Origin of the sequence: Catenulispora yoronensis (genome assembly GCF_039531695.1) — a bacterium.
Classification (GTDB): domain Bacteria; phylum Actinomycetota; class Actinomycetes; order Streptomycetales; family Catenulisporaceae; genus Catenulispora; species Catenulispora yoronensis.
Genome location: NZ_BAAAQN010000084.1, coordinates 1 through 44,789 on the forward strand (window position 1 = coordinate 1; position 44,789 = coordinate 44,789).

The window sequence follows — 44,789 nt, forward strand, 5'->3', positions numbered from 1 at the left end:
CCACCCCCCATCACCACCGCCATAGGCGCCGTCCAAATAGACCCCACCCTCGTCCCCGACCCCCGCGCCGCAGCCGTCGCCACCCTGTTCGACACCTACTTCACCGCCGTCAACACCAAGAACTTCGACGCCGCCCTCGCCCTCTACGACCCCAACGGCGTCGTGAACCCCAACGACGCCCAGCAGCGCGCATCCTTCAAAAAGTCCGAATCCACCAGCACCGACGACCAGGGCCTGCTCAAAACCCTCAGCCCGACCGGCACCGGCCCCGTCACCACCGCCGAGATCACCTTCCGCAGCCAGCAGTCGGCCGGCTTCGGGCCCGGCGACAACCCCAACCAGACGTGCAGCATCTGGACCCTGACCTACACACTCAGCTACGCCGACAACAAGTACTTGATCAAATCCGCCACCGGCTCCCACACCGGCTGCTGAGACTCCCCCACCACCACCCCACCCCTACCCCTAAACCAGATCCCGCCCTCCCCCCGCCCTCCCCCGGCCCCCGCCACCCCCCTCCGCCCATCGCCGCAGGTGACACCCACAGCACAATCCGAGAACCTACCGACAAGTACCCCCCAAGTACCCCCCAAGTAGCCCCCAAGTAGCCCCCTTCTCCCCGAACGCTCCACAGCGCCTCCACTCATATCCACTACACTCCGACCAGTCACATCCAGTACGTCCGGCCGAAACCATCGACTGCGCGGGGAAACCGGCCCAGCCCAACCGGTCGTGCGACTGGTGCCTTCAAATAGTGGAAGGGCAGGGCCCGGCCGGTGTTTCGTCGAGTCGCCATCGTCAACCGAGGTGAAGCCGCTATGCGGCTGATCCACGCGGTCCGGGAGCTCAGCGCCGGGAGCGCCGCCCCGATCGAGACCGTCGCGCTGCACACCGACGTGGACCGGGACGCCACCTTCGTCCGCGAAGCCGACATCGCCTACGACCTCGGTCCGGCCGCGAACCGCCCCTACCTGGACCTGGCCGTGCTGGAGCGCGCGCTGCTGGAGTCCGGCGCCGACGCGGCGTGGGTCGGCTGGGGCTTCGTCGCCGAGGACCCGGCCTTCGCAGAGCTCTGCAGCCGGATCGGCATCACCTTCATCGGCCCGGACGCCGAGGCCATGCGCCAGCTCGGCGACAAGATCGGCGCCAAGCTGATCGCCGAGGAGGTCGGCGTGCCGGTGGCGCCGTGGAGCCGCGGCGCGGTGGAGACCCTGGAGGCGGCGATCGTCTCGGCCGGGCAGATCGGCTACCCGCTGATGCTCAAGGCCACCGCCGGCGGCGGTGGGCGCGGCATCCGCGTCATCACCGACGAGGCCGAGCTGGTCGACGCCTACGAGCGCACCAGCGCCGAGGCGGCCCGGGCCTTCGGCTCCGGCGTGGTCTTCCTGGAGCGCCTGGTCACCGGGGCCCGGCACGTCGAGGTGCAGGTCATCGCCGACGGCCAGGGCACGGCCTGGGCGCTGGGCGTGCGCGACTGCTCGGTGCAGCGCCGCAACCAGAAGGTGATCGAGGAGTCCGCCTCCCCGGTGCTGTCCGCCGAGCAGGCCGCGCAGCTGAAGTCCTCGGCCGAGCGGCTGGCGGTGCGCGTGGGCTACCGCGGCGCGGCCACCGTGGAGTTCCTGTACCACCCCGGCGACCGGCAGTTCGCCTTCCTGGAGGTCAACACCCGCCTGCAGGTCGAGCACCCGATCACCGAGGCCACCACCGGGTTCGACCTGGTCAAGGCGCAGCTGCACGTGGCCGCCGGCGGCACCCTGGACGGCGAGCCGCCGGCCGAGCGCGGGCACGCCATCGAGGCCCGGCTCAACGCCGAGGACCCGGACCGCGACTTCGCCCCGTCCCCGGGCCGGATCGCGCGCCTGGACCTGCCGGCCGGCCCCGGCATCCGGGTGGACACCGGCGTCTCCGAGGGCGACACCATCCCGGCCGACTTCGACTCGATGATCGCCAAGGTCATCGCCTACGGCCGGGACCGCGAGGAGGCCCTGGGCCGGCTGCGCCGGGCGATGGCGGAGACCTCGGTGGTGATCGAGGGCGGCACCACCAACAAGAGCTTCGTGCTGGACCTGCTGGACCAGCCGGAGGTGATCGACGCCTCCGCCGACACCGGCTGGATCGACCGGGTCCGGGCCGCCGGCCGCCTGGTCTCGCACCGCAACGCCTCGGTGGCGCTGGCCGCCGCCGCCATCGACGCCTACGAGCAGGAGGAGGGCCTGGAGCGGGCCCGGCTGGTGTCCACCGCCTCCGGCGGCCGCCCGCAGGTGCAGCACGAGTCCGGCCGCCCGCTGGACCTGAAGCTGCGCGGCGCGGCCTACCGGGTCCGGGTGGCCCGGGTCGGCGCCCAGCGCTTCCGGGTCGGCATCGAGACCGGCGAGCAGGTCCGCACCGCCGACGTCGACCTGGACCGCTTCGACCGGCACACCGGCCAGATCGTGGTCAACGGCGAGCGCTTCCGGCTGCTGACCGCCACCCACGGCGCGGTGCACCTGGTCGAGGTGGACGGCGTCACGCACCGGGTCAGCCGGGACGAGGGCGGCGTGGTCCGCTCCCCGGCCCCGGCCCTGGTGATCGCCACCCCGCTGGAGGTCGGCGCCGAGGTCGAGGCCGGCGCGCCGGTGGTGGTGCTGGAGAGCATGAAGATGGAGACGGTGCTGCGCGCGCCGTTCAAGGCCCGGCTCAAGGAGCTGGCGGTCACCGTCGGCTCCCAGGTCGAGACCGGCGCCGCGCTGCTGCGCCTGGAGCCGGTGGCGCAGGACGGCGACGAGGCCGCCGCGCCGGCCGCCGAGGCCGCGGAGCTGGACCTGCCGGCCACGCCGTCGCGGGTCCCGGCCCGGGCCCGGGTCAAGCGCGGCCTGGAGGACCTGCGCAGCCTGCTGCTGGGCTTCGACGTCGACCCGCACGACGAGGGCCGGGTGCTGGAGGACTATCTCAGCGCCCGCACCTCGGCCGTCGAGGACGGCCTGCGCCCGCTGGGCGGCGAGCTGGACCTGATCGAGGTCTTCGCCGATCTGGCCGCCCTGGGCCGCAACCGGCCGGGCGGCGAGGAGGGCGGCGGCGAGAGCCACCTGCACAGCGCCCACGAGTACTTCCACACCTACCTGCAGACCCTGGACGTGGAGCGGGCCGGCCTGCCCGAGACCTTCCAGGCGGCGCTGGGCAAGGCGCTGGCCCACTACGGCCTCAAGGACCTGGACCGCTCGCCGGAGCTGGAGGCGGCGGTGTTCCGCATCTTCCTGGCCCGCCAGCGCGCCTCGGTCGACGCCGCGGTGGTGGCCGCGCTGCTGCGCACCTGGCTGCGCGAGCTGCCGCCGGAGGAGTCGCTGCGCGAGCCCGCCGGCCTGGCGCTGGAGCGCCTGGTGGCGGCCACCCAGGTGCGCTTCCCGAACGTCGCGGACCTGGCCCGGGGCGTGGTCTACGCCTGGTTCGGCCAGCCGCTGCTGCGCCGGCACCGGGCGCGCGTCTACGCCGAGGTCCGCAAGAACCTGCGCTACCTGGACGAGAACCCGCGTGCGGAGGACCGCGCCGAGCGGATGGCCGAGATGGTGCGCAGCACCGAGCCGCTGGTCCGGCTGCTGGGCCAGCGCCTGGTGCACCCGGACCTGGACAACTCGGTCATGCTGGAGGTCCTGACCCGGCGCTACTACGGCAACAAGGGCCTGACCGGCGTGCAGACCGCGAAGGCGGCGGGCAGCACGTTCGTGGTCGCCGAGCGCGACGGCTCCCGCCTGGTATCGGCCGCGGTGCCGTTCGAGCGGCTCGGCGACGCGCTGGACGGGCTGGCCGAGATCAGCGCCGCCGGCGGGGCCCTGGACGCCGACGTCTACCTGCTGTGGGAGAACCAGCCCGACACCGACGAGGCCGCGGCCGAGCTGCAGCGCGTGATCAGCGCGCACCCGCTGCCCGGCCAGGTCCGGCGGGTGACCACGACCGTGGCCGGGCGCCGCAACGCGGTGATGCACCACCACTTCACCTTCCGCCGGTTCAGCACCGGGATGACCGAGGAGCGGCTGATCCGGGGCCTGCACCCGTACATCGCCGAGCGGATGCAGCTGGAGCGGCTGAGCAACTTCGACCTGACCCGCCTGCCGTCCTCGGACGAGGACGTGTACCTGTACCAGTGCGTGGCCCGGGAGAACCCGGCCGACGACCGCCTGGTGGCCTTCACCCAGATCCGCGACCTGACCGAGCTGCGCGAGCACGACGGCCGCCTGGTCGCGCTGCCCACGGCCGAGGACGCCATCGCCGCGTGCGTGGACTCCATCCGCCGGGCCCAGCAGCGCCGGCCCTCGGCCAAGCGCTTCAACACCAACCGGATCGTGGTCTACATCTGGCCGCCGTCCGACATCAAGCGCTCGGAGCTGGAGCTGATCGCCCAGCGCATCCTGCCCTCCACCACCGGCGCCGGGCTGGAGGAGATCGAGCTCATCGGCCGCCAGCGGTCCTGGAAGACCGGCGAGCTGATCAAGATCGCCGTCCGGGTCCGCTTCGACTCCGCCGGCGCCCCGACACTCAGCGTCGGCGAGCCCTCGCTGGACCCGGTCGAGCCGCTGGACGACTACCGGCTCAAGGTGCTGCGCGCGGCCAGCCGCAACACGGTGTACCCCTACGAGCTCACCGACCAGCTCGGCGACTTCGTCGAGCACGACCTGGACGCCGACCACAAGCTGGTGCCGGTGGACCGGCCGAAGGGCCGCAACAAGGCCGCGATCGTGGCCGGCGTGGTCACCACCCGGACGCGGCGCCACCGCCAGGGCGTGACCCGGGTGATCCTGCTCGGCGACCCGACGAAGTCCCTCGGCGCGCTGTCCGAGCCGGAGTGCCGCCGGGTGATCGGGGCCCTGAACCTCGCCGAGGAGATGAAGGTCCCGGTCGAGTGGTACGCGCTGTCCGCGGGCGCGCGCATCTCGATGGAGTCCGGCACCGAGAACCTCGACTGGGTCGCCTCCGCGCTGAAGCGCATCGTGGAGTACACCCAGGACGGCGGCGAGATCAACATCGTGGTGGCCGGCACCACCGTCGGCGCGCAGCCGTACTGGAACGCCGAAGCCACGATGCTGATGCACACCAAGGGCGTCCTGGTGATGACGCCGGACTCGGCGATGGTCCTCACCGGCAAGCACGCGCTGGACTTCTCCGGCGGCGTCAGCGCCGAGGACAACTTCGGCATCGGCGGCTACGACCGGGTGATGGGCCCCAACGGCCAGGCGCAGTACTGGGCCCCGAACCTGACCGCCGCGCGCGACGTGCTGATGGCGCACTACGACCACACCTACATCGCCCCCGGCGAGACCGCCCCGCGCCGCGCGACCACCAACGACCCCTCCGACCGCGACATCTCGCCGTTCCCGCACGCCGCGCCGGGCAGCGACTTCACCACCGTCGGCGAGATCTTCTCCGCGACCGCCAACCCGGACCGCAAGAAGGCCTTCGACATCCGCACCGTCATGCGGGCCCTGTCCGACCAGGACCACACGGTCCTGGAGCGCTGGGCGGGCATGGCCGGGGCCGAGACGGCGGTCGTGCAGGACGTCCACCTCGGCGGCATCCCGGTCTGCTTGGTGGGCTTCGAGTCCCGCCAGGTGCCCCGCAAGGGCTTCCCGCCCACCGACGGCCCGGACACCTACACCGCCGGCACCCTGTTCCCGCAGTCCTCCAAGAAGGTCGCCCGCGCCATCAACAGCGCCAGCGGCAACCGCCCCCTGGTGGTCCTGGCGAACCTGTCCGGCTTCGACGGCTCCCCGGAGTCCATGCGCAAGCTCCAGCTGGAGTACGGCGCCGAGATCGGCCGCGCGATCGTCAACTTCCAGGGGCCGATCGTCTTCTGTGTGATCTCCCGGTACCACGGCGGCGCCTTCGTCGTGTTCTCGAAGGCCCTGAACCCCAACATGACCGTCCTGGCCATCGAGGGCTCCTACGCCTCCGTCCTCGGCGGCGCCCCGGCCGCGGCCGTGGTGTTCTCCGGCGACGTCAACGCCCGCACCGCCAACGACCCGCGCATCCGGGAGCTGGAGGCCCGGGTGACGGCGGCGGCGGGTGCCGACCGCGCGGCGCTGGCGGCCGAACTCGACGAGCTGCGCGCAACGGTGCGGGCCGAGAAGCTCGGCGAGGTGGCGACCGAGTTCGACGCGCTGCACAGCATCCAGCGCGCGGTGCGGGTGGGCTCGGTGGACGAGGTGATCAAGGCCAGCGAGCTGCGGCCGAAGATCATCGGCGCGATTGAGAAGTACGCGGGCTGAGGTCCGCGAGGGTTCGCGAGGGTTCGCGAAGGTTGAGGCGACCGGGCTCGGCGGAGGTTTTCCGCCGAGCCCGGTGGTTTTTGGCGGCGCGGGGTGGGTGAGCGGCTTGTCGGGGCTCGGCGAATCGGGTTCAGCGGGTCCGGCGGATGATGGTGAAGCCGTCCCATCCCTTGAATCCGACCGTCTGAAGTGCGGTTGCGTCCAGCCGGGGGTCGCGGGCGATGTCCGCGAGGACGGTCCGCACGCCTCGAACCCGGTCGTCGGTGCTTTCGGGATCGGTGACGGCGCCGTTGCGCACGACGTTGTCGATGACGATCACGCTTCCGGGAGCCGTGAGGGCGAGCGATGCGCGCAGGTACTCGGGGTTGCTGGGTTTGTCGGCATCGATGAAGACGAAGTCGAAGGGCTGTGCGCCCTGCTCGATGAGTCGCCGCGCAGACTGTGCCGCGGGACCGACGATGATGTCGACCACGTCGGACACGCCTGCGCGGGCCAGGTTCGCGCGGGCGACCGCCGCGTTCTGCTCCTCCAGCTCAAGGGAGGTGACGTGGCCGTGCTCGCCGACGGCACGGGCCAGCCAGATGGTGCTGTAGCCGGCCAGGGTGCCGAACTCCAGTACGCGAGCCGCGCCCGAGATCTGGCACAGCATCGCAAGAAGCTTGCCCTGGTTCGGGGCCACCTCGGCGCGCGGCATCGTGGTCTTGTGGCCGGACTCGCGGGCGGCGGTAAGCGCTTCGTCCTCGACCAGGAGCATGTCGACGAAGTAGGCGTCGACGTCGCGCCAGGCGTCTTCGGATTCGTACATCGGAACCCCCGTTCGTACCGTACGAGTGTATGACCTCCGGCCATCCGCGGTGGCCCAACACCGTGCGACGCCCACATTGCCGCGGCGTTAACCGCTTCATACGTTCACCACGACACGCGACCGGCCCCCACCCCGACCGGCAGATTCCTGATTCAGGGAGCTCACAGTGGTACGAAGAAGCGGCCCCACCCGCACGTGGCTCTACCGACTCGCCGCAATAGTCGGCGCCGTGGCGCTGTTGGCGACGCCGAGCCCGGCGACCGCGATCGCCTCCGCCCGCGCAACCGCCACGACCGCCACAACCACTACGACCGCCACCGCCCCGACCCTCACCCAAGTCCCTTCATTCGGCACCAATCCCGGCGCCCTCAACATGTACGCATACCTCCCGACGACCCTCGCCGCCAAACCGCCGCTCGTCCTGGCGCTGCACGGCTGCACCCAATCAGCCAACGACTACTACACCTCGTCCGGCTGGCCCAAGTACGCCGACCTCTACGGCTTCGCCCTCGTGTTCCCCGAGCAGCCCTCCGGCAGCGGCCTGACCTCGAAGTGCTTCGACTGGGGCGACACCGCCAACGACACGCGCGGCAAGGGGCAGGCCCTGTCGGTCTTCCAGATGGTCCAATACGCCGAGGCCCACTACAACGCCGACCCCTCCCGCATCTACATCACCGGCCTGTCCGCCGGCGGCGGCATGACCGCGGACCTCCTCGCCGCCTACCCAGACGTCTTCGCCGCCGGCTCCATCGACTCCGGCCCGCCGGCCCAGTGCACGACCGCCGGCATCACAGACTCGGCCTGCACCTCGACCAACACCAACTCCAAGACGCCGAAACAGTGGGGCGACCTGGTCCGCGCTCAGGCTCCCGCCACCTCCGCCGGCCCCTACGCAGGACCCTGGCCCCGCGTCCAGATCTGGAACGGCGCCTCCGACTACCTCGTGAAGCCGGTGGCGCTCGACGAGTCCCGCGACCAGTGGACCAACGTCTGGGGCATCGCCCAAACCCCCAGCTCCTCGGCCACCCTCACCGGCAACACCACCGAGAACGTCTACAACGACCCCAGCGGCAAGCCCGCCGTCGAGACCTTCTCCATCCCCGGCATGGGCCACGGCCTGGCCGTCCATCCCGGCTCCGCCCTCGACAACTGCGGCGCGACCGGCGCCTACTTCCTCGACTACATCTGCTCCACCTACTACTCGATGAAGTTCTTCGGGCTCGACAACCAGTCCCCGACCCCGCCGTCCCTGCCCGCCCCCACCGGCCTGAAGGTGACCGGCACGACCGACACCTCCGCATCCCTGTCCTGGACCGCCGTGCCCAACGCAGCGTCCTACAACGTCTACCGCGCCGGTGCTAAGACCAACACCACACCCCTGACCTCGACAACCTTCACCGACACCGGCCTTACCCCCGGCACCGCCTACGCCTACACAGTCGCCGCCGTCGACCCCACCGGCGCCACCGGCACCCGATCCGCCCCGGTCACCGCCACCACGACCGGAACCTCCACCCCACCACCACCGCTCCCGAACTGCTACACCACCGACAACGTCTCGCAGAACCTGGCCGGCCGCTCCTACTTCATCTACGGCGGCGACAGCTACGCGATCGGTTCGAACCAGGACATGGGCAAGTACAGCTCGACTACCATCAGTAGCCTGCAACAGACTTCGCCCGGTTACTGGATCGTCGTTCCGCACTGTTAGCTGATCTGATCTGATTCTGCTGGCCTTCAGTATGCTGATCACCGTCACTCACCGGACCCACGGGGGCAGACCGTGATCACATACTGGAACCCGCTGCCGACAGCGCAGCGCCTGGTCGCCGCGGACGTCTACCCGACGTTCACCGGCAACTGGGCTGAGCGGAAGTCGCGCAATGTTCCTGGGCCGTTCTATGCGGCGGAGACCGATACGTTGCAGGCGACGCGGGGTGATGCGCCCGATCACATCGCCTACGACAACGACCTCGGCGGTGGCTTCGGCTGGGAGTTCGTGTACCGGCAGCCTGTGAACGAGGCCGAGACCGGGAATCTGGTGTCCGCCGCGCGGGTGGACGGCTACTGCGGCTACGGCTGGGACGGCGACGATCACTGGACCGTGGAGGCTGTCCGCGATTGGTGGGGCGAGCGGGGTGGGCTCCGGGAGTGGGCCGTCGAGCTCGCGGGTGAGTGGGCCGGCAACACGCATCCGCTGTACCACGGCCACTATCACGACGGCGCGCGTGGCCTGCGCGACTTCGTCGCCTACCTCGACGACGGGCTCGAACAGTACCTGCGTGGCTACATGTTCTGGCTCGCGGAGGGTCGTGAGCCCCGGGCGGGCGATTCCGCGCCGGACCTGTAGCCGATCACCAAGACTCGGGAACGACCACCTCCACCCCCGTCGTCACCGCCTCAACCGCCTCGTCGACAACCTCCACCCCCAACCCCGCCCCGGTCGGCACCACGATCCTCCCCTCGGCATCCATCACGACGGCCTCCGTCACGTCACCGTCGAAGTACCGCTCCGTCGGAGCGATATCAGCGGGCAGCGTGAAACCCGGCAGCGCCGCCAGTGCCAAGTTCGCAGCCTGGCCCAGTCCCGTCTCCAGCATCCCCCCGCACCACACCGGCACGCTGTGCGCCGCGCACACGTCGTGGATCCGCCGCGCCTCCAGGTACCCACCCACGCGTCCGGCCTTGATGTTCACCACCGAACACGCTCCCAGCGCGATGGCCTCGACGGCGGCGCGGGCCGACGTGATCGACTCGTCCAGGCAGATCGGCGTGCGCACCATCCTTGCCAGGGCGGCGTGGTCCCGCAGTCCCCCGTCGCCGCTCCCCAGTGGCTGCTCCAGCATCACCAGCTCGAACGCGTCGAGCTCGGCCAGCCGGCGCGCGTCGGCCGGCGTGTACGCGGCGTTCGCGTCGGCCTGGAGCGCCACGTCGGGGAACCGCTCGCGGATCGCGCGGACCGGTTCGACGTCCCATCCCGGCTCGATCTTCAGCTTGACCCGCCGGTAGCCCTGCTCGACGTACCCCTCGACCTCCGCCAGCAGCGCCCCCACCGACTCCGCGATCCCCACCGACACCCCGCAGTCCACTGACGCGCGGACGCCGCCCAGGTGATCGGCGAGCGACGTCTCCCGCGTCCGCAGCCACGCGTCCAGCAGCGCCATCTCGACCGTCGCCTTCGCCATCGGGTGCCCCGGCACGGCCGCCATCGCGGCGGCGGCGGTCGCCGGCGTGAAGTCGCCGAGCGCGGCCACCGCCGGGAGCAGGAAGCGGCGGATCACGGCGGACGCCCCGTCGAGGTACTCCTCGCTGTAGCCCGGCTCGGGCAGGGCGACGCACTCGCCCCATCCCACCCCGTCGGCCGTCTCGGCGCGCAGCAGCAGGATGTCCCGGCGCAGCTCCAACCCCAAGGAGGTGCGGAACGGCGTCCGCAGCGGAAGGTCGATGCGACGGAGCTCAACCCGTTCCAGCTTCATGCGGTCATTCTGTCGCGAACCACTGCCGCAGCATGCCGGCCGCCTGCACGATCGCGCCGCGCGCCGCGTCGACCGAGTCGAGCATCGTGAAGAACCCGTGGACCATCCCCGGATACCGGGTGACGTCCACCTCGACCCCCGCCTCGGCCAGCCGCGCCGCGTACGCCTCGCCCTGGTCGCGCAACGGGTCGAACTCGGCCGTGATCACCAGCGCCGGCGGCAGGCCGGACAGGTCCGGCGCGCGCAGCGGCGAGGCCAGGGGGTCGACGGCGTCGGCCTCGTCGGCCAGGTAGTGGCTCCGGTACCACCCCACCGAGCGGTGGTTGAACAGCCAGGGGTCGTCGTTGTCCCGCAGCGACGCGTCGTCGGCCAGCTGATCGGTGTTCGGATAGACGAGGATCTGGCCCGACAGCGTGACCGCTTCCCCGGGCGCCGCGATGCCGTCCGCGCGGACCATCAGCGCCACCGCCGCGGCGAGGTTCCCGCCGGCGCTGTCCCCGCCGACCGCCATCCGCCCGGGGTCGACCCCGAAGTCGTCGGCGTGCGCCGCGACGTAGGTCAGCGCGTCGTGGCAGTCCTCCACGGCCGCCGGGAAACGATGCTCCGGCGCCAACCGGTACCCCACCGCAACAACCTGACAGCCGGCCGTGTTGGCCAGGCTCCGGCACACCGCGTCGGACGTGTCCAGGCTCCCCAACGTCCACCCGCCGCCGAAGAAGTAGAACAGCGTCGGCAGCGGACGCTCCGCCACCGGCCGATACACCCGCACCGCGATCTTGCGGTCCCCCAGCGGCAGCAGGTGCTCGCTGACGTCGTGCACCGGCTCCGGGTCGCCGGCCTCGGCCTGGATCGACTCCAGGTCGGCGGCGCGTGCCTCGGCGAGCGACAACGTGTAGAGCTGCGGGGTGGCGGCACGCATCCGGCGCTCGCGCATGGCTTCGATCTGCGGGTCGAGCATCAGGACTCCCGAAGGTGGTGGGGTCGGACGGCGAGGGCCGGTGCGGACAGCGATGACGGCGAGGACAGCGATGGAAGCGACGACAGCGAGGGCGCCGAGGCCCGCGAAGGTGACGAACCCCGCAGCACCGCGCCCAGCGCCCGGATCATCTCGGTGGCGGCGACGGTCTGCGCGCGGGCGTTGCCGTGCAGCCCGTCGCTGCTGGTCGAGTCCATCGACGAGGCGATGGGGTGCCGGGCCAGGTCGACATGGACGGTGCCGAGGCCGGCCGCGACAGCGGCGGTGCGGGCGCCGAGCATGGCCATGCGCTCGGTCCCGGTGGGACGCAGCCAGGCCGGCAGGCTCGGGTAGACGGGCCGCACGAAGATCGAGACGGTGACCACCAGCGCCCCGATGCCTTGCAGAGCCTTGATAATGGCGGCGGTCTCGGCGTCCACCGCGTCGGCGCGCGTCTCGTAGCCGGGCCGCAAGGCGTCGTTCGCGCCGCAGGCGACGAAGGCGAGATCGGGGCCGAAGGCCAGCCCCGCGTCCAGCTGGCCGGCGCGCACCTCGTGTGCGCGCAGTCCGCGCCGCCCCAGGTTGAGGTATTCGAATTCTGATTGCCCGCGGCCGAGTTCCGCGGCGACCCGGTCGGCGCACGGCTGCGGGCTGTATCCGGGCACTGCTTCGCTGACGCCCTCGGCGATGCTGTCGCCGAGCACTGCGAATCGCAGCCACGGATGCCCGGTCAGCAACGCCTCGGCCTCGCCGGGCTCCAGGCAGTACGGATCGGCGACCTCGCGGAAGCAGTCCGAGCGGTCGGAGCGGTCGGAGCGGTCGGAGCAGTCGGAGCGGTCGGAGCGGTCGGAGCAGTCGGAGCAGTCGGAGCAGTCGGAGTGGTCGGAGCAGTCCGAGTGGCTCACATGGTCCAGATAGTCCGTCACGGCCGCCACGCCCGCAGCTCGACCCGGAACGGCGCGTCGCCCTCCAGCGCGACGGCCGCCCGGAAGCCCGCCGGCACCTCCACGTCGGCGAACCGGTAGGCCGACGCCGGGGTCTCGACCACCGCGCGCTCCGCCGACGCGACCAGCGGCAGAATCTGCGTCAGGCGGCCGCCGGCGGCCTTGGAGACCGCCTCCTTACGGGCCCAGAGCTGCGCGAACGTGTCGATCGGATCGGCGGCGAACGCGACCTGCCGCGCCTCCTCGGCGGCGAAGTAGCGCCGCGCCATCCCCACCACGTTCAGCGCCGGAACGTAGCGCTGGACGTCGATCCCGACGGCGCGCCGGCCGGACAGCGCCACCAGGCACAGCCCGCCGGAGTGCGAGAGGTTCACCTGGACCCCGGTCCAGGCGCCGTCGAGGGCCGGCTTGCCGTGCTTGCCGATCCGCCAGCGCAGATCGGCGGGCGGCGCCCCGAGGTGCTCCCCGACGATCCGCCGCACCGCTCCGTGCGCCACGACGTAGCGCCGCCGTCCGTCGACAGTGTCCTTACGGACCGCGCGCCGCCGCTCGTCCGCGTCCAGCAGGCCGAACAGCTCCGCGACCTCCGCGTCGGGCAGGCCGTCGTCCACGAGCCAGGCCGCGACCACGCTCGCCGCCGCCTGCGGCTCCGACTCCGGCTTCGGCTCCGACACGCCGATCTCGAACGCCCCGGCCGCCGACCCGCCGGCCCCGGACGCGCCCGCCCCGGACTCCTCGACCCGGCACCGGCCCGCCCCGCGCTCACCCCCGCCGCCCGAGGACAACAGCCCGGCTCCGGTCACGACGCCCGGTCCCGCACAAGCTTCCCCAGCCGCCGCACGCCCTCCTCGACCTGCGACGGCTCCAGCACGCTGCACGACAGCCGGATCGCGCACTCGCCGCCGCCGGAGCCGTAGAAGTAGCTCATCGGCGTCCACAGCACGCCGTAGTCCCGCGCCGACACCTCCAGCAGTTCCTCGTCCGCTTCGAACGGGACGTCGAGCACCGCGAAGAACCCGCCCTCCGGCGCGTTCCACCGCATCCGGGGATCGTCGCCGAACTCCCGCGACAGCGATTCCAGCAGGGTCCGCAGGTTCGTGCGGTAGTGCTCCACCTTGCCGCGATTAGCGGTCCGCAGGCTGAACTCGGAGTCGATCAGCATGCCCCCGACCACCGCCTGCGCGATCGGCGAGGTGTTGACGGTCAGCATGCTTTTCACCGTGGACAGCTCGTCGGCCAGCAGCGTCCGGTGGTGCGCGGCGTCCACGACCGGCTGGTCGGCCACCAGGAACCCGACGCGCGCGCCCGGGAACACCGACTTCGCGAAGGAGCCCAGGTAGATCACCGAGTGGTCGCTGTCCAGCGCCTTCAACGTCGGACGCGGTTCGTCGTCGAGGCCGAACAAGCCGTAGGGGTCGTCCTCCAGGATCAGCAGATCGGCTTCGCGCGCCGCCTCCAGCAGCCGCTTGCGGGCCGGCACCGGCATCGACACCCCGGAGGGGTTGGCGAAGTTCGGCACGACGTACAGCGCCCGCGGGCGCCGCCCCGACGCCCGCACCTCGGCGGCCACCCGCACCACGGCCTCCGGGTCGAGCCCGTCCGGCGCTTCGGGGACCGGCACCACGTCGATGTCCAGGATCCGCGCGGCCCCGGTGAAGCCGACGTAGCAGGGCTCGACGGCCAGCACCACGTCGTCGGGCCCGGAGCACAGCCCGCGCAGGGCGATGATCATCGCCTCCTGGCAGCCGGCGGTGACCATGACCGCGTCCGAGGGGACCTCGATCCCCTCGTCGGTGGCCAGCATCCGCGCGATCAGGTCGCCGATGACGCCGTTGGTGCGGCCGTATTGCAGCAGCGTGCGGTCGATCTGGGCCGCGGACAGGCCGCGCTCGGCCAGGTGCCCGCGGTACACGGCCAGGAACCGGTCGATGTCGTGGGCGGTGTAGAAGCCGTCGTAGGGCCGGCCGGCGGCCAGCGACACGGCGTCCGGGAACCGCCCCGCGACCTCGTTGAGGAAGTTCATCGACGCCGCCGCCGGATCGGAGACCGACGCGTGCAGGTCGGCACGCCGGACGACACGGGGTCTGCGAACCATCTCCACCATCTCCGTCACCGTCACGTCGGTCGCCACCACGTCCGTCACCACCGTCAAGGCTCCATCCGCTCGTCGAACCGCACCGCACCGCCGTCGATGACGTCCAGCGCGGGCCGCCCGGCCAACGCCATCGTGTGCCCCAGCTCCTCGGTGGCCAGGTTCAGAACGCCGGCCACCCCGCCGGCACCGCCGACCGCCAGGCCCCACAGGACCGGCCGGCCCAGGAACACCGCTTTCGCGCCCAGCGCCAGCGCGGCGAAGGCGTCGCCGCCGCCGCGCACGCCGCCGTCGAACAGCACCGGGCAGGCGCCGCCGACGGCCGCCGTCACCTCGGGCAGCGCCACCAGGCTCGGCACCGCGCCGTCGAGCTGCCGGCCGCCGTGGTTGGAGACGATCACCGCGTCGGCCCCGTGCTCCACGGCCAGCCGCGCGTCCTCGGCGGTGAGGATGCCCTTCAGCACGATCGGCAGGTCGCTGCGCGCCCGCAGCCAGGCCAGATCGGACCACGTCACCGACGGGTCGATGGTCTGCGCGGTGTGGGTCGCCAGCGCCGAGGTGCCCTCCGGGCCCCGCTCGTGCGCGGAGGCCATCAGCGCCGCGTCCAGATTGACCGCGGCGAAGTCCGGCCCCACCGCGAAGCCGTTGCGCATGTCGCGCCGGCGCCGTCCCATGCGGGCGATGTCGACGGTCAGCACCAGCGCGCGGTACCCGGACTGCACGGCCCGGTCGATCAGCACACTGAGCGCGTCCCGCTGCCGCAGCCAGTAGAGCTGGAGCCACAGCGGTCCGGTGGCGGCCGCCGCGATGTCCTCCAGCGTCCGGCTGGCGAAGATGCTGACCGTGTACAGCGCCTCGGCCGCCCCGGCGCCGCGCGCCGTCGCGACCTCGCCGTCGGGGTGCACCAGCCGGTGGTACGCGGTGGGCGCCACGGCCAGCGGGGTGCCCACCGGCGCGCCGAGGATCGAGGTGCGGGTGTCGCAGACCTCGGTGTCGACCAGGACGCGCGGCCGCAGGATCACCCGCTGGAAGGCCGCGAGGTTGGCCTGGACGGTCCGCTCGGTCTCGGCGCCGCCGTCGATGAAGTCCCAGACGTCGGGCGCGATCCGCTCCCGCGCGGCGCCGCGATAGTCGTCCAGGCACAGCAGCGGCGAGGCGGGTCCGGCGGATCCGGGCCCGAAGCTCGCGCCGCCGAGCACGTCGATCGCCGCCGTGCCCACGAAGCCCAGGCCGGGATCGGCGTCGGCGACGACGATGCGGTGCGCGCCGTCGGCGGGCCCCGCGGCCCGGGCCTCCAGCGCGCCGGCCAGCTCCCACCAGACGCCGGTGGTCGGCCGGCCCGGGGAGGCGACCACGACCTCGGCCTCCGCCGCCAGCGCCTCGGCCTCGCCCTTGAGCACGGCACCGAGGATCACGGTCCGCGCCGCGCCGAGCTCGTCGATCCCGGATACCGGCGCGGTCCCGGGCCCGGTCCCGGACGGGGTGCTGGACGGGGTGCTGGACGGGGTGCTGGGCGCCCCGGCGCGCACCCGCACCGGGCCGAGCGCGGCGACCGGCTCCGGAACACCGGAGACCGGGTCCGGATGGGCGTCCCCGAACAGCAGCGCGACGCCGGTGTGGCCGGTCGGGACGGCGGCCGGGACCCCCGGGTCGTAGGCGAGCCAGGCCTGTTCCACCACGATCAGCAGCGCGCGCCGCAGCCCGCCGGTGCGGGCGTACTCGCGCACCAGCCGCAGCCCGGTGAAGCCGGCCGCCGTGCCCTGGTCGCTGACCGCGAACGCCAGCGGCCCGCCCGGGCACACGTGGCTCAGGTAGGTCGTGGTGGCCCGGCCCGGAGTGATGTCCGGGATCGAGTACGCCATGATCAGCAGGTCGACGTGCTCCCCGGCGGGCACCGCCAGTTCGATCAGCGCCTCGGCCATCTCGCCGTAGGACTGGCCGCGCGGGGTCAGCGCACCGGGACCGAGGGCCAGGCCGTAGGGCTGGAGCAGGTCGGTCAGGTAGGTGTCGAGCCGGGCGGTGTGCTCCTCGTCCAGGGCCAGGCTGGCCGGGCCGGGGAAGGCCAGGCGCACCGCGCGGCGGATCCCCCAGCCGGCGGCCGGGGCGGCGGGGCCGGCGGAGTCGGCCGCGCCGGACGGACCGGCCGCGGCGCCGGGGGCGCCGGCCGAGGCGGTGCCGACGTGCGGCGGGACCGTGGTGTGCACTGTGTCGGTACCTCAGTCCTGAAGTCTCGGTCTGGTTCTGGTTCTGGTTCCGGGTCGGGCCGGGGTCGGGCCGGATCGGTCCGGGGTCGGTCTCAGTCCTCGTCGATCACGTTGCCGGCGACGTAGTCGGCCAGCGTGCCCACGGTCTCGAAGTGCTCGCGGCCCAGGTCCTCGACGCTGATCTCGACCTCCAGGTTCTCCTCCAGCAGCAGCACGATCTCCAGCGCGCCGGTGGAGCTCATCCCGAGGTCCTCCATCAGCGTGGTGCCCTCGCCGGCGCCGGAGACGTCCCGCTTGAGGACGTCCGGCAGCAGGATGCAGACGGTGTCCACGACGCGTTCGCGGAACTGCGGGTCGACGGCGAGGCTCTGCTCCGTCATGACGGTCCTTTCCGAAGGTTCGTGGTTTCGCGGTTGCTCAGTGTTCGAAGACCATGGCCGAGAAGGTGGCGCCGCGGCCGGCGCCGGCGGCGGCGACCACGTAGCGGTCCCCGGGGTGCAGCAGGCTGCGCTCGCCGGCGGTCCGGTAGTTCAGGAAGGCGTCGGCGCAGAACACGTGGCCGTCCGGGGTCACGTTGTCCAGCACCACCTTGTCCCGGGGGAAGCCGATGCCCTTGCAGACCCGCTGCCAGGCCACGATGTTGACGTTGTGCGGCAGCACCAGGGCGATGTCCTCCATGGCCAGGCCGGCGCCGGCCACCGCGGCCAGGATCGCCTCGCCCAGGGCGTCGGAGTAGACCCGCTGGAACTCCATGGCCTGCTCCATCGAGTCGCCGTCGAACTCCCCGCGCAGGTCGACGCTGTAGGCGAGCAGGCGGTCGCGCTCGCCGGAGGCGCTGACCAGGCAGGCCGCCGCGCCCTCGCCGAAGAACGAGGTCTCCGGGACCATCTGCGCCTCGCCGGTGAACGTCTTCTCGCCGGTCACGATCAGGGCCAGGGCGTCGGGGTGGCGCTCGGCGTCGGCGGCCAGCAGCCGGCCGGCGACGTCGATGGCCAGCAGGCCGGAGGCGCAGGCGTGGTGGCCGACGGCGAAGGCCTCGGCGTGCTCCAGCCCGCGCTCCCGGCACAGCTCGCGCAGCGGGTTCAGCGGCCAGGGGGTGACCACCGGGAAGGTGCGGGCGTGGATCACGTAGCGGACCCGGTGCTCGTTGCCGGGCAGCTCGTCCAGGTCGTCCAGGGCGCCGCGGAGCAGGTCCAGCAGGGTGCCGCCGGGGTCGCGGCTGACCGAGCCGAGCTTGTGGTAGCGGCGGAAGACCTTGGTCTGCATGGCGGTCAGGCCGAACCGGTCGGCCAGGTCCTCGATCGGCACCCGCTCCTTGGGCAGGTAGGTGCCGACGCCGGCCAGAGCGGTCACCGGGTCCCGCTTTCCTGCGCGCTCGACGCCGCCTGCGAAACCTCGGCGCCGGCTCCGGCCTCGGCCCCGGCCCCGGCCTCGGCCGCGTGCCGCTGCCGCATCAGGAACTTGCGAACCTTCCCGGTGGGCCCGACGATCAGCCGCTCCGGACCGATCACCACCACCTCGCGCAGCGTCGCCGCCGCGGCCTCGGAGAACTCGGCGAGCGCCGCGCGCACCGCCTCGGTCCGGTCCGCCGCGGCGTCGGCCCAGGGGTGCAGCGTGAGCAGCACGTCGGACACCACGCCGGCCCCGGTGGGCATCGCCACGACGGTGCAGTCCAGTACGTCCGGGCAGGCCTTGAGAATCCGCTCCTCGGACATCGCGGTGTAGAGCCACTTGCCGCCGCCGAGCGGCACCGCGTCGACCATCCGGTCCACGTGGTAATAGTAGCCTTCCTCGTCCCGGTACAGGAGGTCGCCGGTGAGGTAATAACCGTTGCGGCGGTTGCGATGCGTGGCCAGCGAGTCGTTCCAGTAGCCCGGCGACAGCGTCGCGGACTTCATCCCGCACAGCCCCACCTCGCCGACCGGCACCTCCTCGCCGGTCTCCGGGTCGAGCAGCTTGATCTCGGCGAAGTCGTGGGTGCGCCCGACGCAGCGGCCGTAGCGCTCGGTGCCGGGGGCGTGGGTGATGTGGAACGCCGAGTGGCCCATCTCGCTGGAGCCCAGACCGTCGACGAACATCGACCCGGGGACCCGGCGGGCGCCGGAGGCGGTGGGCCGGTCGTGGGAGCCGGCCGCGACCAGGTGCCGGATGTGCGGCTCGTGGGCGCAGTCGCCGGTGTTGAACCACAGCGACACCGAGTCCACGGCGCGCTTGCCCAGGTCGATGCGGGCCAGTTCGGCCCAGGTGACGGCGAACCCGAACACGCCGCTGGGACGCCAGCGCTCGATCGCGGACACCACGGCCTCGCCGTCGTCCGGCCGCGACAGGTAGAGCAGGTCGGCGCGGTTGCACAGGGCGTGGTTCAGGGACATGATCCCGGCGGCGTGCGGGGCCGGCAGGGCATTGAGGATCCGCTCGGTGCCGCGGGCCCGCGGCTTGTTCAGCCGCAGCACCCGGGTGCCGACGAACAGGTTGCCGTGGGTCTGGGTGACCGCCGTCGGCATCCGCGTGGTGCCGGAGGAGTGGGTGATCGCGATCGGGTCCTCGTCGTGGTGCCGGTACGGCGCCGGCGCGGCCGCCGGGTCGCCGGTGCCGGTCTCGGCGGCGTCGAACACCGCCTCCAGGCCGAAGCCCAGCTCCAGACCCCGGTCGGCCTCGGCGAGCCGCTGCCGGCGCGTGCCGTCCGTGAGCAGCCCGACGGCCCGCAGCCGGCGGATGTACTCGGCGGCGACGTCGCCGGGGATGTTCGGGTTCATCAGCGCCGGGATGGCGCCGAGCCAGGCCAGGGCCATGAAATGGAGCATGGCGTCGGCGGCGCTGGTGACGTACACGGCCACCGGGTCGCGCGGGCCGACGCCGCGCGCGGCGAACCAGGCGGCGCGCGCCGCGACGACGGTGTACAGCTCGCCCAGGGTCAGGTCGGTGAAGGCGGGGTGGCCGTCGACCTCGGTGTCGAAGGCCATGCCGGGGCCGTCCGGCGGGGCGCCGTGCTCGAAAAGCTTGTGCAGGACGTTGCCCGCGCCGAGGGCCGGGTCGGCGGCCAGCGCGGCCCGGATGCCGGAGGCGGCGGTGGAGGCGGTCACGGGGTGCTCTCCTTCTCGAACGGGGCGCTCATCGGGGCACGGGTCGGTTCGCCGGCCGGCGGGCTCGCCGGAACGCTCATCGGAAGCCTCCGGCCTTGGCCACGGTCTGGATCGCGGTGCGCAGCTGCTCGCGGCTGGGCTGCAGGGCGCGGTCCAGCTCCTCGGCGAAGGGCAGCACCGCGCCGTCCGGCCGGGTGACCCGCTTGGGCGGGGCGACCAGGCGCATCTGCTCGGCGGCGGTGGCCAGGACCTCCCCGCCGATGCCGCAGGAGCGGTTGCTGTCGTCGACGACGACCAGCCGCCCGGTGCGCTCCAGCGAGGCGGCCAGGCCCTGCCAGTCGAAGGGGTGCAGGGTGCGGGGGTCGAAGACCTCGACGCTGATCTGCCCGGCCAGCTCCTCGGCCACCGCCAGCGCCTCGTGCACCAGGTGGCCGACGGCGACCACGGTGACGTCGGTGCCGGGCCGGTGGATCCGGCCCACGCCCAGCGGCACCGGGGCCAGCGCGGCCAGGTCCACGTCCTCGCGCCGGCCCATGGCGCCGGCCGGGGCGAACACCACCACCGGGTCGTCGTCGCGCAGCGCGGTGACCAGCAGCCCGTAGGCGTCGGCCGGGGTGGCCGGGACCACGGTCTTGACGCCGACGTGCGCGAACAGGCTGTAGGGGTGGTCGGAGTGCTGGCCGGCCCAGCCGTCGCGGGACCCGGAGCTGGGCACCAGGTAGGTCACCGGCACCCGGGTCTGCCCGCCGGTCATCAGCGAGAACTTGTGCGCCTGGTTGACGATCTGCTCGAAGGCCAGGAACAGCAGCGCCGGGATCTGGTACTCGATCAGCGGCCGCTGCCCGGACAGCGCGGCGCCGGTGGCCACGCCGGTGAAGCCCTGCTCGGAGATCGGCATGTCCAGCACCCGGTCCGGGCCGAACCGCTTGACCAGCCCGGCGGTCACGTTGGTGACCGCGGCCCGGACGTCCTCGCCGAACACGCAGACCGTGGGGTCGCGCTCCATCTCGTCGGTGACCGCCCGGTTCAGGGCCTTGAGATAGGACAGGATGGTCATCAGGCCGCTCCGGCCCGCACGGCCGTGCCGTCGGCGTACAGGTGGTCCAGGGCGGTCGCCGGGTCCGGACGCGGGGCGTCCAGGGCGAAGCGCACGGCCGCGTCCATCAGCTCCTCGATCTCGGCGTCGATCCGGGCCCGGTCGGCGACCGGCACCCGCGCGCCCTGCACCAGCAGCGGGTCCCGATCCCGGCCCTCCTGCGCTTCCTCGGGCGTCCGGTAGCGGGGACGCGCGGCGTGCTCCCAGGTGTGGTGCGCGTCGAACCGGTGGGTGAGGCACTCCAGCAGCGCCGGGCCGGCGCCGGCCCGGGCCCGCGCGACCGCGCGGGCGGTGGCGGCCAGCACCGCCTCCGGGTCCATGCCGTCGACCTGCTCGGCCGGGATGCCGAAGGCCTCGGCCCGGCCGGTGACGGTCCCGGCGACCACGTCCCGGGTGCGGGTGGTCGTGGACCACCCGTTGTTCTCGCAGACGAAGATCACCGGGGCCCGCCACAGCGCGGCCAGGTTGAAGGCCTCCAGCACCACGCCCTGGCTGACCGCGCCGTCGCCGAAGTAGGTGACGGCGACCCGGTCCGAGCCGGCCCGCCGGGCCGCCCAGGCCGCGCCGGTGGCGATCGGCGCCGCGGCGCCGACGATCGCGTTGGCGCCCAGGATGCCGACGGCGAAGTCGGCGGCGTGCATCGACCCGCCGCGGCCGCGGTTGAGCCCGGTGGCGCGGCCGAGCAGCTCGGCCATCATCCGCGCCGGGTCCGCGCCCTTGGCCAGGACGTGCCCGTGGCCGCGGTGGGTGCTGGTGATGACGTCGTCGCGGCGCAGCGCGGCGCAGGTCCCGGCGGCGATCGCCTCCTGGCCGGTGTACGGGTGGATCCCGCCGAAGATCTGCTTGGCGCGGACCAGCTCCACGGCCCGCTCCTCGAAGCGCCGGATCAGCCGGACCGTGCGGTACAGAGCGGCGGAATCAGGCACGCCCGCTCCCGCTCCCGCTCAGCGCGGCGGCGCGGGCCTCGACGGCGGCCAGGATGCCGTCCCACAGCTTGGCCCGGGCGGCCAGCGCGCGGGTGACGGTGACGGCGCACTGCTCCCACTTGGCGTCGTCGTCCCCGCACAGGTCGGCCAGCATCTGCATGGCCATCGGCGTGTGCTCCTCGCCGTCGACCTCGATGTGCCGGGCCAGGTAGTCCACGAACGTGTCCAGCCCGCCGACCTCCTCGTTGACCGTGACCACCTGCTGGAACATGTCCGGGATCAGGTCCTCGCGGCCGAAGGCGAAGGCCGCGGCCTGGCAGTGCACCGGCGCCTCGGCGATGATGTCCCAGGTCAGGGCGACGAACTCGGCCGAGGGCGCGGGCACCCCGGCCTTGGCGATGGCGTGCTCCACGCCCATGCCGGTGCGCAGCAGCGCGATGAACTCCTCGATCACCGAGGTGTCGGCGCCGGCCTGCTCCATGCCGGCGATGTAGAGCTCGAAGTGGCTGATGTAGCCGCCGCGCAGCTCGTCGCTCTCCTCCACCAGCACGATGTCGTTGATCAGCCGGCGGCTGCCGGTCGGGCCGGTCGGCACCCAGGGCAGCGTGACGCAGGTCAGGTTCCGCTGCAGCGACTTCAGCAGCGACATGAAGTCCCAGACCGCGAAGACGTGGTGCTCCTGGAAGGTGCGGATCGCCTGCCCGTCGCGCAGCCGAGCGTAGAGCGGGTGTCCGACGACCTCGGCGCGCGCCTCGCCGATGCGCTCCTCGAGCCGGTCGATGCCGGGGTGGCGCTGTCCCCAGTCGTAGCGGGTGGCGGCCATCAGTTCCTCCAGAGGACGGGGCAGATCTCGGGATCGGCGTAGTCGGGGCGGCCGTCGGCGGTCCGGCGGACCACGACGTCGTGGTTGTAGGCGGCGAAGCTGCCGTCGCTGAGCTCGAAGCGCTGGAACTCGTTGGCGCCGTCCTGCAGGTGGAAGGAGATCGCCTGCCGGGGGCGGGTGCTCAGGTTCGGGCCGCTGCCGTGGTAGGTGCGGCAGTGGTGGAAGCTCATGTGGCCCTTGGGGATGAGCATCGGGATCTTGCGGATCTCGGCGCCGTTGTAGGCGGCGTTCTCGGCCAGCACCCGCTCCAGGTCGGTCTTGTCGCGCTCGGCGAAGTGCCGGACCATCGAGTCCTCGCGGCCGATCTCCTCCCAGCGGTGGGAGCCGTCGACCATGGTGATGGTGCCCATCTCCTCGCCGCAGTCGTGGAACGGGATGAAGGCGGTGAGCATCTTCTCGGAGGTGCACGAGGCCCAGTAGTGCCGGTCGAAGTGCCAGGGCACGACGTTGGTCGGCTCCCCGGCCACCGGCGGCTTGTAGATCAGCGTGGACTGGAAGACCCGGATCTGCTCGGCCTGCGCCAGCCGGGCGGCGACCGCGCCGACCAGCGGCTTGCACAGGATCTTGGCGATCGGGTCGCTCTCGTGGTGCACGTAGTCGTTGTGCCGCTGCACCGGGCCGTCCTCGGGCTTCCACGCGGCCAGCTTCGGCGGGCGCACCGGCAGCTGCCGGGAGCGCTCGCCGGCGTAGTACCGGTCGACGGCGGCGGCCAGCGTGTCGATCTCCTCGTCGGAGAACAGCTTGCCGGTCAGGTGCCACCCGTGCTCGGCGTAGGCCTGGACCTCGGCGTCGGTGGGCAGCAGCGCCGCCTCGGCGTCGGTGAGGGTGAAGGCCGCCGCCAGGGTCTGGGACGTCTGGGCTGTCATCGTTGTCCTGCCACTCCTAGATCGACGGATTCGCGCACGTCGGCGAGTTCGCGTTCCTTGGCCGCGTAGAGCGCGGGGATGTTGCTGGTCCCGAAGGTCTTCGCACCGTGCCGCTCGATGAGCTCCCAGAAGTAGGTGCGGCGGATGTGCATCGACTTGGAGAAGATCTGGTACATCTGGCCCCAGTGGTCGCGGTCGACCAGGATGCCCAGCGGCCGCAGGCGCTCCACCGGCAGGTCGGTGGCGCCGATCCGCTCGCCGAGCGCGTCGTAGTAGGCGCCGGGGGTCACCGCGAAGCCGGCGCCGTTGCCGCTGAAGGTGCGCACCGCGGCCACGATGTCGTCGGTGCTCAGCGCCAGGTGCTGCACGCCGGCGCCGCCGTGCCAGGCCAGGAAGTCGTCGATCTGGCCCCGGTCGCGGCTCATGTCCGGCTGGATGATGGTGAAGGTGGCGGTGGCCGAGGGGCTCTGCACCACCTGCGAGTACATGCCCTGCGAGCCGACCTCGACGTACTCCTCGAAGATCAGCTTGAAGCCGAAGGCCCGCTGGTAGTAGTCGACGGTGGCCTCCAGCTCGCCGGCCGGGACGCAGAACGCGGCGTGGTCGATGGCGCGGACCAGGTCCGGGTCCTTGTGCGGGGCCGCGGCCTGCGGCTCGATCGCGGCCGGCCAGAACGCGGCGCCGGCGCGCTGCACGAAGCGGTGCACGACGTCGCCGAAGCCGCTGACCACCGCGGTGGTCACCGAGCCCTGCTCGTCCTTGAAGACCCGGGGCGGCTCCACCGAGGCCGCGCCGGCCGCCACCGCCTGCTCGTAGCAGGCCACCGCGTCCTGGACGGCGAAGGCGATCACCGCGACGCCGTCGCCGTGGCGGGAGACGTAGCCGTCGGCCGGGTGCGCGCCGCTGAGCGCGGAGGTCAGCAGAACCCGGCTGTCGCCGTGGCTCAGCAGCAGCGTGCGCTGGTCGTCCAGACCGGTCTCCGGGCCGCCGTGGCCGACGAGATGGAATCCGAACGCCGTGCACAGGAAGAACGCGGACTGTCTCGCGTCCCCCACGTAGAACTCGACATGGTCGATGCCGAGGATGTCCATTCCTTCTCGCCTTCCGCTATGCCGGGTGGGTCCGACGGGTGCTGGGCCGGCCGTAGACGACGCTGACGTTGTGGCCCCCGAACCCGAAGGAGTTGGACATGACGTGCTCGACGGCGGCCGCGCGGGGGTCCTTGCGGATGTGGTCGAGCTCGCAGTCGGGGTCGGGATCGTCGAGGTTGTGGGTGGGCGGCAGCTGCCCGGTGCGCAGGGCCAGGATCGAGACCCCGGACTCCACCACCCCGGAGGCGCCGAGCATGTGGCCGGTCACCGCCTTGGTGGAGCTGACCGGGGGCGCGTCGGCGCCGAACAGGGTCCGGATGGCCAGCGCCTCGGCGGCGTCGCCGAGCTTGGTGCTGGTGCCGTGCGCGTTGAGGTACCCGATGTCCGACGGCGCCAGGCCGGAGTCCCGCAGCGCCTGCCGCATGGCCTCCTTGGCACCCTCGCCGTCCGGGCGGGGCGTGGTCGGGCGGTGCGCGTCGTTGGTGACGCCCCAGCCCAGCACGTCGGCGTGGGCCGCGGCGCCGCGGGCGTCGGCGAAGTCCTTGCGCTCCAGCACGAACACCCCGGCGCCCTCGCCCAGGACCAGGCCGTTGCGGCGCCGGTCGAAGGGCCGGGAGGCGCCGGTCGGATCCTCGGCCCAGCCGCGGGCCAGCGCCCGGGCATTGCCGAAGGTGTCGGCCAGGGTCGGGAACAGCGGGGCCTCGCTGCACCCGGCCACCACCACGTCGGCCTCGCCGCCGCGCAGCAGCCGCAGCGCCTCGCCGATGGCCTGGCCGCCGGCCGCGCAGGCGGTGCCGCTGGAGGAGACGTAGCCGCGGATGCCGTACTTGATGGCGACCCGGGCCGCGCCCATGTTCGGCAGCATGCCGGGCAGCAGGTAGGGGCTGACGCCCAGGCGGCCCTTGACGGTGCGCAGCACCACCTGCGCCTCCAGCGTCGCCAGGCCGCCGGTGCCGGAGAGGATGCAGGCGATCCGGTACGGGTCCACGTCCCGCGCGACGTCGAGGTCGGCGTCGGCGAGGGCGTCGGCGGCGGCCTGGAGCGCCAGCACGATGTAGCGGTCGACGACGCGCGCCTCGGTGGCCGGCAGCAGGCTGACCGGATCGATGGCCGGCCCGAACCCGCCGACCTCCAGCGCGTCCCCGACCGGGTGGCCCTCGGGCGGGCGGCGCAGGCCGGAGCGGCCCTCGCACATGGCGGCGTGCACCTCGACGGCGCTGGTGCCGACCGGCGTCACCATGCCCATGCCGGTGACGACGACCTCGGGGCGGGTCATGGCTGGCCTCCTGGGGACGGGGCGCGGAGCAGGACGGCGTGCGCGTGGTCGCGGGCACCCTGCTCCACGTGCAGGACGAGCGCCTCCTCGGCGTCGCCGTCCTCGACGAGCAGCGCGGCGGCCTCCAGCGCCGAGGCCCGGTCGGCGACGCAGACCACCGGACCGGTGAGGCTCCACCGGGCGGCGATGTGGCCGGCGACGGCGTTGGGCACGGACTGGAAGAACAGCAGCGGCCCGAGCGGCCCGCCGGTGTCGACCGCCGCCGCGACATGAGCCGCGCTGTGCAGATCGCCGCGGGAGCTGACGATGACGACGGCGGTCAGCGAAGCACCGGCCGAGCCGACGGGGCGACGGCTCAGGCACCGCGCCGCGGCCTCGGCGGCCATCGGACTGAAGGAGGACACGATGAAACCCGGCAACGGGGGCGGAGCCAGGTCGTGCTCCGACTCCGGCCAGCGCGCTTCGGCGACGACGATCAGGCCGGCCTCTGTGGAGACTGCGACCTCTGTGGCGACCGCGACTTCCACCGAGACCGCGACTTCCGTCGCCGGCGCGACCGGGATGACAGTGATGGTGTCATCCACCGGCGCGACCGCGATGACGGCCGACGGCTCCGAAGCGGCGACCGTCGTGACGACGGCGGCATGGTCCATGGTGCTCATGGCGCACCTGCCAGCAACTGCTCGGTCGCGGCCGGCCCGGACCCGCATCGCGAGTCCTGGTTCCGCCGGATCAGCGTCCTGTATCGCCTGCTCACGGCGCACCTGCCAGCAACGCAGTCTCCGCGTCCCCCAACGCGACGTTCGCGCCAGTCGAGGCCTGGCGGACCGGGAATCCGCCGGCGCGGCGGGTCGGTTGGTCGGCGGTTCCGCAGACCAGGGTCGGGTCCGGATTCGCGCGGTTCGCCGAGGCGCCCGCGTTCTTCGTGTTCATGGCGCACCTACCAGGAGTGCGGTGTTCGCGCCGCCGAAGGCGACGTTCAAGGTCAGGGCGTGCGTGAGGGCGGCGGCGGCCGGTTCCAGGACCAGGTCCAGGCGGCAGTCGTCGTCGGCGCCGAGGAATCCGGCGTTGACCGGCAGCCGTCCGGCGCGCAGCGCGGCAATGGTGACGATCAGCTCCAGCAGCGCGCCGGCCTCCAGGGCCTGGCCGTGGATGGACTTCGTGGAGCTGACCGGGATCTTGTCGGCGGCGTCGCCGAGCGCGGCGTACAGGGCGGCGGTCTCGGCCGCGTCGCTCTGCTTGGTGCCGGAGCCGTGGGCGTTGACGTAGCCGATGTCGGTGGGCCGCAGGCCGGCGCGGTCGAGGGCGTCGGTGATCGCGCGGGCCAGTCCGAGGCCGTCGGGCCGGGGCTTGCAGACGTGGTAGGCGTCGCCGGCGCGGCCCCAGCCGGCCAGCCGGGCCAGCGGCTCGGACCCGGAGGTCCCGGCCGCCTCCAGCACCACCGCGCCGACCGCGTCGCCGAGCAGCAGCCCGCCGCGGCCGGTGCTGAACGGCCGCACCTGGCCGTCGGCGGCCAGGGCGCGCCCGGCGTCGAACAGCGCGTACTGGTCGGGCTCGACGAGGTAGCCGGCCGCGACCACGACCCGGTCCGCCCGGCCGTGCGCGATCAGCGCGGCGGCGTCGGCGACGGCGGTGCTGGCCGCGACGCACGCCGAGGTGTACGCCCGCGCGCCGGCCAGGCCGCACTCGGCGGCGATCCGCTGCGCGAAGGCGTCGGTGCGCGCCGTCTCCGGCGACCGCGCCAACGCGGGGTCGCCGTGCAGCGCCAGGAACAGCCGGGTGCCGTCGCGCTCGAAGTCGCAGACCTCGTCGACGGCCCGCACCAGCTCCCGGACCAGGTCCGGGGATCCGGGCGCCGCGGCGGCCACCTTCGCCCGCCGCGTCCCGACGTCGAACCGCTCGACCGGCGCGAAGCCGGGGGTGCCGGCGGACACCGCGGCCAGCAGCGGCTCGACGCCGGCGCCGAAGGCGCTGAACACCGACATCGCGCCGACCACCACCTCGCGGGGGCCGCGGCGGGTCCGGCCGGCCCGCACCGCGGTCCCGCCTGCGCTCACGCCGCCGCTCCGTACCCGAGCTCGCGCAGCACCGCGCTCGCGCCGGCCACCGTGGTCATCCGCGCGAGCGTGTCGTCGTCGACGTCGAACGGCTTGCCGTAGCGCTCCTCGATCTGGTGGATGAGCCAGGCCAGCTCCAGGGAGTCCACGCTCTCCGGGACCTCCTCGGGCTGCCGCTCGCCGTAGGTCGCCAGCATCGCCACCACCTCGGCGCGATACGGCTCGGACGCCTCGTCCACGGGTCAGCCCGACGTGGTGGCGGTCGCGAGCCGGGCGGCGACGGTGGCGCAGAACTCGTCGATGGTCAGCGCGGCGATCTCGTCGAGCTCGTCGTCGCTGAACCGGATGCCGAACCGCTCCTCCAGGCGCACGCCCAGCTCGGCCAGGGCCAGGGACTCCAGGTCCACGCCGGCCGGCCCGAGCAGCGTCTCGCCGTCGAAGCCGGAGGTGTCGTAGTTCATCTCCTTCAGCGCCTCGAACGCGAACGCCTTGATCTCGTCATGCGACGTCATGAACTCCTCAGTTCCTTCCGTTACTGGGGACGGTGGCGAGCACGCCCTGGTCCCGCACGAGCTTTCCGGTCGCGGTGCGCGGCAGCTTGTCGACGACGTGCCAGGCGCGCGGCCGCTTGTAGGCGGCCACCCGCTCGTTCAGCCGCTGCTGGACCGCGTCCAGAGCGGCCGACTCCTCCAGGACCACGTAGGCCTCGATCGCCTTGCCGTACACGACGACCGCGCCGGCCACGCCGGGCAGTCCGGCCAGGGTGTGCTCGACCTCGCTCAGGTCGACCTTCAGGCCGCCGATCGAGACCTGCGAGTCGCGGCGGCCGCGGATCCGCACCAGTCCGGTGTCCGGATCGACGCTGCCGGCGTCCTTGGTGTGCAGCCAGCCGTCGGACCAGCGGGCCGGGTCGACCAGGCCGACGTAGGGCGAGTGCTCCATCGCGATGTGCAGCTCGCCGTCGGCCTCGCGCAGCGTCATGCCGGGGGCCGGGGCGATCGCCGGGCGGTGCGCGCCGAACAGGTCGGTGCCGATGACGCCGAGCTCGGTCATCCCGTACATGTTGCCCAGCCGGATCCCGTAGCGGTCGACGAAGGCGTCGTGCACCTGGGCCCGGACCAGCTCGCCGCCGGTGGTCATGCCGGTCAGCTGCGGCAGCCGGGGCGGTTCGGCGACCGCGGCCAGCAGCTCGATGTGGAACGGGACGCCCAGCAGGGTGGTGGGCTCGGGACCGGCGGCGACCGCGGCCAGGATGGCGTCGGCGGTCATCCGCTCCGGCAGCACCAGCTGCACGCCGGCGTGCAGGCCGTAGAGCAGCCCGCCGACCAGGCCCAGCACGTGCACCATCGAGGCCATCGAGACGATCCGCTCGCCGCCGCGCGGCACGCCGTCGATCTTCAGGTAGCGGTCGATCTCGGCGATCAGGTCCGAGGCGCTGCGGCCGATGGACTTGGACGGCCCGGTGGACCCGGAGCTGAGCTGGACCAGCGCGTGCGGGGTGTCGGAGGGCCGGCCGCCGGGATGCGCGGCGATCTGCTCGCGCACTTCCTGGAAGGCCCGCAGCGCACCCCCGCTGGCCTGCGCGACCGAGACCACCAGCTGCGGCGCCAGCCGCTGCAGGGCCTGGTCGATCTCGAAGGCGGTCAGCCGGTGGTCCAGCAGCGTGGCGCGGGCGCCCAGGCGCCACACCGCCAGCAGGTTCGTGATGAACGCCAGCGACGGCGGCAGGCACAGCGCGACCGAGCCGCCGGCCCGCAGGCCGGCCTCGCTCAGCGCCGCCTGCCGCTGCGCGACCAGGCGTCGCAGGGTCGTGCGGTCCACCGGCTCGGCGAGCACCAGGCACACCTGGTCGCCCGGGCCGGCCAACAGCACCTCGTCGACCCAGCCCGGATCGGTCGGAATCTGGATTCCCGCCGCCATCGCCGATCACCTCCGCGCAGGAGAAAAGAGAAAAAGAAAAGGGAGAATCGCCGAACGGAACCCCTGGGGGAGATAGCCGGACTCCGTATTGCCGGATCCGTTCGCCAGGGCGCTCGGCAAGCTTTGGCTCTCCGTTGACCGATCGTCAAGCAGCGCGCCAAGATCCAGTGAAAGGTGCTGGTCAGGGTTGTGAAATCAACCCTTTGAGGCCTGCAAAATTTCAGGATTGACCATCGTCGAGCGGCGGAGCTAGCGTCTTTGCCGATCGTTCAGCCCTCATTATCGCGTGCATTCATTGGAGCTTGGAGCATTGGTGAAAGCTGACATGAACACGGCGGTCGAGCGCTATTACGACACGACGCTCGACCTGTACGAGGAGCTGTGGGGCGAGCACGTGCACCACGGGTTCTGGGACGAGGGCGAGCGCCCGGGCGCCGACGGCGCGGACCGCCACGAGGCGACCGACCGGCTGGTGCGGGAGCTCGTCGCCTACGCGGCGGTGCCGCCGGGCGCGCACGTGCTGGACGTCGGCTGCGGCATCGGCGGGCCGGCGCTGTACCTGGCCGGGCCGCTGGGCTGCTCGGTCGTGGGCGTGACGCTGAGCGCGCAGCAGGCGGCGCGCGCCGGCGAGAAGGCACGGGAGGCCGGGCTCGGCGACCGTGCCGAGTTCCACCAGCTGGACGCGCTGAGCACCGGGTTCCCCGACGAGTCGTTCGACGTGATCTGGGCCGTGGAGAGCCTGATGCACATCGAGGACCGGGTGGCGTTCTTCGCCGAGGCCCGGCGGCTGCTGCGGCCCGGCGGCCGGCTGGCGATCGCCACCTGGTCGGTGCGCGACGGCGCGCTGGACGCCGACGAGCAGAACCTCGTCGACCTGATCCTGAAGCACCAGGTGATGCCGAGCTTCTCCTCGCTGGAGGAGCACGAGCGGCTCGCCGCGGCCGCCGGCTTCGCCGAGGTGGCCTCGGTGGACTGGAGCCGCGCGGTGGCCAACTCCTGGGATCCGGAGTTCGCCCTGGTGAAGAAGCCGGAGCACGGCCGGGCCACGATGGTGGAGCTGGCGCGCGAGCGCGGAGCGGACGTGCTCGGGTTCTTCTATGCCGGGCCGTTGATGAAGAAGGGCTTCGACACCGGCGTCATGACCTACGGCGCGGTGCGCGCGGTGAAGCCGGCCGAGGCCGCCGCCAGCCCGCAGACCCTGGCCGAGGTGGTCGAGACCTTGCAGACGGTGCTGGACCAGGACGACGCGTGGAGCGTGGGCATCACCGCGGCCACCACCCTGGACGGCGACCTGGAGCTGGAGAGCGTGGAGCTGGCCGCGGTGAGCCGGGCCCTTCAGGCCCGCTACGGCGACCGGGTGGACCTGGTCGGGCACGTCTCGGGCCTGGGCGTGGACGAGATCATCGCGTTCACCGTCGGCGACGTCGCGGCCTTCGTCGCCGCGCACCGCGACGGCGCCGGACCCGGGCAGGCCGCCACGGAGGCGCGACGCGACGCGTCCGCACAACGGGCGACGGTGGGTGACGAGCCGGAATGAGCCGGTTCCTGTTCGTCAGCCTGCCGCTGACCGGGCACGTGAACCCGATGGCGGCGGTGGCCAAGACGCTGAGCGCGCAGGGCCACGACGTGGCCTGGGCCGGTTCGGAGTCCTATCTGCGGCCGCTGGTCGGCCCGGAGGCGGTGATCCAGCAGATCCCGCTGCGGCCGCACCGGCGCCAGGCCGACCGCGGGATGGCGGCGGCGAAGACCCGCTGGGAGGAGTACATCGTCCCGCACTGCCGGGTGTCGCTGAAGGGCGTCGACAAGGCGGTGCGGGCGTTCGAGCCGGACGTGCTCGCGGTCGACCAGCACGCGGTGGCCGGGGCGCTGGTCGCGCACCGGTACGGACTGCCGTGGGCGTCGATGGCGCCGACCACCATGGAGCTGACCCGGCCCTACCGCGCGCTGCCGAAGGTGGAGGCCTGGATCCAGGGCCATCTGGCGGCGATGTGGACCAGCGCTGGGCTGCCCGGGGAGCCGCCGCACGATCTGCGCTTCTCGCCGCACCTGCTGGTGTCGTTCACCGGCGCGGCGCTGACCGGGCCGCTGGCCTGGCCGGACAACGCGGTGCTGGTCGGGCCGGCACTGACGGCGCGCCCGCCGGACCGCGAGTTCCCGATGGACTGGCTGGACCCGGACCGGCGGCACGTGCTGGTCTCGATGGGCACGCTCTCGGCGGAGGCCTCGCACGGCTTCTACCAGCGCGCCGTCGAGGCACTACGACCGCTCGGCGACCGGGTGCAGGCGATCCTGACCGCGGATCCGGACACCGTCCCGGACCCGCCGGAGCACATCCTGGTCCGCACCCGCGTGCCGGTGCTGGAGCTGATGCCGCGCCTGGACGCGGTGGTCTCGCACGGCGGGCTGAACACCGTCTGCGAGGCACTGGCGCACGGCGTGCCGCTGGTGATCGCCCCGATCAAGGGCGACCAGCCGATCAACGCGGCGCAGGTCCAGGCCGCCGGGGCCGGGCGCCGGGTGAGCTTCGCCCGGGTGCGGCCCGAGGCGCTGCGGGCCGCGCTGCACGCCGTGCTCGACGACCCGGAGCCGCGCCGGGCCGCGGCCCGGATCCGCGATTCGTTCGCCGCCGCCGGCGGCGCCGGGACGGCGGCCGCCCATCTGACGCGTCTCGCCGAGAGAGTGAGGGAACCCCTTGAAAGTCCTGCGTGACATCTGGCTGATCTTCCAACGCAACATCATGCTGATGTGGCGTTCGCCGCTGTGGGTCCTGCTCGGGGTCTCCCAGCCCGTGGTCTACCTGCTGCTGTTCGCACCGCTGCTCAAGCCGGCGCTGGCGCCGATGGGCGCGCATTCGCAGGCCGACGCCTACCGCATCTACGTGCCCGGCATGCTGGTCGCGCTGGCCCTGGCCGGCGGCCTGTACGTGGGCTTCGACCTGCTGCGGGACCTGGCCGCCGGGATCGTCGAGCGGGCCCGGGTGACCCCGGTGAGCCGAGTGGCGCTGCTGCTCGGACGCAGCCTGCGGGACGTGGTGGTGCTGGTCATCCAGGCGGTGATCATCGTGGTGCTGTCGCTGATCTTCGGGCTCACCGTGGCGATCCCGAACCTGCTGATCGGCTACGGCATCCTGGCCCTGATCTCGCTGACCAGCTCCTCCTTCTCCTACGGGGTGGCGCTGAAGATCAAGAACCCGGCGGTGATGGGCCAGCTGATCAACAACATCGCGCAGCCGCTGATGCTGCTGTCCGGGACCTTGCTGCCGATCGCGCTGGCGCCGCTGTGGCTGCGCGACGCGGCCAACGGCAACCCCTTCAACTGGTCGGTCACCGGCATGCGCGCGCTGTTCACCGGGCACGCCACGGACTCCTCGGTCTGGAAGGCCGCCCTGATGCTGGCCGCCCTGGCCCTGGTGACCATCACCTGGTCCGGCCGCAAGTTCGCCCGCTCGGTCCGTTAAGGAAGGGGGACACACGATGACCATCATCCAGACCAGAGGTCTGAAGAAGACCTACGAGACCCGCACCAAGCGCAAGACCACCACGGTCGAGGCGGTGCGCGGGGTCGACCTGGACGTCGCCGAGGGCGAGATCTTCGGCTTCCTCGGCCCGAACGGGGCCGGCAAGACCAGCACCCTGCGGATGCTGTCCACGCTGATCCCGCCGGACGCCGGCGAGGCCACCATCGCCGGCGCGGACCTGCGGACCCAGCAGGCCAGGGTGCGCGAGGCGATCGGCTACATCGCGCAGGGCGGCAGCACCTACGACGACGCCACGGCGCGCGAGGAGCTCATCCTGCAGGCCCGCATGCACGGCATCAGCAAGGCCGAGGCCATGCGGCGGGCCACGGTGGCGCTGGAGGCCTTCCAGCTCACCGAGTACGCCGACCGGCCGTGCAAGACCTACTCCGGCGGCCAGCGCCGGCGCGTGGACATCGCCCTGGGCATCATCCACGAGCCGAGGGTGGTGTTCCTGGACGAGCCGACCTCGGGCCTGGACCCGCAGAGCCGCGCCCACATGTGGGACGAGGTGCGGCGGCTGCGCACCGAGGGCATGACCGTCTTCCTCACCACGCACTACCTGGAGGAGGCCGACGCGCTCTGCGACCGGATCGCCATCATCGACGGCGGCGAGGTGGTGGCCGAGGGCACGCCGGAGGCGCTGAAGCGGGAGATCTCCGGCGACGTGGTCACGGTCGGCGTCGGCGAGGAGTTCGCCGAGAAGGCCACCGAGATCCTCGCCGGGCAGTCCTATCTGACCGGTCCGGTGGAGACCCGCGACGGCGGCCGGGTCCGGCTGGCGGTGGAGGCCGGGGAGACCGCGGTGCCGCTGGTCATGCGCACGCTGGAGGAGGCCGGCATCGCCACCTCCACCATCGAGGTGCACCGGCCGACGCTGGACGACGTGTTCCTGACCAAGACCGGCCGTTCCCTGCGCGAGTCATGAGCGGCGATCGGACCGGGTCGCAGGAGGAAGCCGGGACGCCGCTGGAGATCCGCCGCGCGGTGGTCACCGGCGGCGCCGGGTTCGTGGGGTCGCACCTGTGCGACCGGCTGCGGGACGGCGGCGCGGCGGTGGTCTGCGTCGACAACTTCCTCACCGGCTCCCCGGACAACGTCGCGCACCTGGCCGGCGACCCCGGCTTCGAGCTGCTGGCCGTCGACGTCAACGAACCCTTCGACGTGGCGGGGCCGGTGGACGCGGTGTTCCACCTGGCCTCGCCGGCCTCGCCGCACGACTACGCGCGGCATCCGCTGGCCACGCTGAAGGCCGGCGCGCACGGCACGCTGCACGCGCTGGAGCTGGCCGGGCGCAAGGGGGCGCGGTTCCTGCTGACCTCCACCTCCGAGGTCTACGGCGACCCGAAGGTGCATCCGCAGGTCGAGTCCTACTGGGGCAACGTCAACCCGATCGGTCCGCGCAGCCAGTACGACGAGGCCAAGCGCTTCGCCGAGGCACTGACCGCGACGCACCGCGCGCACCTGGGGTTCGACACCGTGATCGTGCGGCTGTTCAACACCTACGGCCCGCGGATGCGGCCGCTGGACGGCCGGGCGGTGCCCACCTTCATCACCCAGGCGCTGGCCGGGCTGCCGATCACGGTGGCCGGCGACGGGTCGCAGACCCGCTCGCTGTGCTACGTCGACGACACCGTGGCCGGGATCCTGGCCGCGGCGCGCGCCGGGCACCCGGGGCCGATCAACATCGGCAACCCGGCCGAGATGAGCATCCTGGAGCTGGCCGAGCGGGTCCGCGACCTGTGCCGCTCGGCGGCCCCGACCCGGTTCGTGCCGCGGCCCGGCGACGACCCGGACCTGCGGCGCCCGGACATCGGGCGGGCCGCGGCGGTGCTCGGCTGGGCCCCGGTGGTGGACCTGGACAAGGGGCTGGCGGCGACCATCGACTGGTTCGCCGCGCAGCAGGCGGCCCCGGCGGCGGAGGCGGCACCGGAGGCTCCGGCAACGGAAGCGGCGGAAGCGGCGGAAGCGGCGCAGACGGCTCCGGCCGCCTAGGCGGCTCCGGCCGGCAGTTCGACCCCGAGACGAGCGGCGGCCCGGCCCCGACCGGGCCCGGCCGCCGCCCGTCCGGCCATGGCAGAACATGGCAGAACCCGGACAGCAGCGGGTATCACCCGCGACCCGTGGAGGGTGAAACGGCGATGCGGCAGCACACGATCATGGTCCCGTTCTCCGGCGAGGGCTCCGGCACCGAGGAGCTCACCTGGGGGATGTGGACCGTCTGGCGGGCGATGCAGGGGTTCAGCTCGCCGTTCATGGTCGGCGGCGCGATGGAGCTGGAGCCGGGCACCACGCTGGAGTACCTGCGGGGGCTGCTTTCCTTCATCGTCGGGCGGCACGAGTCGCTGCGCACCCGGATCCGCACCGACTCCGAAGGGCACCCGGCCCAGGTCCTGTCCGCCACCGGCGAGGTGGGCCTGGAGGTCTACGACCTGGAGCCCGGGGAGGACGCCGCCGAGCAGGCCGAGGCGATCCGGGCCCGCTACGAGTTCGAGCCCTTCGACATCGCCGAGGACTGGCCGGTCCGGATGGCGGTGATCCGCAAGGACGGCGTGCCGGACCACTTCGTGGCCATGTATCCGCACATGGTGATCGACGCCTACGGCTTCGAGGCCCTGGTCGGCGACCTGGTCCACCTGGACCCGGCGACCGGGGAGGCGCTCGGGCCGCGCACCGGCATCCAGCCCCGGGACCTGGCCCGCAAGCAGCGCACCCCGGCCGCGATGCGGGCCGGCGAGGCCTCGCTGCGGTTCTGGGAGAACTGGATGCGCAAGATCCCCACGCGGCGGTTCAACGGACCGCACCCGGAGCAGGACCAGCGCTGGTGGGACGCCACCTACGACTCCCGGGCCGCGCATCTGGCCGTGCGGTCGGTCAGCGAGCGCACCGGGCTGGGCAGCGGGCCGGTGCTGCTGGCCGCCTACGCCGTGGCCCTGGCCCGGGTCACCGGCGTCAGCCCGAGCGTGATCCGGATGGTGGTCAGCAACCGCTTCCGGCCGGAGTTCGGCCCCTCGGTGAGCGTCGTGGCGCAGCCCGGGCTGTGCGTGGTCGACGTCGCCGGGTGCACCTTCGACGAGGCCGTGCAACGGGCCTGGCAGGCGCAGATCGCCACCGGGAAGAACGCCTACTACGACCCGCGCCGCCTGGCCGAGCTGCGGGAGCGGGTGGAGAAGGACCGGGGCGCCGCGCTGGACCTGAACTGCTACTTCAACGACCGGCGCCGGGCCCTGGCCCCGCCGACCGCCGCGGACGCGTCCGGCGATTCCGCCGGTTCCGCCGGTTCCGCCGGTTCCGCCGGTTCCGCCGGTTCCGCCGGTTCCGCCGGTTCCGCCGCGAAGGACGCCGACGAGGCCCCCACCGCCGAGCAGATGTGGGACGCGCTGCCCCTGTCCCGGCTGACCTGGGGCATCCGCTCGAACTCCCCCGACGTCAAGGCCTACCTGGACGTCAACGCCAGCCCGGACACCGTCAACCTCACCCTGCGCGCGGACACCCAAGCCGTGTCGCCGGGCGAGCAGGTGGCGATCCTGCGGTCCATGGAGGAGATCCTCCTGGGCGCCGCCTTCGACCCCGGCTACCCGACCGGGGTCCTCTCACCAGAGACCAGCACCAGCGAATAGGAGTCCGGTGGATACGACGACGTACCCCATGACGATCGGCCAGCTGTCGGTGTACCGCGACGTCGAGCGGATGGCGCCGGAGCGGCTGTGGGAAGCGAACCTCCAGCCGCTGGTGTGGGACGTCCGCGTCGAGTGCGGCGTGGAGGACGTCTGGCGGGCGCTGGGCGACCTGGCCATGCGGCACGAGTCCCTGCGGACCAACTACGTGGTCGACGAGTCCGGCGCGCCGTTGCAGTTCCTCGCGGCGCAGGACGCGAAGGAAGTGCTCGACCGCGTGGAGCGCGGCGTGGCCGACGTCGCCGAGCTGCCCGCGCTGATGACCGCCAAGTCCCAGGAAGTGCTGGACATCCACCACGGCATCCCCTGGCGGGCCTGGGTCTTCACCGAGGACGGCGCGCCCAAGCACGTCCTGTGCATCGTGCACCACATCGCCGCCGACGGCGCCGCGTCCCTGATCATGCAGGACGACTTCCACGCCCTCCTGGCCGGCGAGGAACTGCCGCCGCCGTCCGGGCAACCGATCGCGATGGCGCTGGACCAGCAGGGCGCGGGCGCGCACCGGCTGCGCGCCGCCGAGCGCCACTGGCGCCGCACCCTGGAGGCCGCGCCGCGCCGCCCGGCGGTCGCCGAGCTCACCGACATGATGCAGGGCGCCATCCTCACCACCGGCATCCCGCTGGAGGACCTGCACGCCAGCGCGGCGCGGCTGGAGGTCAGCGTGTCGACGGTGGTGCTGGCCGCGTACTACCACGCGGTGCGGGAGGTGATGGGGAGCTCGGCGGCGCTGATCCTGATGGTCTCGGCGAACCGCTTCGACTCCGTCCTGGCCGGAGTGGTGACGTCGCTGACCCAGTGGGCGCCGATCCTGCTCGACTTCGACGGCGGCGAGACGCTCCCGGAGCTGGTCGCGAAGGTCCACGGCAAGGCGCTGACCGGGCTGAAGAACGGCATCTGCGACCCGGACGCGGTGCTGCGCTTCCGCGAGGAGTACTTCGAGCAGGCCGAGCCGCCGGTGGACCAGGGCTACAACCTCAACACCATCCTGGCGCCCCCCGGATTCGCGCCGCGCCCCGAACAGCGGCCGTCGGCGATCGAGTTCGCGCCGCCGGCGAGGAACTTCGGGCCCGGGTTCTACCTGATCGTGCGGGGGATCGACACGGTCGACTGCATCGTCCGGCACAACCGGCCGGACCTGGACCAGGAGACGGTGCGGCGGTTCCTGGAGAGCTTGCAGAGGACCCTGCTGGAGATCGCCGGGTTGGAAGCGATCGACTGAGGACAACGAACTGAGAGCGGAAGGCCGGTCGCGGACCCAGGCTTCTGGGTCCGCGACCGGCCTTCCGCCGTCACACTCCCGTCCGCACCCCGGGGTCGCATCCGGCCTCGACCGCCAGCGACTCCATCAGCCGCGCCAGCCCTTCCATCTCCTCCGGCGCGACGAACCAGGTGTCGGCGTAGACCAGCAGCGGAACCGCGTCCCCGACCCCGTCGACGATGTCGATGGTCACCATCAGCCGCTCGTTGAAGAACGGCAGCTCCATCCACGTCGCCGGCGTCTCGACGCTCGCGGCCGCCTTGACCTCCGCGACGCTCGGCTCCGTCCCCGGAGCCGTTCCGCTGCGCTGCGAAGGCCGGTCGTTGTAATAGCACAGCGACAACGGCTCGCCGCGCTCCCGCTCGACCTCGGCCAACAGCTCCTGCCACTCGGTCAGATCGAAGTACGCGTACTTATAGGTCCGCGTGACGGCGCGCTGGGCCCGCTCCACCACCTCGTCGATCGTGGCGTCGGCGACGTCGACCACGAACAGCCCGGTCTGGCTGACGTTCCCGACGATGTCCGCCATCCCCGGCCGGAACCGGTTGCTGACGAGCATCTGCGCCGCCGCCAGCCGGTCGCCGGTGATCCGGACCAGCGCCGTCGAGAACAACGCCAGCAGCACGGCGCTGACGTCGCACTCCAGCCGGTGCGCGATGCGGGTGGCGCCCATCATCATCGGCACCGAGCGCAGCGACACGCGCCGGTAGCGCGCGCCGGCCCGCTCGACCGCCTCGCGCTCGCCCCTCCCGTTCTCGCCCCGCTTGGGCAGCGTCATCAGTTCTCTGCGCCAGTACCGCAGCGACGCGTCGCTCTGCTTGCGCCCGGACGGGCTGTTCTGGTGCGCGGTCAGATCCAGGGGATGGTTCTGCACCGGGTACGGCACCTCGCCGGTCGCCGGATCGCGCTTCGTATAGTCGTCGTACATGGCGAACGCGCCCGCGCCGTCGGTGGCGAAGTGGTTCAGCACCGTCACCAGGTGCGTCAGCACCCCGTCCCGCCGCACCAGCAGCATCCGGATCGGCAGCTCGTTCTCGTCGTCGAAGGAGAGCTCCTCGTGCTCGCTGACGAGCTCGGCCGCCACCGCGGCGGCGTCGCCGCCGGGCGGCACGTCGACGATCTGGATGAGCGCCTGCCCGGCCGCGAAGACTTCCTGAACCGGTGGGGCATCCGGGCTGAAGCGCAGCAGCGTGCGCATGGCCTGGAAACGGTTCAGATAGAAACGCAGCTCCTCGGCGAAGTCCTGAACGGAGGCAGTAGGGTCCAGCTCGCGGATGGCGCACATGTTCATCGGCGAGCCGAGGTTCCGGATCGCGCCGAGAATATGCTGCTGGCCCCAGTTCAGGGCACCGATTCCGGCACCGTCGCCCTCGAAGGGCACTTCCACGACGTGGCGGGAGGCCTGCTCGGGCCCGGCCGCTTCGGCGGTCCTCGGATATGTGGGGGTCATCCGACGCCGCCCATGCTCTTGATGGCCAGCCGCAGCCACCGCCTGGTCTCGTCCGGCCCGAGGGCCGCGGTCCGCTGTTGTTCGAAGGTCTGCGCGTAGCGGTCGATCTCGTCGACGCCGTCCACCTTGCACCAGCCGACGACGCCGCCGACGAAGCCGACGTGCTCGGACTTCCTGGCGCCGGCGCCCAGCGTCATTAACGTGAACCCGGTATGCGCACCCGGGTAGACCCTCCCATCTGGGATGACCCGGACCTCGGTCCGGGGATGGCGGGACGCCTCCAGCAGGTACGCGGCCTGCCGGACCGCGACCGAGCGGTCCCCCCAGGACCGCAGGACGGCGTGGGCGTCGAGGACGACCTGGACCTTCGGCCCCTCGTCGACCGCGAACCGGGACTGCCTCCGGGTGAGCACCGAGGCCAGCGCGGCGCGCTCCCCCGGCTGCTTGTCCGGCCACAGCCCGGCGATCAGCATCCTGGTGTAGGCGGCGGTCTGCAGGATGTCCGGGATGAACACCGGGGCGAAGACGTCGATCTCGACGCAGGTGTCCTCGTACTCCAGATACCGTTGCAGCGGCGCCGGCAGCGAGCCGGCCTCCCCCTCCTGCCACCAGCCGCGCCGCAGGGCCTGCGACGCCTGCTCGACCAGTTCGTCGGTGACCTTCGGTTCCAGGTCGTAGACCCGGCACAGGGCCCGGACGTCGTGCGGGTTGACCGCGTACTGTCCGTTCTCGATCCGGGAGATCTTCGCCGCGGACATCGCGTCCGCGGGGGTGAGTTTGCGGGCGACCCGTTCCAGGGTGAGCCCGGCGGCGACGCGGTGTGCTCGCAACGCCGCTCCGATCCTGCGCTGGCGCAGGGTCAGGCGTTCAGTCATGGATCTCGATCCGCTTTCCCTGACACGTACGTTCGCACTACATCAGCCCTCGACATTACTGGTCACAGCGCCGTCTGTAAACTGAAGTGAATGGAGTGAACTCACTTATTCACATCAGTTGTCATGGTGCCGAGGCCGGTCGCGGGCCGCCGCGAACACGCGGCCGCCGCGGGAAGCGGAGCCCCCGGTGCCGGGCGCCGGCCCGGCTCGCGCCGGAGCGGGGCGGTTCGACAGCGGGCAGGGGCGGGACGGACCAGGTCCACCACCGCGTACCAGGATCGGTCGCGGGATGTCAATGGCCTGGTGCCAACAGGTTTCGGCGCTGGTCGTGCCAGCCGTGCCGACCGGGTCGGCGGCGATCGCCGCCTCGATCACGAAGTCTCCCAGACCGGCCAAGCCACAGCAATGGATGTCTCACGGCATAGACGGGGCGATCCGCACAGCGGAGCCGGCGCGCCGCGGGCGCACTCGCGATTCACCTCAGCTGACGGCTCGGCGAGCCCCGGTGCCGCACCGGCCCGACCCGGGCGTGGAGGTCTTCCAACGCCCCGGGCCGGGCCGGGATCAGCAGTTACCAACCGTGCTTGTCGATGCCGACGGCCTCGGTCAGCCGCCGGTGACGACGCTCATGGCGAGCGCGTCGCGGACGTTCATGGCCAGGGCGTCCCGCACGTTCATGGCCAGGGCGTCGCGGACGTTCATCGTGAAGCCGCCGGTGACGACCTCGGCCCGGAGCGCGTCGCGGACGTTCTTCGTGAAGCCGCCGGTGACGACTTCCGCCTGGAGGGCGTCGCGGACGTTCATGGTGAAGCCGCCGGTGACGACCTCGGCCCGGAGGGCGTCGCGGACGTTCATCTTGGCGCCGCCGGTGACGACCTCCGCCTGGAGCGCGTCGCGGACGTTCATCGTGAAGCCGCCGGTGACGACCTCGGCCTTGAGCGCGTCACGGACGTTCATCTTGGCGCCGCCGGTGACGACGTCCATCCGCAGCGCGTCGCGAACATTCATGGTGGCAGTGGGCATGTGTTTTCCTCCGAAGGGTGGGAGGGATCGAAGAGAGCCAGTGTTCTGACCCGTTCGGAACGTAAATCAATTCATCCTGGCTGACAAGACCTGCAAGATGGTTCACAACCGCTGACGTCTCATCGACTAGCATGGTCGCGGTATCGGGGCAAGCGGGGTTTGTATCGATCGAGGGGGTTCGTACAGGTGGCACACGGCGAAGCACCCGCCGGACCGACGACGCTCGCGGGGAAGATCGACACGTTGTTCCACGTCGTGCGGCGGCCGGACCGGGAGATGTTCACCAACGAGGAGGTCGCCAAGGCCTGCCGCGAGGCCACCGGCGAGACCTTCTCGGCGACCTACGTCTGGCAGCTGCGCACGGGGCGCCGCGACAACCCGACCAAACGGCACCTTGAAGCACTGGCACAGTTCTTCCAAGTCCCGGTAGCCTACTTTTTCGACGATGATCAGGGAGCTGCCATAACGCGGGAGCTGGAGCTGCTCGGCGTGCTGCGCGACGCCGGGGTGCGCAGTGTCGCGATGCGGGCGCTCACGCTGTCCCCGGAGGGCATCGACACACTCAACGACATGATCGACGTCCTGGTGCGGCACGAGGGGAAGACGCGCACGCAGAGCCGGGGCGGTACCGAGGAAGACTGACGCGGACACGTCCGGCCCGGCGACGGAGCCGGCGCGGAAGAGGTGGCCTGTGGGGATGGGCAGCGGCCGGACGGAACTGTGGCGCCGATGTCGGGCGGTGGTGGATCGGCTGGACCTGCCCGATCCGTTCGACGCCGAGGACTTCATCGGCATGCTGGCCCGCGAGCGCGGCCGGCCGATCGAGCTGATCCCGCTGCCCTTCCGCCCGGACCGGCCCTGCGGCCTGCTGGTCACCACGCTGCGCGCGGACGTCATCATCTACTCCAACGACACCACCGCGATGCACCGGCAGCACATCCTGCTGCACGAGGCCGCCCACCTGCTGCGCGGCCACGACGCCGGCCCGGAGTCGGCGACCGGCTCCCACACGCTGCTGCCGAACCTGTCCCCGGCGCTGATCAAGAGCGTGCTGGGCCGCACCGTCTACAGCGAGCCGCAGGAGCGTGAGGCCGAGCTGATCGCCTCCCTGATCCACCACCGCGCGGCGCAGGACCGGTCCTCCCTGGCCCGCGGCCGGGGCCGGCGCCCGCGCCTGTTCCCGCGGTCCGCGCCGCGCGAGGCCTGACCGGCGCCGCACGATGTCCGACCTCGCCGCCTACCTGGGCGCGGCGATCCTGGTGGCGTGGGCCGCGAGCATGTCCGTCCTGGAGCGGCACGGCGCGCGCCGTCCGATCCGCCGGGCCGGCCTGGTCTTCGCGCTGTGCGAGGGCTGCTCGCTGGCCCTGCTCGCGCCGCGCACCGTCAGTGCCCTGACCGACGCCGGCCTGCCCGGACCGGCCGTCGTCGCGGCCGGCGACGCGGTGCGCGCCCTGGCCATCAGTTTCCTGATGATGCTGGCCTGCGCCCTGAATCCGCGCGGCTGTGGCCGCCGACCGGGGTGCCAGCTGGCCATGGCCGTGCTGGTGCAGGCGGCCATGCTGGCGCTGTTCGTGATCGCCCGGCCCCGCCTCGACGCGGAGGGCGAGCTGATGGCGGACCCGCCCGGCCGGTGGCCGCTGGCCCTGCGGGTGGCGGTGTTCGCCGGCTACGCGATCTGGGCCCTGACCGAGCTGTTCCTGGCCCTGCTGCCGCAGGCCCGCCTGGCCGGGACACGCGCGCTGCGCTGGGGTGTGCGCCTGTTCCTGGTCGCGATCGTGTTCGGGATGCTCTGGTCGCTGTGGTCCTACGACGACATCCTCGACGTCCTGCGCCACGGCGAGTTGAACGGCAGCGAGGACGTGCTGTCGAACGTGCTCGGCGCGGTGTGCGCGTCGTTGGTGGTGACCGGCGCCTTGCTGGGCCGCTCCGGGGCGACGCTGTCCGCGACCGCCCGGTGGCTGCGGCTGTACCGCTGCTATCGGCTGCTGGGTCCGCTGTGGACGGCGCTGCGGGCCGCGATGCCCTATATAGCGTTCCCCCAGGCTTCGCGGCCGCGGATGGCCGGCCGGCTGCGCCTGGAGTTCGCGCTGTATCGGCGGGTCATCGAGATCCACGACGGCCGCCTGGTCCTGCGTCCTTACCATCACCCCGCCGTGGCGTCCTGGGTCGCCGCGGCCAGTGACTCGGGACCCTCCGACGCACTGGTGGAAGCGGCGACCATAGCCGCGGCGCTGGAGAACATGCGGCGGCAGCGGCGCTTCACCGACAGCTCCGAGGCCCCGGCCGGGGACCCGGGCCTGGTGCTGACCGACCTGGACTCCGAAGTGCTGTGGCTGTCGCGGGTGGCGTGGGCGTTCAGCCGGTCGCCGGTGATCCCTGCGGTCCTGGAGCGGCTGCGCGCCGAAGAGGGCTGACCGCCCGCACCGCATCGCCGCCCGCACGCCCCGCTGCCCATGCACTCCGCCGCCCGTACACCCCGCTGCCCGCAAACCCCGCCGGTCACACGCGGGCATCATCGCGTCCTTGCATTCTTACGTCAGGTTATTGCGCATACCCATCTCCTTTGTAACGATGACCCGTGCCAAAGTTGCACAGCCTCGTCCCAAGAGCGTCACATCGAAGCCGGGAGGCGAAACTTCCATGACGGTCACACGCCGGAGATTCCTCAGCACAGCGGTGGCGGGATCGGCCGCGGCCCTGGTCACGGGGTCGGAACTGTTCGTCGGAGCCGCCCCGGCCCAAGCGGCGAGTCCGGTCGGCGACGTCGTCGGCAAAGTTACGGTCGGGTATCAGGGGTGGTTCGCCTGTGCCGGTGACGGGGCGCCGATCAACGGCTGGTGGCACTGGGCCCAGAACTGGGGGCAGACCCCCTCGCCGAGCAACAACGTCATCAAGGCCTGGCCCGACATGCGGGAGTACACCCGCACGTATCAGACCGCGTACTCCAACCTCGGCAACGGCCAGCCGGCGACCCTGTTCTCCTCCTACGACCAGCAGACCGTCGACACCCACTTCCTGTGGATGCAACAGAACGGCTGCGACACCGCCGCCCTGCAACGCTTCAACCCCAACAGCTCCGAAG

At 72.4% G+C, this 44,789-nt stretch carries 38 protein-coding genes and 2 pseudogenes; 15 read left to right on the forward strand and 25 right to left on the reverse strand.

The window, feature by feature from the left end:
• A partial coding sequence (locus ABD481_RS42075) for a Cif family virulence factor (RefSeq protein WP_344671516.1) occupies window positions 1-435 on the forward strand: 435 nt, incomplete at its 5' end.
• A gap of 341 nt (window positions 436-776) precedes the next feature.
• Window positions 777-6,236: an ATP-binding protein gene (locus ABD481_RS42080; RefSeq protein ID WP_344671517.1), complete on the forward strand. Its 5,460-nt coding sequence runs from the start codon at window positions 777-779 to the stop codon at window positions 6,234-6,236.
• A gap of 130 nt (window positions 6,237-6,366) precedes the next feature.
• On the opposite strand, the gene ABD481_RS42085 is transcribed toward ABD481_RS42080, so the two are convergent.
• A complete protein-coding gene (locus tag ABD481_RS42085) occupies window positions 6,367-7,041 on the reverse strand; it encodes an O-methyltransferase (protein WP_344671518.1) in 675 nt (224 codons plus the stop codon).
• Window positions 7,042-7,270: 229 nt separating this feature from the next.
• On the opposite strand from ABD481_RS42085, the gene ABD481_RS42090 reads away from it, so the two are divergent.
• Together ABD481_RS42090 and ABD481_RS42095 are read left to right on the forward strand one after the other, a co-directional pair.
• Window positions 7,271-8,752, forward strand: coding sequence for an extracellular catalytic domain type 1 short-chain-length polyhydroxyalkanoate depolymerase (locus ABD481_RS42090; RefSeq protein WP_425559408.1), 1,482 nt, complete (start codon window positions 7,271-7,273; stop codon window positions 8,750-8,752).
• Between the two features lie 72 nt (window positions 8,753-8,824).
• Window positions 8,825-9,391: a ferredoxin gene (locus ABD481_RS42095; protein ID WP_344671520.1), complete on the forward strand. Its 567-nt coding sequence runs from the start codon at window positions 8,825-8,827 to the stop codon at window positions 9,389-9,391.
• 4 nt (window positions 9,392-9,395) lie between these two features.
• Here the strand turns inward: ABD481_RS42095 and menC are convergent, their stop codons facing one another.
• The 21 genes and pseudogenes from menC to ABD481_RS42200 all read right to left on the reverse strand — a co-directional run bounded on the left by menC (window position 9,396) and on the right by ABD481_RS42200 (window position 29,910).
• Complete coding sequence (gene menC, locus ABD481_RS42100) at window positions 9,396-10,517, reverse strand: o-succinylbenzoate synthase (RefSeq protein ID WP_344671521.1); 1,122 nt, start codon at window positions 10,515-10,517, stop codon at window positions 9,396-9,398.
• A gap of 4 nt (window positions 10,518-10,521) precedes the next feature.
• On the reverse strand, window positions 10,522-11,475 hold the full coding sequence (locus ABD481_RS42105) for an alpha/beta hydrolase (RefSeq protein ID WP_344671522.1): 954 nt from the start codon (window positions 11,473-11,475) through the stop codon (window positions 10,522-10,524).
• Between the two features lie 98 nt (window positions 11,476-11,573).
• Window positions 11,574-12,233: pseudogene (locus ABD481_RS42110) on the reverse strand (SGNH/GDSL hydrolase family protein); the annotation flags it as partial.
• A 161-nt stretch (window positions 12,234-12,394) separates the two neighbouring features.
• Window positions 12,395-13,219, reverse strand: coding sequence for a 4'-phosphopantetheinyl transferase family protein (locus ABD481_RS42115; RefSeq protein WP_344671523.1), 825 nt, complete (start codon window positions 13,217-13,219; stop codon window positions 12,395-12,397).
• Window positions 13,216-14,511 carry an aminotransferase-like domain-containing protein gene (locus tag ABD481_RS42120; protein ID WP_425559409.1) on the reverse strand — a complete coding sequence of 432 codons (1,296 nt, stop codon included), beginning with the start codon at window positions 14,509-14,511 and terminating at the stop codon, window positions 13,216-13,218. Before ABD481_RS42120 ends, ABD481_RS42115 begins: the two co-directional genes overlap by 4 nt.
• A gap of 53 nt (window positions 14,512-14,564) precedes the next feature.
• A complete protein-coding gene (locus ABD481_RS42125) occupies window positions 14,565-16,712 on the reverse strand; it encodes an alpha-hydroxy acid oxidase (RefSeq protein WP_344671524.1) in 2,148 nt (715 codons plus the stop codon).
• A gap of 92 nt (window positions 16,713-16,804) precedes the next feature.
• Window positions 16,805-17,092 carry a phosphopantetheine-binding protein gene (locus ABD481_RS42130; RefSeq protein ID WP_344671525.1) on the reverse strand — a complete coding sequence of 96 codons (288 nt, stop codon included), beginning with the start codon at window positions 17,090-17,092 and terminating at the stop codon, window positions 16,805-16,807.
• 37 nt (window positions 17,093-17,129) lie between these two features.
• On the reverse strand, window positions 17,130-18,065 hold the full coding sequence (locus tag ABD481_RS42135) for a 3-oxoacyl-[acyl-carrier-protein] synthase III C-terminal domain-containing protein (RefSeq protein WP_344671526.1): 936 nt from the start codon (window positions 18,063-18,065) through the stop codon (window positions 17,130-17,132).
• Window positions 18,062-19,795: a class I adenylate-forming enzyme family protein gene (locus ABD481_RS42140; RefSeq protein ID WP_344671527.1), complete on the reverse strand. Its 1,734-nt coding sequence runs from the start codon at window positions 19,793-19,795 to the stop codon at window positions 18,062-18,064. The genes ABD481_RS42135 and ABD481_RS42140 overlap by 4 nt, the downstream gene beginning before the upstream one ends.
• 76 nt (window positions 19,796-19,871) lie before the next feature.
• Window positions 19,872-20,852: an alpha-ketoacid dehydrogenase subunit beta gene (locus tag ABD481_RS42145; protein ID WP_344671528.1), complete on the reverse strand. Its 981-nt coding sequence runs from the start codon at window positions 20,850-20,852 to the stop codon at window positions 19,872-19,874.
• Entirely contained in the window at window positions 20,852-21,817 is a 966-nt protein-coding gene (locus ABD481_RS42150; RefSeq protein WP_344671529.1) for a thiamine pyrophosphate-dependent dehydrogenase E1 component subunit alpha, read from the reverse strand. Before ABD481_RS42150 ends, ABD481_RS42145 begins: the two co-directional genes overlap by 1 nt.
• Window positions 21,810-22,640 (reverse strand): DUF3050 domain-containing protein, encoded by an 831-nt coding sequence (locus ABD481_RS42155; protein WP_344671530.1) that lies wholly within the window; start codon window positions 22,638-22,640, stop codon window positions 21,810-21,812. Before ABD481_RS42155 ends, ABD481_RS42150 begins: the two co-directional genes overlap by 8 nt.
• Window positions 22,640-23,566 carry a phytanoyl-CoA dioxygenase family protein gene (locus ABD481_RS42160; RefSeq protein ID WP_344671531.1) on the reverse strand — a complete coding sequence of 309 codons (927 nt, stop codon included), beginning with the start codon at window positions 23,564-23,566 and terminating at the stop codon, window positions 22,640-22,642. The genes ABD481_RS42155 and ABD481_RS42160 overlap by 1 nt, the downstream gene beginning before the upstream one ends.
• Window positions 23,563-24,657 carry a 4-hydroxyphenylpyruvate dioxygenase gene (gene hppD / locus ABD481_RS42165; protein WP_344671532.1) on the reverse strand — a complete coding sequence of 365 codons (1,095 nt, stop codon included), beginning with the start codon at window positions 24,655-24,657 and terminating at the stop codon, window positions 23,563-23,565. Before hppD ends, ABD481_RS42160 begins: the two co-directional genes overlap by 4 nt.
• A gap of 16 nt (window positions 24,658-24,673) precedes the next feature.
• Window positions 24,674-25,933, reverse strand: coding sequence for a beta-ketoacyl-[acyl-carrier-protein] synthase family protein (locus tag ABD481_RS42170; protein WP_344671533.1), 1,260 nt, complete (start codon window positions 25,931-25,933; stop codon window positions 24,674-24,676).
• A complete protein-coding gene (locus tag ABD481_RS42175) occupies window positions 25,930-26,409 on the reverse strand; it encodes a beta-ketoacyl synthase chain length factor (RefSeq protein ID WP_425559410.1) in 480 nt (159 codons plus the stop codon). The genes ABD481_RS42170 and ABD481_RS42175 overlap by 4 nt, the downstream gene beginning before the upstream one ends.
• A gap of 277 nt (window positions 26,410-26,686) precedes the next feature.
• Complete coding sequence (locus tag ABD481_RS42180) at window positions 26,687-26,866, reverse strand: hypothetical protein (protein ID WP_344671535.1); 180 nt, start codon at window positions 26,864-26,866, stop codon at window positions 26,687-26,689.
• Window positions 26,863-27,918: a beta-ketoacyl synthase N-terminal-like domain-containing protein gene (locus tag ABD481_RS42185; RefSeq protein ID WP_344671551.1), complete on the reverse strand. Its 1,056-nt coding sequence runs from the start codon at window positions 27,916-27,918 to the stop codon at window positions 26,863-26,865. The genes ABD481_RS42180 and ABD481_RS42185 overlap by 4 nt, the downstream gene beginning before the upstream one ends.
• Before the next feature lie 68 nt (window positions 27,919-27,986).
• Window positions 27,987-28,229, reverse strand: coding sequence for a hypothetical protein (locus ABD481_RS42190; RefSeq protein ID WP_425559407.1), 243 nt, complete (start codon window positions 28,227-28,229; stop codon window positions 27,987-27,989).
• A 3-nt stretch (window positions 28,230-28,232) separates the two neighbouring features.
• The gene (locus ABD481_RS42195) at window positions 28,233-28,502 is read right to left on the reverse strand and encodes an acyl carrier protein (protein WP_344671536.1); all 270 of its coding nucleotides are present in this window, start codon (window positions 28,500-28,502) and stop codon (window positions 28,233-28,235) included.
• A gap of 7 nt (window positions 28,503-28,509) precedes the next feature.
• A complete protein-coding gene (locus ABD481_RS42200; protein ID WP_344671537.1) occupies window positions 28,510-29,910 on the reverse strand; it encodes a class I adenylate-forming enzyme family protein in 1,401 nt (466 codons plus the stop codon).
• Window positions 29,911-30,223: 313 nt separating this feature from the next.
• On the opposite strand from ABD481_RS42200, the gene ABD481_RS42205 reads away from it, so the two are divergent.
• From ABD481_RS42205 to ABD481_RS42235, 7 genes are all read left to right on the forward strand, one after another.
• Window positions 30,224-31,447, forward strand: coding sequence for a methyltransferase domain-containing protein (locus tag ABD481_RS42205; protein ID WP_344671538.1), 1,224 nt, complete (start codon window positions 30,224-30,226; stop codon window positions 31,445-31,447).
• A complete protein-coding gene (locus ABD481_RS42210) occupies window positions 31,444-32,619 on the forward strand; it encodes a glycosyltransferase (protein WP_344671539.1) in 1,176 nt (391 codons plus the stop codon). The genes ABD481_RS42205 and ABD481_RS42210 overlap by 4 nt, the downstream gene beginning before the upstream one ends.
• A complete protein-coding gene (locus tag ABD481_RS42215; protein ID WP_344671540.1) occupies window positions 32,603-33,367 on the forward strand; it encodes an ABC transporter permease in 765 nt (254 codons plus the stop codon). The genes ABD481_RS42210 and ABD481_RS42215 overlap by 17 nt, the downstream gene beginning before the upstream one ends.
• Before the next feature lie 22 nt (window positions 33,368-33,389).
• Window positions 33,390-34,352, forward strand: a complete 963-nt coding sequence (locus tag ABD481_RS42220) for an ATP-binding cassette domain-containing protein (RefSeq protein ID WP_344671553.1) — start codon at window positions 33,390-33,392, stop codon at window positions 34,350-34,352.
• Complete coding sequence (locus ABD481_RS42225) at window positions 34,349-35,419, forward strand: NAD-dependent epimerase/dehydratase family protein (RefSeq protein ID WP_344671541.1); 1,071 nt, start codon at window positions 34,349-34,351, stop codon at window positions 35,417-35,419. The genes ABD481_RS42220 and ABD481_RS42225 overlap by 4 nt, the downstream gene beginning before the upstream one ends.
• A 146-nt stretch (window positions 35,420-35,565) precedes the next feature.
• Window positions 35,566-37,044 carry a condensation domain-containing protein gene (locus tag ABD481_RS42230; protein ID WP_344671542.1) on the forward strand — a complete coding sequence of 493 codons (1,479 nt, stop codon included), beginning with the start codon at window positions 35,566-35,568 and terminating at the stop codon, window positions 37,042-37,044.
• A gap of 7 nt (window positions 37,045-37,051) precedes the next feature.
• Complete coding sequence (locus ABD481_RS42235; protein WP_344671543.1) at window positions 37,052-38,320, forward strand: condensation domain-containing protein; 1,269 nt, start codon at window positions 37,052-37,054, stop codon at window positions 38,318-38,320.
• A 70-nt stretch (window positions 38,321-38,390) separates the two neighbouring features.
• Here ABD481_RS42235 and ABD481_RS42240 read toward each other — a convergent pair whose 3' ends face one another.
• The 3 genes from ABD481_RS42240 to ABD481_RS42250 form a co-directional block, all read right to left on the reverse strand.
• Entirely contained in the window at window positions 38,391-39,809 is a 1,419-nt protein-coding gene (locus tag ABD481_RS42240) for a condensation domain-containing protein (RefSeq protein ID WP_344671544.1), read from the reverse strand.
• A complete protein-coding gene (locus ABD481_RS42245) occupies window positions 39,806-40,684 on the reverse strand; it encodes a helix-turn-helix domain-containing protein (protein WP_344671545.1) in 879 nt (292 codons plus the stop codon). The genes ABD481_RS42240 and ABD481_RS42245 overlap by 4 nt, the downstream gene beginning before the upstream one ends.
• 606 nt (window positions 40,685-41,290) lie before the next feature.
• Window positions 41,291-41,707 (reverse strand): hypothetical protein, encoded by a 417-nt coding sequence (locus ABD481_RS42250; protein ID WP_344671546.1) that lies wholly within the window; start codon window positions 41,705-41,707, stop codon window positions 41,291-41,293.
• A gap of 186 nt (window positions 41,708-41,893) precedes the next feature.
• Here ABD481_RS42250 and ABD481_RS42255 point away from each other — a divergent pair, with 186 nt between their 5' ends.
• The 4 genes and pseudogenes from ABD481_RS42255 to ABD481_RS42270 all read left to right on the forward strand — a co-directional run.
• Window positions 41,894-42,349, forward strand: a complete 456-nt coding sequence (locus ABD481_RS42255; RefSeq protein ID WP_344671547.1) for a helix-turn-helix domain-containing protein — start codon at window positions 41,894-41,896, stop codon at window positions 42,347-42,349.
• A gap of 97 nt (window positions 42,350-42,446) precedes the next feature.
• Complete coding sequence (locus ABD481_RS42260) at window positions 42,447-42,914, forward strand: hypothetical protein (RefSeq protein WP_344671548.1); 468 nt, start codon at window positions 42,447-42,449, stop codon at window positions 42,912-42,914.
• Window positions 42,915-42,927: 13 nt separating this feature from the next.
• Window positions 42,928-44,121, forward strand: a complete 1,194-nt coding sequence (locus ABD481_RS42265) for an MAB_1171c family putative transporter (RefSeq protein WP_344671549.1) — start codon at window positions 42,928-42,930, stop codon at window positions 44,119-44,121.
• A gap of 226 nt (window positions 44,122-44,347) precedes the next feature.
• Window positions 44,348-44,789, forward strand: a pseudogene (locus ABD481_RS42270) (discoidin domain-containing protein); the annotation flags it as partial.

Excerpts from the sequence above, each read along its gene's own strand:
- ABD481_RS42130 (WP_344671525.1), bottom strand. The coding sequence starts at position 17,092 with ATGACGGAGCAGAGCCTCGCCGTCGACCCGCAGTTCCGCGAACGCGTC.
- ABD481_RS42160 (WP_344671531.1), bottom strand. The coding sequence starts at position 23,566 with ATGACAGCCCAGACGTCCCAGACCCTGGCGGCGGCCTTCACCCTCACC.
- menC (WP_344671521.1), bottom strand. The coding sequence starts at position 10,517 with ATGAAGCTGGAACGGGTTGAGCTCCGTCGCATCGACCTTCCGCTGCGG.
- ABD481_RS42225 (WP_344671541.1), top strand. The coding sequence starts at position 34,349 with ATGAGCGGCGATCGGACCGGGTCGCAGGAGGAAGCCGGGACGCCGCTG.
- ABD481_RS42230 (WP_344671542.1), top strand. The coding sequence starts at position 35,566 with ATGCGGCAGCACACGATCATGGTCCCGTTCTCCGGCGAGGGCTCCGGC.
- ABD481_RS42105 (WP_344671522.1), bottom strand. The coding sequence starts at position 11,475 with ATGCTCGACCCGCAGATCGAAGCCATGCGCGAGCGCCGGATGCGTGCC.
- ABD481_RS42265 (WP_344671549.1), top strand. The coding sequence starts at position 42,928 with ATGTCCGACCTCGCCGCCTACCTGGGCGCGGCGATCCTGGTGGCGTGG.
- ABD481_RS42155 (WP_344671530.1), bottom strand. The coding sequence starts at position 22,640 with ATGGCCGCCACCCGCTACGACTGGGGACAGCGCCACCCCGGCATCGAC.
- ABD481_RS42195 (WP_344671536.1), bottom strand. The coding sequence starts at position 28,502 with ATGACGTCGCATGACGAGATCAAGGCGTTCGCGTTCGAGGCGCTGAAG.
- ABD481_RS42240 (WP_344671544.1), bottom strand. The coding sequence starts at position 39,809 with ATGACCCCCACATATCCGAGGACCGCCGAAGCGGCCGGGCCCGAGCAG.
- ABD481_RS42180 (WP_344671535.1), bottom strand. The coding sequence starts at position 26,866 with ATGAACACGAAGAACGCGGGCGCCTCGGCGAACCGCGCGAATCCGGAC.
- ABD481_RS42200 (WP_344671537.1), bottom strand. The coding sequence starts at position 29,910 with ATGGCGGCGGGAATCCAGATTCCGACCGATCCGGGCTGGGTCGACGAG.
- ABD481_RS42120 (WP_425559409.1), bottom strand. The coding sequence starts at position 14,511 with ATGGTTCGCAGACCCCGTGTCGTCCGGCGTGCCGACCTGCACGCGTCG.
- hppD (WP_344671532.1), bottom strand. The coding sequence starts at position 24,657 with ATGGACATCCTCGGCATCGACCATGTCGAGTTCTACGTGGGGGACGCG.
- ABD481_RS42210 (WP_344671539.1), top strand. The coding sequence starts at position 31,444 with ATGAGCCGGTTCCTGTTCGTCAGCCTGCCGCTGACCGGGCACGTGAAC.
- ABD481_RS42170 (WP_344671533.1), bottom strand. The coding sequence starts at position 25,933 with ATGACCCGCCCCGAGGTCGTCGTCACCGGCATGGGCATGGTGACGCCG.
- ABD481_RS42085 (WP_344671518.1), bottom strand. The coding sequence starts at position 7,041 with ATGTACGAATCCGAAGACGCCTGGCGCGACGTCGACGCCTACTTCGTC.
- ABD481_RS42245 (WP_344671545.1), bottom strand. The coding sequence starts at position 40,684 with ATGACTGAACGCCTGACCCTGCGCCAGCGCAGGATCGGAGCGGCGTTG.
- ABD481_RS42185 (WP_344671551.1), bottom strand. The coding sequence starts at position 27,918 with ATGTCGGTGTTCAGCGCCTTCGGCGCCGGCGTCGAGCCGCTGCTGGCC.
- ABD481_RS42145 (WP_344671528.1), bottom strand. The coding sequence starts at position 20,852 with ATGACCATCCTGTCCTATCTCAAGGCCCTGAACCGGGCGGTCACCGAC.
- ABD481_RS42250 (WP_344671546.1), bottom strand. The coding sequence starts at position 41,707 with ATGCCCACTGCCACCATGAATGTTCGCGACGCGCTGCGGATGGACGTC.